This window comes from Bacillus sp. AFS040349 (genome assembly GCF_002577655.1).
GTDB lineage: Bacteria > Bacillota > Bacilli > Bacillales > Bacillaceae > Metabacillus.
Genome location: NZ_NUMC01000084.1, coordinates 1 through 56,112, shown reverse-complemented (window position 1 = coordinate 56,112; position 56,112 = coordinate 1). Strand labels below are relative to the sequence as shown.

The window sequence follows — 56,112 nt, the reverse complement described above, 5'->3', positions numbered from 1 at the left end:
GTGCCTCACTTTCTTTTTTCTCCTATGGATAATACTACGGACATGGGAATAAGATAATCCTCCTTTTACCCGTCTGGAAAGATTAAACGTAATTACCGAAAAGATTTCCCTTGATAACACCTTCAGTTTTATATAATTAAGGATAAGTATCATAATTAACTTGTCTATTTGGTAATCTAATAAGAGAGGAACAATTTTATGGCAAAAGCAAAGGTAAAGTTTATTTGTCAAACCTGTGGATATGAATCACCGAAGTGGATGGGAAAATGCCCAGGATGTGGTGAATGGAATACAATGACAGAAGAAGTATTAAAGTCTGGGTCACCTCGAAGGGCTGTTTTTGCTCATTCCAATCAAACGGTACAAAAACCCTCGCCGATCACAACAATTGAAACAACCCAAGAACCAAGAATATTTACAAACCTTAAAGAATTTAACCGTGTACTCGGAAGTGGTATTGTGAAGGGATCTTTAGTTTTAATTGGTGGTGACCCTGGTATTGGGAAATCAACACTGTTATTACAAGTATCCTCTCAATTAGCTGATAACGGTCATGATGTTTTATATATATCTGGTGAAGAATCAGTTAAGCAAACGAAATTAAGGGCAGATCGCTTAGGGGTAATATCTAATAAATTATTAGTTTTATCTGAAACAGATTTAAGCTTTATTTCAAAAGCAATCGACGAAACAAACCCAGCCTTTGTAGTGGTCGATTCGATTCAAACTGTTTATCATAGTGAAATAAGCTCTGCTCCAGGTAGTGTGTCTCAAGTAAGAGAATCAACAGCTGAATTAATGAGAATAGCCAAAACAAAGGGAATTGCGGTATTCATTGTTGGTCATGTAACGAAAGAGGGTTCAATTGCAGGTCCAAGGCTATTAGAGCATATGGTTGATACTGTCCTATATTTTGAAGGAGAAAGACATCATACGTATCGAATATTACGTGCTGTAAAAAATCGCTTTGGTTCTACAAATGAGATGGGAATTTTCGAGATGAAAGAAGCTGGTTTAGAAGAGGTGCAAAATCCATCAGAGATTTTTCTAGAGGAAAGGTCTAAGGGTGCAGCAGGTTCAACAGTGGTTGCCTCAATGGAGGGTACCAGGTCAGTGCTTGTTGAAATTCAGGCTCTTATCTCTCCGACCAGTTTTGGAAATCCAAGGAGAATGGCAACTGGAATAGATCATAATCGAGTGCCATTGTTAATGGCTGTTTTAGAGAAACGTGTTGGTCTTCTTTTGCAAAACCAGGATGCATATCTAAAGGTTGCCGGAGGCGTAAAGCTTGATGAACCTGCTATTGATTTAGCTGTTGCTGTGAGTATTGCGTCTAGCTTTAAGGACGCACCACCAAAACCAACAGACGTTATTATTGGGGAAGTTGGGTTAACAGGTGAGGTTCGTAGAGTGTCAAGAATTGAACAAAGAGTGATTGAAGCTGCAAAGCTTGGTTTTAAGAGGGCGGTCATTCCACATGCAAATATAGGCGGTTGGAACCCACCAGAAGATATAGAAATTATAGGAGTAAAAAATGTAGCAGAGGCCCTCCAAAAAACATTAGGGGGATCGTAAATGACAGACATAGAGAGTAAATCAGGCGAAAAGACATTAAATGAAATTTTGCAGTTTGTAGCGCCTGGAACACCTATTAGAGAAGGGATAGAAAATGTACTTCGAGCAAAAACAGGTGGGTTAATTGTTGTTGGTCATAATGACAAGGTAAAGGAAGTGATTGATGGAGGCTTTACAATTGAATGTCCATTTTCATCTGCTCATTTATATGAGCTTGCGAAAATGGATGGAGCTATCATCTTAAGTGATTCAGGAAACAAAATCATGTATGCAAATGCTCAACTGGTTCCTGACCCTACTGTTTACTCCTCTGAAACGGGCATGAGACATCGTACGGCTGAGCGTGTGGCGAAACAAACGGGTAATTTAGTTATTGCTATTTCACAAAGAAGAAATGTAATCACGCTGTATCATGGAGAGCTTAGATATGCATTAAGGGATATAGGTGTTATCTTAACAAAAGCAAATCAAGCCATTCAAACATTAGAAAAATATAAAATTGTATTAGATCAATCAATCATGACGCTAGGTGCACTTGAACTAGAAGAGCTAGTCACATTTAAAGAAGTCCTTCAAGTACTTCACAGGTTTGAGATGGTTCTTAGAATTAAGGATGAAATAAATGATTATGTGAATGAACTTGGAGCTGAAGGACACCTGATTCGCTTGCAGTTAGCGGAACTTTTGACAGGGTTAGAAGAAGAAGCGGCTCTTTTAATTAAGGATTATGCTGTCGATAAGTCAGTTGACCCTTACCCTGTCATTAAACAGCTTCAAGACTTGTCGAGCTTTGAGCTTTTGGAAGATTCCGTTCTGTTTAAATTATTAGGTTATTCTTCTTTTACAAATATAGACAGTCCAGTTATTTCACGTGGTTATCGCATTTTAAACAAGATTCCGAGACTACCAACGATAATTATTGAAAATTTAGTGACAACATATAAAAATTTGAAACTTATTATGAAAGCATCCGTAGAACAGTTAGACGAGGTAGAAGGAATTGGTGAGGTAAGAGCTAAGAAAATAAAAGAAGGATTGAAGAGATTGCAAGACCAACTACTAATTGATCGTCATATATAAGAAGATTTCATGAAAGTTTTACGATTACTGTTTTAATTTCTGTAAAATAGGGTATATTAAAATTGTTTTTTAATGTATGTGTTTTTGGGTCATAGCCAAGATTACAGACATGTATCAATCTATTTACATTTTAATTTATCTATTTCACATGTCAGTAAATTAGGATAAAGTAGTAATAATTAAAAAGGAGGTGAAGGTATGTTAATTAAACGCATAATCCAACTATTTTTTCTAAGTGTAGGTGGGATGTTAGGAATCTTATTTATGCCACAACTACTTGAATTAATGAATATGCAGGACATACCTTTTATTAATACACCTTATACGCTAGCAGTACTAGGTGCAATCATATTCTTTGTGGCAACATTTTGGTTGGTTGATTATGTTGTGAATTGGATCAGGGTCTTAGAAGAAGCTGTTGTAAAAGCCCCTGTTACAGATGTTTTATTTGGTAGTCTAGGATTAATATTTGGTCTTATAGTTGCTTTTCTTATTGTTATCCCTTTAAATACGATCCAGTACCAAGTCTTTAACACCATTATTCCAATATTCTTAACGCTACTGCTTGGGTACTTAGGTTTTCAAGTAGGATTTAAGAAACGAGACGAACTAATTAATGTTTTTACAGTTCAAAATAAAATAGGTAAGAAAAAAGGAATCTCCGATGACGAGGTTGAAGTTGAAGATAAAAAGCTAAAAATATTGGACACGAGTGTCATTATAGATGGGCGAATTGCGGATATCTGTCAAACAGGATTCCTAGAAGGGACCATCGTTATCCCTCAATTTGTTCTAGAAGAATTACAGCATATCGCGGATTCTTCTGATGTATTAAAAAGAAATCGTGGAAGAAGAGGTCTTGATATCTTAAACCGTATTCAAAAAGAGCTTTCTATAAATGTAGAAATTTATGAAGGTGATTTTGAGGAAATACAAGAGGTGGATAGTAAACTCGTTAAGCTTGCAAAACTCACATCTGGTGTTGTTGTAACAAATGATTTTAATCTCAATAAAGTATGTGAATTACAAAAGGTTCATGTATTGAATATTAATGATTTGGCGAATGCTGTTAAGCCTGTTGTGTTACCTGGTGAAGAAATGAATGTTCAGGTCATTAAAGACGGGAAAGAGCATAATCAAGGTGTTGCCTATTTAGATGATGGAACAATGATTGTTGTTGAGGATGGCCGAAATTACATTGGAAAGCATATTGATGTGCTTGTAACAAGCGTCCTTCAGACTTCGGCAGGAAGAATGATCTTTGCAAAACCCAAGCTATTAGAAAAAGCATTATAATATACCTCAGCCTATGAAACATTTAACTCTATGTCTCATGGGCTGTTTTACATATAGAGAGGAATCTTTTATTATGATGTTATACTGAATTATTGAAGGAGTAACTCCAATGAATTATCAAGTCATAATACCTGCTGCTGGTCAGGGTAAGCGGATGAATGCAGGGAAGAATAAGCAGTTTATTCAACTAGAACAGATTCCAATTATTATACGTACATTAAAGGTTTTTGAAGAACATTCCCATTGTAAGGGTATTATATTAGTAATTAATGACGCAGAAAAAGCTGACTTTCAACAGCTGATAAAAAAATACCGCATATCCAAAATCAAACATTTAGTATCTGGTGGACAAGAGCGCCAATACAGTGTTTATAACGGGCTAAAGGCAGTGGAAGAGGGAGATTTAGTTCTTGTTCATGATGGAGCAAGACCTTTTCTTACTCATGAAAGTATAGAGGCACTTTTGTCAAAAACGATCATAACCGGTGCGGCAACACTTGCTGTACCAGTTAAAGATACAATAAAGAGAGCGAAAGATGGAGTGGTAGTCGAAACAGTTGAACGTTCTTCACTTTGGTCAATCCAAACTCCACAAGCGTTCCATTTATCAATTATTTTAGAAGCACATGAAAAAGCAGTGAGAGAAAACTTTCTAGGAACAGATGATGCGAGTCTTCTAGAAAGAGTAGATCAAGCGGTTTCGATCGTTGCTGGTGAATATACAAATATTAAAATCACAACACCCGAGGATCTGTACATAGCAGAAGCAATTTTGTCGAAGAGAAAGATGTAAAATTCATAGTGTCTATTAGGTTATAGAAAGTGGGAATAATAATGATAAGAGTTGGACAAGGTTTTGATGTACATCAATTAGTGGAAAATCGCCCATTAATAATCGGTGGAATTGAGATTCCATATGAAAAAGGGTTATTAGGCCATTCAGATGCTGATGTATTATTACATACAGTTGCAGATGCTTGCTTAGGTGCAATCGGTGAAGGGGATATTGGGAAACACTTCCCTGATACAGATCCCACTTTCAAAGATGCGGATTCTGCAAAGTTATTAAAACATGTGTGGGAGATCGTAAAAAATAAAGGTTATGAATTAGGTAATATTGATTGTACAATTATTGCGCAAAAGCCTAAAATGGCTCCGTATATTGAAGACATGAGAAATAGGATTGCTGAATTATTAGAAGCTGAAGTATCACAAGTCAATGTAAAAGCAACAACAACCGAAAAATTAGGTTTTACAGGTAGACAAGAGGGAATTGCTTCAATGGCAACAGTCCTTATTCAGCAGCGTACATAACACAAATTAGTTTGTTGATTTATTTTGTATCTGCTTTATTTTGGTGGTAAAATTAGGTCTGGTCTTATACGTTATTCGTAATTTTACATAAAATTGATTAACTATGGGTTGCTTATATTTTTAAGCAGCTTGGAAACGAAGAGTCAAAAAGACGGAGGTAGCAAAGATGGCAAAAGAAGTTAGAGTTCGTTATGCACCAAGTCCAACTGGACATTTACATATTGGAAATGCAAGAACAGCATTATTTAATTATTTATTCGCTAAAAATCAAGGTGGAAAATTTATTATACGTATTGAAGATACGGATAAGAAACGTAATATTGCTGGCGGGGAAGAAAGTCAATTAAAGTACTTAAAATGGCTAGGAATTGATTGGGATGAAAGTATTGATGTTGGTGGAGAATATGGCCCATATCGCCAATCAGAGAGAAATGATATTTACAAGAAATATTATGATGAGCTTCTAGACAAAGGTTTAGCTTATAAATGTTATTGTACGGAAGAAGAGCTGGAAAAAGAACGCGAAGAACAAATGGCAAGAGGTGAAACACCTCAGTATTCAGGTAAGCATGCTAACTTAACAAAAGAAGAACAAAACGAATTAGAATCACAAGGGCTTCAAGCAAGCATTCGTTTTCGAGTACCTGCTAACAAAGAGTACCGTTTTACCGATATGGTAAAAGGAGATATTTCCTTTGAGTCAGAAGGAATGGGTGACTTTGTTATTGTGAAAAAGGATGGAACGCCTACTTATAATTTTGCAGTAGCTGTTGATGATCACTTAATGGGGATTTCACATGTACTTAGAGGGGAAGACCACATTTCTAATACACCGAAGCAATTGATGATTTATGAAGCGCTTGGCTGGGATATTCCTGTATTTGGTCATATGACATTAATCGTAAATGAAAACCGCAAAAAATTAAGTAAACGTGATGAATCAATTATTCAATTTATTGAGCAATATGAAGAACTTGGTTATTTACCAGAAGCGTTATTTAACTTTATTTCATTACTTGGTTGGTCACCGGTTGGAGAAGAAGAGGTATTTACAAAGAATCAATTAATTGAAATCTTTGATGCGAATCGTCTTTCTAAATCTCCAGCTGTCTTTGATACACATAAATTAGCTTGGATGAATAATCAATATATTAAGCAACTAGATCTTGAGAAATTAATTCCACTTTGCTTGCCTCATTTAATTAAAGCGGGTAAAGTCTCAGAAAACATGAACGAGGAAGAACAGGAAAGAACTCATCAATTAATTGCGCTTTATCAAGAGCAATTAAACTATGGAGCAGAAATTGTTGATTTAACAGAGCTTTTCTTTAAAGAAGAGATTTCTTATGAAGAAGAAGCAAAGGATGTTCTTGCAGGAGAGCAAGTTCCTGAAGTATTATCAGCATTTGTGAGTGAAATCAATCAAAGCGATGATTTTTCAGCTGATACAGTGAAAGCAATGATAAAGGCTGTCCAGAAAGCAACGGGACAAAAAGGGAAAAATTTATTTATGCCAATTCGTGTTGCAATAACAGGTCAAACACATGGACCGGACTTACCAAAGTCTATTGCGGTATTAGGAAAACCTACCGTTCTAGCGAGATTGCAAAATTTAATTAGTTGAGTTTTTTTCACAATTCGCTTTTAAATCAAAAAACGATCTTTTTTCTTTCACCTGACTCATTGAAGGCACTGTTAAAATGAATTTCATACTTTTTAGGTAACAAATTGTACATTATGAAGAGGATTCAGTTAACATTTGCATAAAAATGTAATATAGTATGGTTAAACTATATTTAAAGCGTTGATAAGGAGAGTAGAGTTTTATTTCCTTTTTAGAGAGAACCCTCATCGGCTGGAAGGGGTTTAAGTGAAGTAATTCTTGAAGTGCACCTTAGAGTCCTTTGCTAAACGTCATGTAGACTAGTAAGTAAAGGCGTACCCTCTACGTTACAGAGCTAAAGTTGAGGTTAGAGTGATCGTTGTACTCTTTCCTAAACAGAGTGGAACCGCGCATTCAAGCGTCTCTGTCATGTTGCAGAGGCGCTTTTTTATATTCTCAGAAAAAATCTAATAAAGTTAATGATTGGAGGGGAAATTTATGTTGAAAATGATGAAAGAAGACGTAGATGTTGTGTTTGAGCAAGATCCCGCCGCAAGAAATTATTTTGAAGTTATTTTAACATATTCAGGATTACATGCAATATGGAGTCATCGTATTGCCCATGCTTTTTACAAAAAGAAGCTCTTTTTCTTAGCGAGAGCTATCTCGCAGATAAGCAGGTTTTTTACAGGAGTTGAAATACATCCTGCTGCAAGAATTGGACGCCGTTTCTTTATTGACCATGGAATGGGCGTTGTTATCGGGGAGACTTGTGAAATTGGAGATAATGTGACGGTCTTCCAGGGAGTAACACTTGGTGGAACGGGAAAAGAAAAGGGGAAAAGGCATCCGACCATTAATGACAATGCACTAATTGCTACTGGAGCAAAAGTATTAGGTTCTATTACAGTAGGTGCTTATTCAAAGGTAGGAGCAGGATCTGTTGTGCTAAAAGATGTCCCAGATCATTCTACTGTAGTTGGAATACCTGGAAGAGTCGTTATCCAAAACGGAAAAAGAGTCGGTCAGGACTTGAACCATTCTGATTTACCAGATCCAGTTGCAGATCGTTTTAAGGAATTAGAAGCGGAGTTAAAACACTTAAGAGAAGAAGTACAACAACTAAAGAAAGGAAAGAGTGACTATGACAATAAAGTTGTACAATACGCTAACGAGACAAAAAGAAACGTTTGAGCCCCTTGAACCAGGAAAGGTAAAAATGTATGTTTGTGGTCCAACCGTTTATAATTATATTCATATAGGAAATGCTAGGCCCGCAATTGTTTATGATACGGTAAGAAGATATTTAGAGTATAGCGGGTATGAGGTGAACTATATCTCAAACTTCACAGATGTGGATGATAAATTAATTAAAGCGGCTAATGAACTGGGTGAAGATGTTCCTACCATTGCAGATCGTTTTATTGATGCATATTTTGAAGATGTGACAGCACTTGGCTGCAAACGTGCGACCACACATCCACGTGTAACAGAAAACATTGATATTATTATTGATTTTATCCAAGCTTTAATTGATAAAGGCTTTGCTTATGAAGCAGGCGGCGATGTTTATTATAAGACAAGAGAATTTAAAGAGTATGGAAAGCTTTCACATCAATCGGTTGAGGAGCTTCGCTTAGGAAACAGAATTGAAGTAGGGGATAAAAAGCAGGATGCTCTAGACTTTGTTCTTTGGAAATCAGCAAAAGAAGGGGAAATTTCCTGGGAAAGTCCGTGGGGACATGGTCGACCTGGCTGGCATATTGAATGCTCTGCTATGGCAAAAAAATATTTAGGTGACACAATTGATATTCATGCTGGTGGTCAGGATCTAACTTTCCCTCATCATGAAAATGAGATTGCTCAATCTGAAGCAGTTACAGGTAAGCAGTTTGCGAAGTATTGGCTTCACAATGGATATATAAATATTAATAATGAAAAGATGTCAAAGTCTTTAGGGAACTTTGTTTTAGTTCACGATATTATTAAGGAAATAGATCCACAAATTGTTCGTTTCTTTATGTTGTCTGTACACTATAGACATCCAATCAATTTCTCTCAAGAGTTATTAGAGAGTACAAAGAATGCATTTGAACGTTTAACAACATCATATGGAAATCTAAAGCATCGTAAAAACAGCAGTACGAATTTAACAGATAATGATGAAGAATGGCTAACCAAAATTAAAAGCTATCAACAGCAATTTAAACAAGAAATGGATGATGACTTTAATACAGCCAATGCAATTTCTGTTCTATTTGATCTATCAAAACAAGCAAATTACTATTTACAGGAACAGAATACATCAACTGAAGTTATTCAAGCTTTCTTAGATCAATTTGATCAATTAGGCAAAGTATTAGGTGTAACGTTTGAATCAACGGATCTTTTGGATGAAGAAATTGAAGAATTAATTCAACAACGTATTCAAGCAAGAAAAGATCGTAATTTTGCTTTATCTGATGAAATCCGTGATAAATTAAAAGATCTAAATATCATCTTGGAGGATACACCACAAGGTACGAGATGGAAACGCGGTTGATTACAGTACACATAATTGGGGAATAAAGATAAAAAGAAATATTGTTATGATTATAGGCAGGGCTCTATGCTTTAAAAATTTATTTTAGCTCTGCCTTCAATAGGAAAAGAGGAACACAATGTTTTTAGAATTACCAACAATAAAAGATTCCAAGCTCTTAAATAGCTTGGCTTTGGCTTATATTGGCGATGCTGTTTATGAGATTTATGTAAGGCATTATCTTTTAGCTAAAGGTAATATTCGTCCGAATCAGCTTCATAACCAAGCAAAAAGATTTGTATCTGCTAAGGCACAAGCAAGTACATTACATCATTTCTTCTCACTTGAGTTTCTTACAGAAGAAGAGCAAGCAGTGTTAAGAAGGGGAAGAAATGCAAAATCAGGGACAATTCCTAAAAATACAGATGTACAAACATATCGCTATAGTACAGCGTTCGAAGCACTACTTGGACACCTTTACTTGGAAAAAGAGCACGAACGTCTTGAGGAACTAATTCAAAGATCATTTACATTTATTGATGGAAAGGAGGGGATGTCATGAGTGAAGATTTTATTATTGGACGTAATCCGGTCATTGAGGTATTAAAATCATCGAGAGATATCAATAAGATATGGGTAGCAGAAAACTCTCTAAAAGGACAAGCACAACAGATTACGAAGCTTGCTAAAGAAAGAGGAGTAACAATTAATTTTGTCCCCAAGAAAAAGATTGATCAAATGGTGGAAGGAAACCATCAAGGTGTCATTGCCCAGGTTGCTGCTTATGAATATGTACATGTAGACGATTTATTAAAAGTCGCTGAAGAACGAGATGAACCACCATTTTTATTATTGTTAGATGAAATTGAGGATCCACATAACCTCGGATCCATCATGAGGACAGCGGATGCAATAGGGGCACATGGTATTGTTATACCTAAGCGAAGAGCGGTTGGGTTAACAGCGACAGTAGCAAAGTCGTCCACTGGGGCGATTGAACATATCCCGGTTGCGAGGGTTACAAATATGGCGAGAACAATCGATGACTTAAAAGAAAAAGGGGTATGGATTGTAGGGACAGATGCGAAAGGAGCAGATGATTACCGCAATCTTGATGGTAAGATGTCACTTGCACTAATTATAGGTAGTGAAGGTAAAGGGATTGGACGTCTTATAAAAGAAAAATGTGATTTCTTAGTTAAGATGCCAATGGTTGGACATGTAACGTCCCTAAATGCATCTGTAGCAGCTAGTCTTTTAATGTATGAGGTATATAGAAAGCGATATCCTCTAGGGGAGTAGAGTGAAATGGATATCCTATTGGTTGATGGATATAACATTATCGGTGCGTGGCCGGAATTGCAAAACCTTAAGAAAAATGATTTAGCGGGAGCACGGGATCTATTAATCGAGAAAATGGCTGAATATCAGGCATATACAGGATACCGGGTAATTATTGTATTTGATGCTCATATGGTAAAGGGAATAGAGAAAAAACAGAAAAATTATCGTGTTGAAGTCATTTTCACAAGAGAAAATGAAACAGCGGATGAACGAATTGAAAAGCTTGCTATTTCATTAAGTAATATTAAAACTCAAGTTCATGTAGCTACATCAGATTTTACTGAGCAGTGGGCAATCTTTGGACAAGGTGCATTAAGAAAATCAGCAAGAGAGTTACTAAATGAAATGACGTCTATTGAAGGCAGGATTAAACAAAAGGTGAAGAAAATTGAAGATAAGCGACCTTCTTCAAAGATTGCGATCCCTGAAGATGTATTGGAAAAACTGGAAAAGTGGCGAAGAGGCGATCTGTAGTTGGTTTTAAAAATAAAATCTTATATCTTTGGCAACGAACGATATCCAGTACTTACACCAGACTCCGGAACAAATAATGTGTAAGTACAGCCAATGCTACTGAACGTTATATTTATGGTTGGTTGACGCTTACAAAACCAATACTGTATAATATTGTTATCTTGCGTGCGGTCGGGGGGATCGACTTGAATTCACCAATCAACAGGGGCAAAGTCAACAAAGAAGTATTAGAATTAATGGAAGATGAACAAGTAGTTGAACTTGTGCATTTTGGAGAAAGTGAAGCGCTTGATTATTTAATCACAAAATACCGAAATTTTGTCCGGGCGAAAGCAAGATCATATTTTCTAATCGGTGCTGATCGGGAAGATATTATCCAGGAGGGAATGATTGGTTTATACAAAGCCATTCGTGACTTCAAGGAGGACAAGCTCACTTCTTTTAAAGCATTTGCCGAGCTATGTATTACAAGGCAAATCATTACCGCAATAAAAACTGCAACTCGCCAAAAGCATATCCCGCTTAATTCCTATGTTTCTTTAGACAAGCCAATATATGATGAAGAGTCTGATCGAACACTTATGGACGTGATTACTGGTGCAAAAGTGATGGACCCTGAGGAACTCATTATCAATCAAGAAGAATTTGATGATATTGAAGTTAAGATGGGTGAGTTATTAAGTGACCTTGAACGAAAGGTTTTAGTTTTATATTTGGACGGCAGGTCATACCATGAGATTTCCGAAGAGTTAAATAGACATGTTAAATCAATTGATAATGCTCTGCAACGAGTGAAGAGAAAGCTAGAGCGCTATTTAGAACTAAGAGAGATTAGTCTATAATAATATACATGTAAGATACGAACGTTTGTTGACGAAAAAATTCTACTGTGATACAGTTTTAAAGAATAAAACGTAGCGGTAGGTGATGACATGCGTAAAAAGATTATCCTTGCATGCACATCGTGTGGAAGTCGAAATTATACAACGATGAAAAATAGTACAAGCACAAATGATCGGTTGGATGTTAATAAATTTTGTAAAGTATGTAATTCGCATACAAACCACCGTGAAACAAAATAGTACAGCACTTATATATTTCATATAATGAAGTTTCCTTATTATCCTGGAGGTAGCACAATGCAACGTTTAATTAGTTTTTTCCGAGATGTTACTCGTGAAATGAAAAAAGTCAGCTGGCCTAAAGGTAAAGAGCTAACAAAGTACACAATAACAGTTGTTTCAACAGTTACATTTGTGGCAGTGTTCTTTGCGGTTATTGACTTAGGTATTTCTTCTTTAATTCGTTTGTTTTTTGAATAACAAATGGAAAATCGTGCTATAATAGAAAATATTAAACTTTGTCTGCAAAACCCGTTAAACGGGTTTTTTCATTGTATAAAAAAGTAATAATTTAAGCAGATGTTATCGTTTGTTGATCAACCTATTGTGGGGAGGGAAGGACAAGTAGTCCTGAAACTATGGAAAAGAATTGGTATGTAGTACACACCTATTCAGGTTATGAAAATAAAGTTAAGGCAAACCTTGAAAAACGTGTAGAATCAATGGGAATGGAAGATAAGATCTTTCGCGTGGTTGTACCTGAAGAGGAAGAAACAGATATTAAGGATGGCAAGAAGAAAGTTGTTAAAAAGAAGGTTTTCCCAGGTTATGTTCTAGTTGAGATCGTCATGACTGATGACTCTTGGTATGTTGTGCGAAATACACCTGGAGTAACTGGGTTCGTAGGCTCTGCTGGTCATGGCTCTAAACCAACACCACTATTACCTGACGAAGTGAATTTTATTTTGAAACGCATGGGTATGGATGAGCGCCGTGTTGAGATTGATTTTGAAATAAAAGAAACTGTGAAAGTAACAGAAGGTCCTTTTGCTAATTTCACAGGTTCCATCGAAGAAATTGATCAAGACAAAAATAAGCTTAAAGTTCTTGTAAATATGTTCGGCCGTGAAACACCAGTAGAACTAGATTTTTCTCAAGTAACGAAATTATAATGTAAAAAAACTTGAAATCAATTTCGAAAAGTGGTAACATTTCATAGGTCAGTATGTCTCGAGACTTGAGATGTAATTTTGATCAGAAATTTCTATTTCTGAAAGTATAAGGGTAGGTAAACTCAGGCGAATGAGTTGCCCTAATTATGACCATTCGTAACTCGAGTGGCTAGATGAGTGGGAGGGTTATAAACCCCATTACCACATCACGGACTTAAGGAGGTGTGTCTCGTGGCTAAAAAAGTAATTAAAATTGTAAAATTGCAAATTCCTGCAGCTAAAGCTAATCCAGCTCCACCAGTTGGTCCTGCATTAGGTCAAGCTGGTGTTAATATCATGGGATTCTGTAAAGAGTTCAACGCTCGTACGGCTGAACAAGCTGGATTAATCATTCCAGTTGAAATCACAGTATTCGAGGATCGTTCATTTACATTTATTACGAAAACTCCTCCTGCTGCTGTATTGCTTAAGAAAGCAGCTGGAATTGAGTCTGGTTCTGGTGAACCAAACCGTAATAAAGTAGCGACTGTTAAGCGTGACAAGGTACGTGAAATCGCTGAAACAAAAATGCCTGATTTAAACGCAGCTAGTGTTGAATCAGCAATGCGTATGGTAGAAGGTACTGCACGTAGCATGGGTATCGTTATCGAAGACTAATTTTTATTAGTCGAGTTGTGTTAGGGGGGTTGCGAGTTTGCTTAAAAACAAGTTCGCAACCTTTATTCGTGGGAGGTTATTCCGCTAAAACCACTAAGGAGGAAACAAAAATGGCTAAAAAAGGTAAGAAGTTTTTAGAAGCTGCTAAATTAGTAGATCGTTCAACTTTCTACTCTGCACAAGAAGCAGTAGAACTAGTTAAAAAGACTAGCATCGCAAAATTTGATGCAACTGTAGAAGTTGCTTTCCGTTTAGGCGTAGATCCTAAGAAAGCTGACCAACAAATTCGTGGAGCAGTAGTACTTCCAAATGGTACTGGTAAAACTCAACGTGTATTAGTATTTGCTAAAGGTGAAAAAGCGAAAGAAGCTGAAGCAGCAGGTGCTGATTATGTTGGTGATGCAGACTATATCAACAAAATCCAACAAGGTTGGTTTGAGTTTGACGTAATCGTTGCAACTCCTGACATGATGGGTGAAGTTGGTAAATTAGGACGTGTATTAGGACCAAAAGGTTTAATGCCAAACCCTAAAACTGGAACAGTTACATTTGATGTAACAAAAGCTGTTAATGAAATCAAAGCTGGTAAAGTTGAATACCGTCTTGATAAAGCAGGTATCATCCATGTTCCTATCGGAAAAGTATCTTTCGAAGATAGCAAACTTGTAGAGAACTTTACAACAGTTTATGAAACTTTATTAAAAGCTAAGCCTTCTGCAGCGAAAGGTACTTATATGAAGAGCGTAAGTGCTACTTCTACTATGGGACCTGGTGTGAAAGTAGATTCTTCAAGTTTCGCTGTAAAATAATAACTATTGACTTCGTATAGAAGTTTATATATAATTATCAATGTTGTTTAAAACAAATATCGCTATACCGTAGACAGTAGGTGCTTTCATAAGCTTAAATATCCTGCCGAGGTGTATTTACGAATAAAGCATAATTTTGCTTATTGTATGTACAAAACCTCCATGTCTTGTGGAGGTTTTTTAATGACCATCACCGAACGGTACTAGTGTTACATGAATCTAACAGGAGGTGTAACAATGAGCGCAATTATCGAACAAAAGAAACAGATCGTAGAAGAAATTTCTACTAAGTTCCGTGAAAGTAAATCTACTATCGTTGTTGATTACCGCGGATTAACTGTAAGTGAAGTAACTGAATTACGTAAGCAATTACGTGATGCAGGAATTGACTTCAAAGTTTACAAAAACACAATGACTCGTCGTGCTGTTGAGCAAGCTGAGCTTTCTGGTCTTAACGATGTATTAACAGGACCTAACGCAATTGCATTCAGTAATGATGATGTTGTAGCTCCAGCTAAAATTTTAAATGACTTCGCTAAAAAGCATGAAGCTCTTGAAATCAAAGCTGGTGTAATCGAAGGTAATGTTGCTAGTGTTGAAGAAGTTAAAGCTCTTGCTGAACTTCCATCACGCGAAGGTTTACTTTCTATGTTGCTTAGCGTACTTCAAGCTCCTATCCGTAACTTTGCTCTTGCTACTAAAGCAGTTGCAGAACAAAAAGAAGAACAAGGTGCTTAATCAGTACAATCTAGTATGTCTTTACTAATAAAATATTAACAGGAAAAACAAGGAGGAAATTATAATGACTCAAGAACAAATCATTGAAGCAGTTAAAAATATGACTGTTTTAGAATTAAACGTCTTAGTTAAAGCAATCGAAGAAGAGTTTGGTGTAACTGCTGCAGCTCCTGTAGCTGTTGCTGCTGCTGGTGGCGAAGCTGCTGCAGAGCAAACTGAATTTGACGTAGTACTTGCAAGTGCTGGCGGACAAAAAATCAAAGTTATCAAAGTTGTACGTGAAGCTACTGGCTTAGGCTTAAAAGAAGCTAAAGAATTAGTAGACAACGCTCCAAAACCACTTAAAGAAGGCGTTTCTAAAGAAGAAGCTGAAGAATTAAAAGCTAAACTTGAAGAAGTTGGAGCTTCTGTAGAAGTTAAGTAATAAATGTACTATATAAAAAAGCTCGCCGGTTAAAGGCGGGCTTTTTTGTACTTTAGGATAATTGAAGTACTAATGGATCTATGCTCATGTTGTAGTAGATGATTTTTTATCATTAAATTTGATTTAATACGTATAAAATGCAAGGTTGATGTAAAACCTATTCTTCTGTAAGAGGAGGAACTTTTATGAGTAATCATTATTATTCTGAGAAGCCAACTGTTGAAAGTGAGCGTAAAACATGGACATTTCAATTAAAGGATTTTCTTTTTACATTTCAAAGTGACCGTGGAGTGTTTTCAAAAAATGAAGTAGATTTTGGTTCACGTCTTTTAATAGAAACGTTTTTACCACCGGATGTAAGTGGTGATTATCTAGATGTTGGTTGTGGATATGGTCCTATTGGGTTGTCTCTTGCAAAGAGTTTTAACAGACAAGTAGACATGATCGATATTAATGAACGGGCAATAGAGTTAGCAAAAGATAATGCTGCTCTTAATAAAGTGGAGAATGTAAATATATTTCAAAGTAATCAATTTGAAAACATTAGTGAAGATCGGAAATATGCCGCTGTTTTAACAAATCCACCAATTCGAGCAGGGAAGCAAGTTGTTCACTCTATTTTTGAAAAAAGTTTCGAACATCTTGAGCATGAGGGTGAGTTGTGGATTGTTATACAAAAAAAACAGGGAGCACCGTCAGCGATGGATAAACTAAATGAAATGTTTAATGAAGTGGAAGTTGTGGAAAAGAAAAAAGGCTATTATATCATAAAAGCAAAAAAGAGTTGACTCCATTTTTTTGTTGTGTTAGTATTATAAAATGCCAATATATAATTTCCATAACTATCTAATTTTTAAGGTAAAAGATGTATAGAAATTAGTTTTATGGGAATACTATTAAAATCAAAAGTACGTTTTAAAAATGTGGTTTTCTTACTAGAAACCCTTTTTATTTTTTGTTTTTTCCTTGCGTCAGTACTTGCATTTTCCTATGTTTTATTGCAGATTTTTTATTGGTAGTATGTAAAGATATTGTTTTTAAAGAGAATGATCATATGTGAGTTCTCTTATTCGTCTGTCTAAAAAAGGTATACATAATAGTACGACGCAAGATCCTATTACGCTTGATTTGAGGGGTGAATGAGTTGACAGGTCAACTAGTTCAGTATGGACGACACCGCCAACGTAGAAGTTATGCACGCATTAGTGAAGTGTTAGAATTACCAAATCTTATTGAGATTCAAACCTCTTCCTATCAGTGGTTTCTTGATGAGGGCTTAAGAGAAATGTTTCAAGATATTTCTCCAATTGAGGATTTCACTGGTAACCTCTCGCTAGAGTTTATTGATTATAGCTTGGGGGATCCTAAGTACCCTGTTGAGGAATCAAAAGAACGCGATGTTACCTATTCGGCGCCATTACGTGTTAAGGTTCGTTTAATTAACAAGGAAACTGGTGAAGTAAAAGATCAGGATGTCTTTATGGGAGATTTTCCTCTCATGACAGAGACAGGTACATTTGTTGTCAACGGAGCAGAGCGTGTTATCGTTTCTCAGCTAGTCCGTTCACCAAGTGTATATTACAGTGCAAAGGTCGACAAAAATGGTAAAAAAGGCTTTACTGCGACTGTTATTCCAAACCGTGGGGCTTGGTTAGAATACGAAACTGACGCCAAAGATGTTGTATATGTGCGTATAGATCGTACTCGTAAATTACCGGTAACGGTTCTCTTACGTGCTCTTGGGTTTGGCTCTGATCAAGAAATCATCGATTTATTAGGTGAAAATGAGTACTTACGTAACACTCTTGATAAAGATAATACGGAAAGTACAGAGAAAGCTTTGCTTGAAATTTACGAGCGACTTCGTCCAGGTGAGCCACCAACTGTTGAAAATGCAAAGAGTTTATTAGACTCTAGATTTTTTGATCCAAAACGCTATGATTTAGCGAATGTTGGTCGCTATAAAATTAATAAAAAGCTTCATATTAAAAATCGTCTTTTTAATCAAAGACTAGCAGAAACTTTAGTAGATCCTGAAACAGGAGAAATCATTGCAGAAAAAGGTACAATGATTGATAGAAGAACGTTAGACCGAATTATACCAAATCTTGAAAGTGGTGTTGGATTTAAAAAAGAACATCCTTCAGGCGGTGTTACTGAGGATGAAGTAACGATTCAATCTATCAAGATATATGCACCTAATGATCCGGAAGGCGAAAAGGTTATTAATGTATTAGGTAACGCTTATGTAGAAGAAGCTGTAAAAAATATTACAGTTGCAGATATTTTATCTTCTATTAGTTACTTCTTTAACCTTCTACATGGTGTTGGTGACACAGATGATATCGATCACCTTGGAAACCGTAGATTACGTTCAGTAGGGGAATTACTGCAAAACCAGTTTAGAATTGGTTTATCAAGAATGGAACGTGTTGTTCGCGAGAGAATGTCTATTCAAGATACGAATACAATTACTCCACAACAACTTATTAATATTCGTCCTGTAATTGCTTCTATTAAAGAGTTCTTCGGTAGCTCCCAGTTATCTCAATTTATGGATCAAACAAATCCACTAGGTGAGTTAACGCATAAACGTCGTTTATCCGCATTAGGACCGGGTGGTTTAACTCGTGAACGTGCTGGCTTCGAGGTTCGTGACGTTCACTATTCTCACTATGGTCGTATGTGTCCAATTGAAACTCCAGAGGGTCCAAATATCGGATTGATTAACTCACTATCTTCTTATGCGAAAGTGAATCGTTTCGGCTTCATTGAAACACCATATCGCCGAGTTGATCCTGAAACTGGTAAAGTAACAGCTAGAATTGACTATTTAACTGCTGATGAAGAGGATAACTATGTAGTTGCCCAAGCAAATGCTAGGTTAGCAGAAGATGGGTCATTTATAGATAATGATATTGTTGCACGTTTCCGTGGTGAAAACACAGTTGTTAATAGAGATCGTATTGACTACATGGATGTATCTCCTAAACAGGTTGTATCTGCTGCAACAGCATGTATTCCGTTCTTGGAGAATGATGACTCAAACCGTGCATTAATGGGTGCGAACATGCAACGTCAAGCTGTACCATTAATGAATCCGGAATCACCTATAGTTGGAACAGGTATGGAGTATGTTTCTGGTAAAGATTCAGGGGCAGCTGTTATCTGTAAACACCCAGGTGTTGTTGAGCGTGTTGAAGCGAAAAATGTTTGGGTACGTCGATATGAAGAAGTTGACGGTCAAAAGGTTAAAGGAAATCTTGATAAATATAGTATGTTAAAGTTTATCCGTTCAAACCAAGGTACTTGCTATAATCAACGTCCAATCGTAAGTGAAGGCGATGAAGTAGTAAAAGGTGAAATCCTTGCTGACGGTCCTTCTATGGAAAAAGGTGAGCTTGCATTAGGTAGAAACGTAATGGTTGCCTTTATGACATGGGATGGTTATAACTATGAGGATGCTATTATCATGAGTGAAAGACTTGTTAAAGATGATGTGTATACATCTATTCATATTGAAGAATATGAATCTGAATCTCGTGATACAAAATTAGGACCTGAAGAAATTACACGTGATATCCCTAACGTTGGGGAAGATGCATTAAGAAACTTAGATGAGCGCGGAATTATCCGAGTTGGTGCAGAAGTAAAAGACGGAGATCTACTAGTTGGTAAAGTAACGCCTAAGGGTGTAACAGAGCTAACAGCAGAGGAAAGACTTTTACATGCAATCTTTGGTGAAAAAGCACGAGAAGTTCGTGATACATCATTACGTGTACCACATGGTGGAGAAGGAATTATTCTTGATGTTAAAGTGTTCAACCGTGAAGACGGTGATGAATTACCACCAGGTGTTAACCAATTAGTTCGTGTTTATATCGTTCAAAAACGTAAAATCTCTGAGGGAGATAAAATGGCTGGACGACATGGTAATAAAGGGGTTATCTCTCGTATCCTTCCGGAAGAAGATATGCCTTATTTACCAGACGGTACTCCTGTTGATATAATGTTAAACCCTCTAGGAGTTCCTTCACGTATGAATATCGGTCAGGTATTAGAGCTGCACTTAGGTATGGCTGCTCGAAAACTTGGTATTCATGTTGCATCTCCAGTATTTGATGGTGCGCGTGAGGAAGACGTATGGTCAACATTAGAAGAAGCAGGCATGGCTCGTGATGCTAAAACTGTTTTATATGATGGACGTACGGGTGAACCATTTGATAACCGTGTATCAGTAGGGATTATGTATATGATTAAACTTGCTCACATGGTTGATGATAAACTTCATGCCCGTTCAACTGGACCATACTCATTAGTTACTCAACAGCCATTAGGTGGTAAAGCTCAATTCGGTGGTCAAAGATTCGGTGAGATGGAGGTATGGGCACTTGAAGCATATGGTGCTGCTTATACACTTCAAGAGATTCTTACTGTTAAATCTGATGATGTCGTTGGTCGTGTGAAAACATATGAAGCCATTGTTAAAGGCGAAAATGTACCTGAACCTGGTGTTCCTGAATCATTTAAAGTATTGATTAAAGAACTTCAAAGTTTAGGTATGGATGTAAAAATGCTATCAAGTGACGAGCAAGAAATCGAGATGAGAGATCTTGATGATGAAGATGATTCTCAACAAGCTGAAGGTCTTGCTGTTAATGATCAACCAGAACAAGAGCCTGAAGTTGTTGAATTAGAAAAAGATACAGTAGCGAAAGAATAATACAAGTTTAAGTTTTCTAAGGAGTTCATATACGGGGAGGTTTAACCTCTCCGTTTATTGAACCTTATAAAAGTAGTCTGAATTTGCTTTACATAGCAGTTTAATTTTCTACTAAAAAGAACTTTAAATTTGACTCAAATACAGCCATATAAATTGGGTAGAACCTGAAGACGAAAAGGGAGGTAGGCCCCTTGATAGATGTAAATAATTTTGAATATATGAGCATCGGCTTAGCTTCACCTGACAAGATCCGCTCTTGGTCCTTTGGTGAGGTTAAGAAACCAGAAACAATCAATTACCGTACATTAAAACCAGAAAAAGATGGTCTGTTTTGCGAACGTATTTTCGGACCAACAAAAGACTGGGAATGTCATTGTGGTAAATACAAAAGAGTTCGCTATAAAGGTGTAGTTTGTGATCGTTGTGGAGTTGAAGTAACTCGTGCAAAAGTACGCCGTGAAAGAATGGGACATATTGAATTAGCTGCTCCTGTTTCACATATTTGGTATTTCAAAGGAATTCCAAGTCGTATGGGGCTTGTTCTAGATATGTCACCACGTGCTTTAGAGGAAGTTATTTATTTTGCTTCTTATGTAACAACTGAAACTGGAGATACTCCTCTTGAGAAAAAACAATTACTTTCTGAAAAAGAATACCGAGCTTACCGTGAAAAGTACGGTAATACCTTCCAAGCATCTATGGGTGCAGAAGCTATTAAAAAGCTATTATCAGATATTGATCTAGATAAAGAAGTGGATTCTTTAAAAGAAGAATTGAAAACTGCTCAAGGGCAGCGTCGTACACGTGCAATTAAACGTCTAGAAGTACTTGAAGCATTCCGTAACTCAGGAAATGATCCATCTTGGATGATCCTTGATGTTCTTCCTGTTATTCCGCCTGAATTACGTCCAATGGTACAGCTTGATGGTGGACGTTTTGCTACTTCTGATTTAAATGATTTATATAGACGTGTTATTAACCGTAACAATCGTCTTAAGCGTTTATTAGATCTTGGAGCACCAAGCATTATCGTTCAGAATGAGAAACGTATGCTTCAAGAAGCAGTTGATGCTCTTATTGATAATGGACGTCGTGGACGCCCTGTTACAGGACCAGGTAATCGTCCGTTAAAATCACTTTCACATATGTTAAAAGGTAAACAAGGTCGTTTCCGCCAAAACTTATTAGGTAAGCGTGTTGACTACTCTGGTCGTTCTGTTATCGTTGTAGGTCCAAACCTTAAGATGTATCAATGTGGTTTACCAAAAGAGATGGCACTAGAACTGTTTAAACCATTTGTTATGAAAGAGTTAGTTGAAAAAGGATTAGCTCATAACATTAAGAGTGCAAAACGTAAAATTGAGAGAGTGCAGCCGGAAGTATGGGATGTTTTAGAATCAGTCATTAAAGAACATCCAGTATTACTTAACCGTGCACCAACTCTTCATAGATTAGGAATTCAAGCCTTCGAACCTACTTTAGTAGAAGGTCGTGCAATTCGTCTTCACCCACTGGTATGTACTGCTTATAATGCGGACTTTGATGGTGACCAGATGGCCGTTCACGTACCATTATCAGCTGAGGCACAAGCTGAAGCACGTATTTTAATGCTAGCAGCTCAAAATATCCTTAATCCTAAGGATGGTAAGCCAGTTGTTACTCCTTCTCAGGATATGGTATTAGGTAACTATTACTTAACATTAGAGCGTGCTGGTGCAATTGGTGAAGGTATGATCTTTAAAGATACTAATGAAGCACTACTTGCTTATCAAAACGGATATGTACATTTACATACACGTGTTGCGGTTCAAGCATCTTCATTAAAAAATCAAACATTTACAGAAGAGCAAAACAAAATGTTGCTTGTTACTTCTGTTGGTAAGTTAATCTTCAATGAAATCTTACCTGAATCATTCCCTTACATGAATGAACCAACGAAAGAAAACATTGAAGAAAAAACACCTGATAAATACTTTGTAGCTCCAACGGTTGATGTGAAAGAGCATGTTGCAGCTTTAGAAGAAATCCCGCCATTTAAGAAGGGTATTCTAGGGAAAGTCATTGCAGAAATCTTCAAAAGATTCCATATTACTGAAACATCTAAAATGCTTGACCGCATGAAGAATCTAGGTTTCAGTTACTCTACAAAAGCTGGTATTACGGTTGGTGTATCTGACATCATCGTATTAAAAGAAAAACAAGAAATTATCGGTGAAGCACAAGCTAAGGTAGATAACGTATTAAAACAGTTCAGAAGAGGTTTAATTACTGAAGATGAGCGTTATGAACGTGTTATCTCTATCTGGAGTGCTGCAAAAGATAATATTCAAGGGAAGTTAATGGCGTCCCTAGATAAGCGCAATCCAATCTTCATGATGAGTGACTCTGGTGCCCGTGGTAACGCATCTAACTTTACTCAGCTTGCTGGTATGCGTGGATTAATGGCCAACCCGGCTGGACGTATCATTGAATTACCAATCAAATCAAGTTTCCGTGAAGGTTTAACTGTATTAGAGTACTTCATCTCTACACACGGTGCACGTAAAGGTCTTGCGGATACTGCCTTGAAAACAGCTGACTCAGGTTACTTAACTCGTCGTCTTGTTGACGTTGCCCAAGATGTTATCATCCGTGATGATGATTGTGGTACAGATCGAGGCATTCTGGCTGAGGCAATTAGAGAAGGTACGGAAATTATTGAAAAATTAGATGAACGTCTAATCGGTAGATATTGCCGTAAAGTTGTAAAACACCCTGAAACAGATGAGGTAATTGTTGAGGAAAATGAATTAATTACTGAGGATATTGCAGTAGAAATTATGGAAGCTGGAATTGATAAAGTATGGATTCGCTCTGCATTTACTTGTAACACTAGACATGGTGTATGTAAAAAATGTTACGGACGTAACCTTGCTACAGGAAGTGAAGTAGAAGTTGGTGAAGCAGTTGGTATTATTGCTGCTCAATCAATCGGTGAGCCTGGTACACAATTAACAATGCGTACATTCCATACAGGTGGGGTTGCCGGAGACGATATCACACAAGGTTTACCTCGTATCCAAGAGTTGTTTGAAGCAAGGAATCCTAAAGGTCAAGCGATCATTTCTGAAATTAATGGTGTTGTAGCTGAGATCAATGAAGTACGTGATAAACAGCAAGAAATAGTGATTCAAGGTGACGTAGAATCCCGTTCTTATACAGCTCCATATAATGCAAGACTTAAAGTTACTCAAGGTGATAAAATTGAGAGTGGTCAAGTCTTGACAGAAGGTTCAATAGATCCTAAGGAATTACTAAAAGTAAAAGATCTTCAAGCTGTTCAACAATATTTATTACGTGAAGTTCAAAAAGTTTACCGTATGCAAGGGGTAGAAATTGGAGATAAGCACGTAGAGGTTATGGTAAGACAAATGTTACGCAAAGTCCGTGTCATGGATGCTGGTGATACAGATGTACTACCAGGTACACTCCTTGATGTTCATCAGTTCACTGATGCTAACAAACAAGTGTTGTTAGATGGTAAACGCCCTGCAACTGGACGTCCAGTATTGCTTGGTATTACAAAAGCATCTCTTGAAACTGACTCCTTCTTATCTGCCGCATCATTCCAAGAAACAACTAGAGTTCTTACTGATGCAGCGATTAAAGGAAAACGTGATGAATTACTAGGACTTAAAGAAAATGTAATTATTGGTAAACTTGTTCCTGCTGGTACTGGTATGACAAGATATCGTCAAACTGAACCAATTGCTAAAGTCGAGCAAGTTGAAGAAGTAGTATCAGTAGATTAATGATTATAACTCCATCATTGGGGGGGTAATCCCCCAATGATTTTTAATGGAATTTATTAAATATAATCCTTAAAAGCAGTAAAGAAATGGATGAATAAAGTTTTTTTTGATGATTGTTGACATCCGTCTCGCGCAATGTTACTATATTCAAGGTGTTCCAATCTTAAACCTGTTGCTTTGGAGGATATAAGCTTATGTCTTATGATAAAGTATCACAGGCAAATGAAATCATTGTTGGTACTAAGCAATCAGTCAAAGCTCTTATGAATAATGAAGTTAAAGAGATCATTATAGCAGAAGATGCTGATTATAGAATTATCCAAAAGGTTATTCAAACAGCAGAAACTCAAAAAGTCCCTTTAACAACAGTTTCATCTATGAAAAAGCTTGGAAAAGCTTGTGGAATAGAAGTGGGAGCTGCAGCTGTAGCTATAATCCGGTAAAATAGATGTTTTTGCAGATTAATAATTGCAGAAACTTTGTTTTTGCCTAAATATGAACCACCTGGATGTGTGGTATTAAAAAGTGAAGGGAGGAAAACGAAAATGCCTACTATTAATCAATTAGTGCGTAAAGGTCGCGTAAGCAAAGTAGAGAAATCTAAATCACCTGCATTAAACAAAGGTTACAACAGCTTCAAAAAAGAGCAAACTAACGTATCTTCACCTCAAAAACGTGGTGTATGTACTCGTGTAGGTACGATGACGCCGAAGAAACCTAACTCAGCGCTTCGTAAATATGCTCGTGTTCGTTTAACAAACGGAATTGAAGTAACAGCATACATTCCTGGTATTGGCCACAACTTACAAGAGCACAGTGTTGTTCTTATCCGTGGTGGACGTGTAAAAGATTTACCGGGGGTACGTTATCACATTGTTCGTGGTGCGTTAGATACTGCTGGTGTTGATGGACGTATGCAAGGCCGTTCTAAATACGGTACAAAACGTCCAAAAGCTGCTAAAAAATAATGTTATAAGACATTAAGAATATAAAACTTAGATGAAGGGAGGACATAACATGCCACGTAAAGGTCCTGTAGCAAAAAGAGATGTGTTACCAGATCCAATTTACAATTCAAAGCTTGTTACACGTTTAGTAAACAGAATTATGATCGACGGGAAAAGAGGTAAAGCACAATCTGTACTTTACAATGCTTTCGATTTAATTAAAGAACGTTCAGGTAATGATGCAATGGAAGTGTTTGAACAAGCACTTAAAAACATCATGCCAGTTCTTGAAGTTAAAGCTCGTCGTGTTGGTGGTGCTAACTACCAAGTACCTGTAGAAGTACGTCCAGATCGTCGTACAACTTTAGGTTTACGTTGGTTAGTAAACTACGCACGTCTTCGTGGAGAAAAAACGATGGAAGAGCGTTTAGCTAACGAAATTCTAGATGCTGCTAACAACACTGGTGCAGCAGTTAAGAAACGTGAAGATACTCATAAGATGGCTGAAGCAAATAAAGCATTTGCTCACTATCGTTGGTAATCAATACAATTTAATCAAACTAAATTTCCTATAAGGAAGGAGAAATTACCCAATGGCAAGAGAGTTCTCCTTAAAGAATACTCGTAATATCGGAATCATGGCTCATATTGATGCTGGTAAAACAACGACAACTGAGCGTGTTCTTTATTACACTGGACGTATCCACAAAATCGGTGAAACTCATGAAGGTGCATCTCAGATGGACTGGATGGAGCAAGAACAAGAACGTGGAATCACGATTACTTCTGCGGCGACAACTGCGTCGTGGAAAGGTCATCGTGTAAACATCATCGATACACCAGGACACGTAGACTTCACTGTTGAAGTTGAACGTTCTTTACGTGTACTTGATGGTGCGGTAGCAGTTCTTGATGCTCAATCAGGTGTTGAACCACAAACTGAAACAGTATGGCGTCAAGCAACAACATATGGCGTACCACGTGTTGTGTTCGTTAATAAAATGGACAAAATTGGTGCTGACTTCTTATACTCTGTTTCAACTCTACATGATCGTCTTCAAGCGAATGCTCACCCAATTCAATTACCAATTGGTGCTGAGGATCAATTTGAAGGTATTATCGACCTTGTAGAAATGAAGGCTACATTCTATGGTAATGATTTAGGAACTGATATCGTTGATAAAGAAATTCCTGAGGAATACCAAGAACAAGCTGAAGAATACCGTGAAAAGTTAGTTGAAGCAGTTGCAGAACTTGATGAAGACTTAATGGAGAGATACCTTGGTGGAGAAGAAATCTCTAACGATGAGCTAAAAGCAGCAATTCGTAAAGGTACTTTAAATGTAGAATTCTACCCAGTAATCTGTGGATCTGCATTCAAAAACAAAGGTGTTCAAAAAATGTTAGACGCAGTTATCGACTATCTTCCAGCTCCAATTGATGTAGCTGCAATTAAAGGTATCATTCCTGATACTGAAGAAGAAGTAACTCGCGAATCTAGCGATGAAGGCCCATTCGCTGCATTAGCTTTCAAAGTAATGACAGATCCTTACGTTGGGAAACTTACATTCTTCCGTGTTTACTCTGGTACTCTAAGTTCTGGATCTTATATCCAAAACTCTACTAAAGGTAAACGTGAGCGTGTAGGTCGTATCCTTCAAATGCACGCAAACAGCCGTGAGGAAATCTCTGAGGTTTACTCTGGTGATATTGCTGCAGCTGTAGGTTTAAAAGATACAACAACTGGTGACACTTTATGTGACGAGAAAAACCTTGTTATCTTAGAGTCTATGCAATTCCCTGAGCCAGTTATTCAACTTTCTGTTGAACCAAAATCTAAAGCAGACCAAGATAAAATGACTACTGCTTTACAAAAACTTCAAGAAGAAGATCCAACATTCCGTGCTCATACTGACCCAGAAACTGGTCAAACAATCATTGCGGGTATGGGTGAACTTCACCTAGATATCCTGGTTGATCGTATGAAACGTGAATTCAAAGTAGAAGCTAATGTTGGTGCACCTCAGGTTGCTTATCGTGAAACTTTCCGTCAAGGAGCAAAAGTTGAAGGGAAATTTGCACGTCAATCTGGTGGTCGTGGTCAATTCGGACACGTTTGGATCGAGTTCGAACCAAACGAAGAAGGTAAAGGCTTCGAATTTGAAAACAAAATCGTTGGTGGGGTAGTTCCACGTGAATACGTTCCTGCAGTTCAAGCTGGTCTTGAAGATGCAATGCAGAACGGTGTTCTTGCTGGTTTCCCATTAGTTGATGTAAAAGCTGCTTTAGTAGATGGATCTTACCATGACGTTGACTCAAGTGAGATGGCGTTCAAGATCGCAGCATCTTTAGCACTTAAAAATGCTGTATCAAAATGTAGCCCAGTAATCCTAGAGCCAGTTATGAAGGTAGAAGTTGTAATTCCAGAAGAATACATGGGAGATATCATGGGAGGAGTTACTTCTCGCCGTGGACGTGTAGAAGGTATGGAAGCTCGTGGTAATGCTCAAGTAGTACGTGCTATGGTTCCACTATCTGAAATGTTTGGTTATGCAACTTCATTACGTTCTAACACTCAAGGACGTGGTGTATTCACAATGCACTTTGATCACTATGAAGAAGTTCCAAAATCAATTTCTGAAGAAATTATCAAAAAAAATAAAGGTGAGTAATTGATTTTACCCCCTTTTATGAAGTATAACTACTTATGTGAGAACAGAAAGTGATGTTTCACTTTCTGTTACATATATCCCAAAAAAAATAGAACTCTAAGGAGGATTTTTAGAATGGCTAAAGAAAAATTCGACCGTTCCAAAACGCATGCTAATATCGGTACAATCGGACACGTTGACCATGGTAAAACAACTTTAACAGCTGCAATCACTACTGTACTTGCTAAGCGCAGTGGTAAAGGTGCAGCGATGGCATATGATATGATCGATGCTGCTCCTGAAGAGCGTGAGCGTGGAATCACTATCTCAACTGCACACGTTGAGTATGAAACTGAAACTCGTCACTATGCACACGTTGACTGCCCAGGACATGCTGACTATGTTAAAAACATGATCACTGGTGCTGCTCAAATGGACGGTGGGATCCTAGTAGTATCTGCTGCTGACGGCCCAATGCCACAAACTCGTGAGCACATCTTATTATCTCGTCAAGTAGGTGTACCTTACCTTGTTGTATTCTTAAACAAATGTGACATGGTTGATGACGAAGAGTTATTAGAACTAGTTGAAATGGAAGTTCGTGACTTACTTTCTGAGTACGATTTCCCAGGTGACGATGTACCTGTAATCAAAGGTTCTGCTCTTAAAGCACTTGAAGGTGAAGCTGAGTGGGAAGAAAAAATCGTTGAACTTATGAACGCTGTTGATGAGTACATCCCAACTCCAGAACGTGACACTGACAAGCCATTCATGATGCCAGTAGAGGACGTATTCTCTATCACTGGTCGTGGAACAGTTGCTACAGGTCGTGTTGAGCGTGGACAAGTTAAAGTTGGTGACGTAATCGACATCATCGGTTTAACTGAAGAGCCAAAATCAACTACTGTAACAGGTGTTGAAATGTTCCGTAAGCTTCTTGATTATGCTGAAGCTGGTGACAACATCGGTGCACTTCTTCGTGGGGTTGCTCGTGATGATGTTCAACGTGGTCAAGTACTTGCTAAACCAGGTACAATCACTCCACACACTAACTTCAAAGCAGAAGTTTATGTATTATCAAAAGAAGAAGGTGGACGTCACACTCCATTCTTCACTAACTACCGTCCTCAGTTCTACTTCCGTACAACTGACGTAACTGGTATCTGCCAACTTCCTGAAGGTATCGAAATGGTTATGCCTGGGGATAACGTTGAAATGACAGTTGAGCTTATTGCTCCAATCGCGATTGAAGAAGGAACTAAATTCTCAATCCGTGAAGGTGGACGTACAGTAGGCGCTGGCGTTGTAGCTTCTATCCAATCTTAATTTGTAATAGATAAAAGGCGAGCATATAATGCTCGTCTTTTTTTGTATATAAATTTAAACACTAATGTGAATGGAGTTTATAAATTCGATGAAACTCCAAATGATGGCTAATTGTAGAAAAATAACTTTCTTAAAGAGAATGATGAACAAAGGAGGTGAAAATGAAGAGAGAATTGGTCTTCATAAGGAGAATGAAGAACAAAGGAGGTGAAGATGAAGAAAGAGATGGTCTTCATAAAGGGAATGAAGACCAAAGGTGATAATAATGAAGAGAGAAATGCTCTTCATAAGATGGATGAAGAGCAAACATATTGTTAATGAAGAAAGAGATGATCCTTATTACCAATATGAAGCAAGAACGAGGTTATATTTATATGAGAATTGAACTCATAAGAGCACTCACTTCTCTATAAAAATAACACCAAGACAATCAAGCTGCTCAAATCCTATAAAAATATGATAAGATACTTCTCTTGACACCCAGTTCATCAATTTCGATTGCCATAAATAAACCACAATCATAAATCTCGTATTATACCTTTTCAGTAATAAGCACGAGTACCTACAAAAAATGCATACATCTAATATTCCTTGGTACTTCGATAAATGAATTAATTCTATTTCTACTATATAAATAAGTTTTCTCTTAAGTCGTATCTGATTATTGAGACATAAATTAGACTGAATAATGATCATCTTAATAAGATCTTTCTTTTAAAAAAGATTATTTCACTTACATTTCTAATACATGAATAATAAACCAACAATGATATCCTTGATATCTTTATACATTCTATGTATAATATGAAAAGTGCTCAAGAAACTAGGTATTTTAAATAGTTCTTGCATCTAACATAAGTTTTATGTATAATAGACAATGTTGGTCTTTGACTGCGATGAAGCAGGAGGTTGCCGATACACACGGCCGCTTTGCCATGGCGTGTGTAGGGAAAATTCTTGCGGAGAAAATGTCTATTTTAAAAGTAGGCGAAAAGGAGGGAAAATAATGGCAAAACAAAAGATTCGTATCCGTTTAAAAGCTTATGATCACAGAATTCTTGATCAATCTGCAGAGAAAATTGTGGAAACTGCAAAACGTTCTGGTGCAAATGTTTCTGGTCCAATTCCGTTACCAACAGAAAGATCAGTATACACAATCCTACGTGCAGTTCATAAATACAAAGATTCTCGTGAGCAATTCGAAATGCGTACGCATAAGCGTTTAATTGATATCATCAGCCCAACACCACAAACAGTTGATGCTTTAATGCGTCTTGACTTACCGTCAGGTGTTGATATTGAAATCAAATTATAATTTTTTAAAATAAATGATTGATAATTTATAGGAGGTGTGACTCATGACCAAAGGAATCTTAGGAAGAAAAGTCGGTATGACGCAAGTATTTGCTGAAAACGGTGATTTAATTCCGGTAACTGTTATCGAAGCTACTCCAAACGTGGTTCTTCAAAAGAAATCTGTTGATACTGATGGATACAACGCGGTTCAATTAGGATTTGAAGATAAACGTGAAAAGCTTTCTAACAAACCAGAAAAAGGACACGTTGCAAAAGCTAATACTGCACCTAAGCGCTTCGTTAAAGAACTTCGTGAAGCTAGCTTAGAGCAAATCGAAGTAGGTCAAGAAGTCAAAGTTGATATTTTCACAGCAGGTGAAATCGTAGATGTAACAGGAGTTTCTAAAGGGAAAGGTTTCCAAGGCTCTATTAAACGCCACGGACAATCTCGTGGACCAATGTCCCACGGTTCTCGTTACCATCGTCGTCCAGGTTCAATGGGACCTGTAGCACCTAACCGTGTATTCAAAAACAAACTATTACCAGGTCGTATGGGTGGAGAGCGTATTACTGTTCAAAACTTAGAGATCGTTAGAGTAGATGCAGAACGCAATCTATTATTAATCAAAGGTAATGTACCAGGACCTAAAAAAGCACTTATCACTGTGAAAAGCGCAGTTAAATCTAAATAATTTCTTTAAGAAAGGAGGAATTGGGTAATGCCTAAAGTAGCATTATTAAACCAAACTGGATCAAACGTTGGAGAAATCGAACTTAATGATTCTGTATTTGGTATCGAACCTAATCAGCATGTATTATTTGAAGCGGTTATCATGCAAAGAGCTTCCTTACGTCAAGGATCTCACAAAGTAAAAAATCGTTCTGAAGTAGCAGGCGGAGGACGCAAACCTTGGCGTCAAAAGGGTACTGGACGTGCTCGTCAAGGATCTATTCGCTCTCCACAATGGCGCGGTGGTGGTATTGTATTTGGACCAACTCCACGTTCATATGCTTATAAATTACCTAAAAAAGTTCGCCGTTTAGCAATCAAATCAGCTTTATCATCAAAAGTAGTTGACAACGATATCGTTGTTTTAGAGGATTTAGCACTTAACGCACCAAAAACAAAAGAAATGGCTTCTGTTCTTAAAGGTCTTTCTGTTGAAAGAAAAGCGTTAATTGTAACAGCTGACAACAATGAAAACATTGCATTATCAGCTCGTAACATCCCTGGAGTAACAGTTGTTACTGCGAGTGGTGTAAATGTACTTGATGTACTTAACCACGATAAGCTTATTATGACGAAAGCTGCGGTGCAAAAAGTAGAGGAGGTACTTGCATAATGAAAGATCCTCGTGATATTATTAAGCGCCCCGTAATCACTGAACGTTCAACAGATCTTATGACTGAGAAAAAATATACGTTTGAAGTAGATGTTAAGGCTAATAAAACTGAAGTTAAAGATGCGATCGAATCAATCTTTGGCGTAAAAGTTGAAAAAGTAAACATCATGAACTACAAAGGTAAATTAAAGCGTGTTGGTCGTTACAGCGGTTTAACTAACCGTCGTCGTAAAGCGATCATCAAGCTTACTGCAGATAGCAAAGAAATCGAATTATTCGAAGTATAATTTCAATAGAAAAGGAGGGATATCGATATGGCGATTAAAAAATATAAACCAACCTCAAACGGTCGTCGTGGAATGACAGTATCGGATTTTGCTGAAATCACGACAGATCAACCAGAAAAATCGTTACTTGCACCTTTACACAAAAAAGGTGGACGTAATAACCAAGGTAAATTAACAGTTCGTCACCAAGGTGGTGGACACAAACGCCAATATCGTGTGATTGATTTCAAACGCGACAAAGATGGTATACCAGGACGCGTTGCTACAATCGAGTACGATCCAAATCGTTCTGCTAACATCGCACTAATCAACTATGTTGATGGTGAGAAAAGATACATCCTTGCACCTAAGAATTTAAAAGTAGGTCTAGAGATTATGTCTGGTCCTGAAGCAGATATTAAAGTAGGTAATGCACTACCATTACTTAACATTCCTGTAGGTACAGTAGTACACAACATCGAATTAAAACCTGGTAAAGGTGGTCAATTAGTTCGTTCTGCAGGTACCTCTGCTCAAGTATTAGGTAAAGAAGGTAAATACGTACTTGTACGTTTAAACTCTGGTGAAGTTCGTATGATTCTTGCTACTTGCCGTGCAACTGTAGGTCAAGTAGGAAACGAGCAACATGAACTTATCAACATTGGTAAAGCAGGTCGTTCACGTTGGTTAGGCAAACGTCCTACTGTTCGTGGATCTGTAATGAACCCTAACGATCACCCACACGGTGGTGGTGAAGGACGCGCTCCAATCGGACGTAAATCACCAATGTCTCCATGGGGTAAACCAACACTTGGAGCTAAGACTCGTAAGAAGAAGAACAAATCAGATAAATTTATCGTGCGTCGCCGTAAAAAATAACGCGATTGAACTACGGTTCAATCGAACCGTAGCACGATCGCGAAGGGAGGTACAATCATGGGCCGTAGCTTAAAAAAGGGACCATTCGTTGATGATCATTTAATCAACAAAGTTGAGAAATTAAATGAAACTGAGAAAAAGCAAGTTATTAAAACTTGGTCACGTCGTTCTACAATTTTCCCACAATTTATTGGTCACACTATCGCTGTTTATGATGGTCGTAAACATGTTCCTGTATATGTAACTGAGGATATGGTAGGTCATAAACTAGGTGAGTTCGCACCTACACGTACTTACAAAGGTCATGCTAGTGATGACAAAAAAACAAGACGTTAATGAGAGGAGGCATTTAAATGCAACAATCTAAAGCTGTCGCAAGAACAGTTCGTATTGCTCCTCGTAAAGCTCGTTTAGTTTTAGATCTTATTCGAGGTAAGCAAATAGGTGAAGCAGTAGCGATTTTAAACCACACGCCAAAGGCTGCTTCTCCAATCATAGAGAAAGTATTAAAATCGGCAGTGGCTAACGCTGAACATAACTATGAAATGGACATTAATAGCTTAGTTGTAACAGAAGCTTATGCAAACGAAGGTCCAACTCTTAAACGTTTCCGTCCACGTGCTATGGGTCGCGCAAGTGCAATCAACAAACGCACAAGCCACATCACAATCATCTTAACAGAAAAGAAGGAGGGATAATCAGTGGGTCAAAAGGTAAATCCAGTCGGTCTTCGTATCGGAGTTATTCGTGATTGGGAGTCAAAATGGTTCGCAGGAAAAGACTACTCAACTCTTTTACATGAAGATATTAAAATTCGTGAATATGTTACTAAACGTCTTAGCGATGCATCTGTTTCTAAAATTGAGATCGAGCGTGCTGCTAACCGTGTAAACATTACAATCCACACTGCTAAGCCAGGTATGGTAATCGGTAAAGGTGGTACTGAAGTTGAAGCACTTCGTAAAGCACTTAACCAATTAACTGGCAAACGTGTACACATCAACATTCTTGAAATCAAAAAAGCTGATTTAGATGCTAAATTAGTTGCTGAAAATATTGCACGTCAATTAGAAAACCGTATTTCTTTCCGTCGTGCACAAAAACAAACAATCCAACGTGCTATGCGTGCTGGTGCTCAAGGTATCAAAACACAAGTATCTGGTCGTTTAGGTGGAGCAGATATCGCACGTGCTGAACACTATAGCGAAGGAACAGTTCCACTACACACACTTCGTGCTGATATCGATTATGGAACAGCTGAAGCTGATACAACTTACGGTAAATTAGGCGTAAAAGTTTGGATCTATCGTGGAGAGGTTCTTCCTACTAAGAAGAAAACTGAGGAAGGAGGAAAATAATATGTTATTGCCAAAACGCGTAAAATATCGCAGAGAGCACCGTGGAAAAATGCGCGGTCGTGCTAAAGGCGGTACTGAAGTACATTTCGGTGAGTTCGGAATTCAAGCTCTTGAAGCTTCTTGGATCACAAATCGTCAAATCGAAGCTGCTCGTATTGCGATGACACGTTATATGAAACGTGGCGGAAAAGTTTGGATTAAAATCTTCCCTTCTAAGCCTTATACTGCAAAACCTTTAGAGGTACGTATGGGATCTGGTAAAGGTGCTCCAGAAGGTTGGGTAGCTGTTGTAAAACCAGGTAAAGTTATGTTTGAAATCTCAGGTGTAACTGAAGAGGTAGCACGTGAAGCTTTACGTTTAGCTTCTCACAAATTACCGATTAAAACGAAGTTTGTAAAACGTGAAGAAATTGGTGGTGAATCAAATGAAAGCTAATGAAATTCGTGACCTTACCACTGCTGAAATTGAACAAAAAGTAAAGTCTCTTAAAGAAGAGTTATTTAATCTTCGCTTTCAATTAGCGACAGGACAATTAGAAAACACTGCTCGCATCCGTGAAGTTCGTAAATCGATCGCTCGTATGAAAACTGTTATCCGTGAAAGAGAGCTTGCTGCTAATAATCGTTAATAAGAGAGGAGGTTTACTGAATGAGTGAACGTAACCAACGTAAAGTTTATACTGGTCGTGTTGTTTCTGACAAAATGGATAAAACTATCACTGTTCTTGTTGAAACATACAAAACACACCCATTATACGGTAAACGTGTAAAATACTCTAAGAAATACAAAGCTCATGATGAAAACAACCAAGCTAAAACTGGCGATATCGTAAGAATTATGGAAACTCGTCCATTATCTGCGACAAAACGCTTCCGTTTAGTTAGTGTTGTTGAAGAAGCTATTATCATTTAATATTGTTCGGATAGTTAATTCCGAAGGGAGGTAACATAGATGATCCAACAAGAATCTCGTTTGAAAGTTGCTGACAACTCTGGTGCTCGTGAAGTATTAACAATTAAAGTGTTAGGCGGTTCTGGTCGTAAAACTGCTAACATCGGTGATGTAATTGTTTGTACGGTAAAACAAGCAACACCAGGTGGCGTTGTCAAAAAAGGTGATGTTGTTAAAGCTGTAATCGTGCGCACTAAGAGTGGTGCTCGTCGTTCTGATGGCTCTTACATCAAATTTGACGAAAACGCATGTGTTATCATTCGTGATGACAAAGGTCCACGTGGTACACGTATTTTTGGACCAGTTGCACGTGAATTACGTGAAAACAACTTCATGAAAATCGTTTCTTTAGCTCCAGAAGTTCTATAATAAATTGAATTGCCTTACTAAGGAGGTGCAACTAGGATGCATGTTAAAAAAGGTGATAAAGTAATGGTTATCTCTGGTAAGGATAAAGGTAAACAAGGCGTAGTTCTTGCTTCTTATCCTAAAAAAGACCGTATTCTTGTAGAAGGTATTAATATCGTGAAAAAACACGCTAAACCTTCACAAGCAAACCCACAAGGTGGAATCTTAAACCAAGAGGCACCTATCCATGTATCAAATGTTATGCCACTTGATCCTAAATCTGGTGAGCCAACTCGTGTTGGTTATAAAGTGGTTGACGGTAAAAAGGTACGTGTAGCAAAAAAATCTGGTGAAACTTTAGATAAATAGTAAATCAGGAAGGGAGGTATATGTATGAACCGCCTTAAAGAAAAGTATCAAAGTGAAATTACTCCTGCATTAATGAAAAAGTTCTCTTACAAATCAGTAATGCAAACTCCAAAAATCGAGAAAATCGTAATCAACATGGGTGTTGGTGATGCAGTATCTAACTCTAAAGCTCTTGATGTAGCTGTTGAAGAATTAGGACAAATCACTGGTCAAAAACCTGTTGTAACGAAAGCTAAAAAATCAATCGCAGGCTTCCGTTTACGTGAAGGTATGCCAATCGGTGCAAAAGTTACACTTCGTGGTGAGCGTATGTACCAATTCTTAGATAAATTAATTTCTGTTTCATTACCACGTGTACGTGACTTCCGTGGGGTTTCTAAGAAATCATTTGATGGTCGTGGAAACTACACTTTAGGTGTGAAAGAGCAATTAATCTTCCCTGAGATTGATTATGATAAAGTTAACAAAGTTCGTGGTATGGATATCGTTATCGTAACAACTGCGAATACTGATGAAGAAGCGCGCGAACTATTAACACAGTTCGGTATGCCGTTCCAAAAATAATCGCTAGTAAAGGGAGGCGAAATTGTGGCTAAAAAATCAATGATTGCTAAGCAAAAGCGCACGCAAAAGTTTAAAGTACAAGAGTACACTCGTTGCGAACGTTGCGGACGTCCACACTCAGTACTACGTAAATTTAAGCTTTGCCGTATTTGTTTCCGTGAACTTGCTTACAAAGGTCAAATTCCAGGCGTGAAAAAAGCTAGCTGGTAAAACCGTATAACGGGAAGGAGGTTATTTAGTAATGGTTATGACAGATCCTATTGCAGATATGCTTACTCGCATTCGTAATGCGAATATGGTACGTCACGAAAAACTTGAGTTTCCTGCATCAACAATCAAAAAGGAAATCGCTGAAATCTTAAAACGTGAAGGTTTCGTACGTGACGTAGAGTATGTAGAAGATAATAAACAAGGTATCATTCGTATTTTCTTAAAATACGGAGCTAACAATGAACGTGTAATTACAGGCCTAAAAAGAATCAGTAAACCAGGTCTTCGTGTATATGCTAAAGCTGGCGAAGTACCACGTGTACTTAACGGATTAGGTATTGCGATCGTTTCAACTTCTCAAGGTGTTTTGACTGACAAAGAAGCTCGTGCAAAACAAACTGGTGGAGAAGTATTAGCATACGTTTGGTAATACGTTTAAATAGAATGGAGGTGTAATGAATGTCTCGTATTGGTAAGAAATTACTTGAAATCCCAGCTGGTGTTACTATTAACATCGCTGATGATAATACTGTAACAGTTAAAGGACCTAAAGGTGAATTAACTCGTACATTCAATATTGATATGAAAATCGCTATTGAAGATAACGTGTTAACTGTTACTCGTCCTTCTGATGCTAAGGAGCACCGTGCTCTTCACGGTACAACTCGTAGCTTATTAGGAAACATGGTAGAAGGTGTTTCTAAAGGTTTTGAAAGAGGTTTAGAACTTATCGGTGTCGGTTACCGTGCTTCTAAATCTGGTAACAAGTTAGTTCTTAACGTTGGTTACTCTCACCCTGTTGAAATCACACCTGAGTCTGGTATTGAAATTGAAGTACCATCACAAACTAAAGTTCTTGTAAAAGGAACTGATAAAGAGCGTGTAGGTGCTATTGCAGCTAATATTCGTGACGTTCGTCCACCAGAGCCTTACAAAGGTAAAGGTATTCGCTACGAAGGCGAACATGTACGTCGTAAAGAAGGTAAAACTGCGAAGTAATATCGCTTAGTTGATAAGAAAGGAGTGACCTAAATGATTACTAAAGCTGATAAAAATGCTGTACGTAAAAAAAGACACGCACGTGTTCGTGCTAAGTTAACAGGCACAGCTGAACGTCCTCGTTTAAACGTATATCGTTCTAACCAACACATTTATGCTCAAGTAATTGATGATACTAACTCAGTTACTTTAGTTAGTGCGTCTACATTAGATAAAGATCTTACTTTAGATTCTAAAAGCAATGCTGATGCTGCTCAAAAGGTTGGAGAATTAGTAGCAAAACGTGCTATCGAAAAAGGCGTTAAAACAGTTGTATTTGATCGCGGGGGTTATCTATACCATGGTCGTGTAAAGGCTCTAGCTGAAGCTGCTCGCGAGGCTGGACTAGAATTTTAATCGCAAAAGGAGGGACACAAAGAATGCGTCGTATTGATCCAAACAAATTAGAGCTTGAAGAACGCGTAGTTACGGTAAACCGCGTTGCAAAAGTTGTTAAAGGTGGTCGTCGTTTCCGCTTTGCAGCACTAGTTGTTGTAGGTGATAAAAACGGTCATGTAGGTTTCGGTACTGGTAAAGCTCAAGAGGTACCAGAAGCAATCCGTAAAGCAATTGAGGATGCTAAGAAAAATCTAATTGAGGTACCAATGGTAGGTACTACAATTCCTCACCAAGTTATCGGTCAATTTGGTGCAGGTAACATTCTCTTAAAACCAGCATCTGAAGGTACTGGAGTTATCGCAGGAGGACCTGTTCGTGCGGTACTTGAGTTAGCTGGTGTAGCTGATATTCTTTCAAAATCTTTAGGTTCAAACACTCCAATTAATATGATTCGTGCTACAATCTCTGGATTAAATGATCTAAAGAGTGCTGAAGAAGTTGCGAAGTTACGTGGAAAAACGGTAGAAGAACTGTTAGGATAAGGAGGGAAAACAATGGCGAATAAGTTAGAAATTACCCTCACTCGCAGTGTGATTGGTCGTCCTGAAGATCAACGTATTACTGTTAAAACTCTTGGACTTAAAAAGTTACACCAAACTGTTGTTCAAGAAGATAATCCTGCGATTCGCGGTATGATTAATAAAGTTGCTCACTTAGTTACAGTTAAAGAACAATAATAGAAACATAAATATATAAGGAGGTGTCCCGATGAAACTTCATGAGTTGAAACCAGCAGAAGGTTCACGTAAAACACGTAATCGTGTTGGTCGTGGTATCGGTTCTGGTAACGGTAAAACAGCTGGTAAAGGTCATAAAGGACAAAATGCTCGTTCTGGTGGTGGAGTTCGTCCTGGATTCGAAGGTGGTCAAACTCCTTTGTTCCAACGCTTACCTAAACGTGGATTCACAAACATCAACCGCAAGGACTTTGCAATTGTTAACCTTGATGTCCTAAACCGTTTCGAAGACGGTACAGAGGTTACTCCAGAGTTATTACTTGAAACAGGCGTTGTAAGTAATGTGAAATCTGGTGTAAAAATCCTTGGTAACGGCCAGTTAGAGAAAAAACTTACTGTAAAAGCTAACAAATTCTCAGCTTCTGCTAAAGAAGCAATTGAATCTGCTGGCGGTACAGCTGAGGTGATCTAATGTTTAAAACAATCTCCAATTTTATGCGCGTGGGTGATATTAGAAGTAAGATCATATTCACCCTTTTAATGTTAGTAGTATTTCGTATTGGTACGTTCATACCTGTGCCTAATGTTAATGCTGATGTGTTAAAGGCCCAGGATGAACTTAACGTGTTCGGAATTCTAAATACATTCGGTGGTGGAGCATTATATAACTTCTCTATTTTAGCGATGGGAATAATGCCATACATCACAGCTTCAATCATCATTCAACTTTTACAGATGGATGTTGTTCCGAAGTTTACTGAATGGTCTAAACAAGGTGAAGTTGGGCGTCGTAAGTTAGCTCAATTTACAAGATACTTTACGATAATATTAGGTTTCATCCAAGCGTTAGGTATGTCTTACGGGTTTAACACCCAATCAGGAGGATTATTAATTAATAACCCTGGTATAGGAACATACTTGTTAATTGCGATTGTATTAACAGCAGGTACAGCATTCTTAATGTGGTTAGGAGAGCAAATCACTTCTAAAGGTGTAGGAAATGGTATTTCCATTATCATCTTTGCAGGGATTGTAGCAGGGATTCCCTCAACTGTTAACCAAATTTATGCACAACAATTCGAAGATGCCGGTGATCAACTTTTCATTAAAATTGTGACAGTTGTCATCTTAATTTTAGCAATATTAGCTGTTGTAGTAGGAACGATCTTTATTCAACAAGCACTTCGTAAAATACCAATTCAATATGCTAAGGGTGCTGGTAACAAAAACATGGGTGGCGGTCATTCGACACACCTACCGTTAAAAGTTAACCCAGCTGGTGTAATTCCTGTTATCTTCGCGGTATCATTTATTATTACACCTCCTACTATTGCATCTTTCTTTGGTCCTAACGATGTGACAGATTGGATATCGAAAACTTTTGATTACACACAGCCAATAGGTATGGTTATCTATGTTGCGTTAATCTTAGCATTTACGTACTTCTATACATTTGTTCAAGTTAATCCTGAACAAATGGCGGATAATTTGAAGAAACAAGGCGGTTATATCCCTGGTATTAGACCAGGTAAGAGCACGCAGGAATATGTTACAAAGGTATTATATCGTTTAACTTTTGTTGGTTCTCTTTTCTTAGCAGCTATAGCTGTTCTTCCTGTTTTCTTCATTAAATTTGCTGATCTTCCACAATCTGCACAGATTGGTGGAACTAGTTTATTAATTGTTGTCGGTGTAGCACTTGAAACAATGAAACAACTTGAAAGTCAGCTAGTGAAACGTCATTATAAAGGCTTTATTAAATAATGAGGATATGGGAAATCCTTCCCATTCCCTCTAAATAGAGACTGAGGGGGGAATACAAATGAATCTAGTATTAATGGGTCTTCCTGGTGCTGGGAAAGGAACTCAAGCTGAACGTATTGTAGACAAATACGACATCCCTCATATCTCAACAGGAGATATGTTCAGAGCTGCTATGAAAGAAGAAACAGAACTTGGTCTACAAGCTAAGTCTTTCATTGATAAAGGAGAATTAGTTCCCGATGAAGTTACCATTGGTATTGTTCGTGAACGTTTAGGCAAGAATGATTGTCAAAAAGGTTTCCTTTTAGATGGCTTTCCAAGAACAGTAGCTCAAGCAGATGCGCTTGAAGGAATTCTAACAGACCTAAACAAACAGATTGATTATGTCATTAATATACAAGTTAATAAAGATATCCTAATGGAACGATTAACTGGTCGTCGTATCTGCAAACAATGTGGAGCAACTTACCACTTAGTATTTAATCCACCTGCTAACGAAGGTAAGTGTGATAAATGCGGTGGCGAGCTTTACCAACGCGCAGATGATAACGAAGAAACAGTAGCTAATCGTTTAGAAGTGAACCTTCAACAAACACAACCTCTATTAGACTTTTATAATGAAAAAGGTTATTTAAGAAATATAGATGGTGAACAGGATATCGATCTAGTATTTAACGACGTTGATCAACTGGTTGGAGGACTAGGTGCATGATCATTTGTAAGACTCAGCGTGAACTAGAAATTATGCGAGAAGCAGGACGAATTGTCGCTTTAACTCATCAAGAATTAATTAAACACATTAAACCTGGTGTAACGACGAAGGAACTGGATGTAATTGCCGAAAAATTTATTCGTGCACATGATGCAATTCCTTCATTTAAAGGGTATAATGGTTTCCGCGGAAGCATATGTGCTTCAGTAAATGAAGAGCTCGTTCACGGAATACCGGGTGATCGTGTATTAAATGACGGGGACATCATTAGTATCGATATTGGTGCGAAATATAATGGATATCATGGTGACTCAGCTTGGACCTATCCTGTTGGTAAGATTTCTGATGAAGCTCAAAGATTATTAGATGTTACTGAAGAATCTTTATTCAGGGGTCTTAAAGAAGCAAAGCCAGGCGATCGATTATCTAACATTTCTCATGCTATCCAAACATATGTTGAAGAGCATGGCTTCTCAGTTGTGAGAGAGTATGTTGGTCACGGTGTCGGGCAGGAGCTTCATGAAGATCCTCAGATCCCTCATTATGGTCCACCAAATAAAGGTCCTAGGTTAAAACCAGGAATGGTACTAGCGATTGAACCGATGGTTAATGCAGGTACCCGTTATGTAAGAACCTTGGAAGATGATTGGACTGTTGTAACAGTTGATGGAAAATACTGTGCTCATTTTGAACACACTATTGCTATTACTGAAGATGGTTTTGAGATTCTGACTAAGGCATAATCGATAGGTGACATTGCTTAAAATGATCCGATTATCGTTACCACGTGTGTTTAGTTGACTAAGCAAATTGTTTGATCAGCTATAAAAAATGCGCCAAGATAAGAGGGATATCGTTTTAGCTGACGGAGAAAGCGAGAGTTTTTCTTCATCACCAAGAATGATCTATTAGCGTATCTCCAGAAGTTCAGAACAGTATATTAGAAGCAGGTCGTGTGACAATTAGGTAATTAATCCTGAGTTTGTCGATGAGCAAGTTACTGATTTGAAGAAGGGAGAACAGTTCAATGGCGAAAGACGATGTAATTGAAGTAGAAGGAACTGTTGTTGAAACATTACCAAACGCAATGTTTAAGGTAGAACTTGAGAACGGTCATACGGTATTAGCGCATGTATCCGGAAAGATTCGCATGCATTTCATTCGTATTTTACCTGGAGACAAAGTTACGGTAGAATTATCTCCATATGATTTAACTCGTGGTAGAATTACGTACCGTTTTAAATAATTTAGCACTCCGTACTACTAAGGAGGTATTAAAATCATGAAGGTCAGACCATCTGTTAAACCGATCTGTGAGAAATGTAAAGTTATCCGCAGAAAAGGCAAAGTCATGGTTATATGTGAGAATCCTAAACATAAGCAAAAACAAGGTTAATATATAAGGAGGTGCAAGCATAATGGCTCGTATTGCAGGTGTTGATATTCCTCGCGACAAACGTGTTGTTATTTCATTAACGTATATTTTCGGGATCGGACGTTCTACTGCTGAAAAAGTTCTAGCTGAAGCTGGAGTTTCTGAAGATACTCGTGTACGTGATTTAACTGAAGAAGAGTTAGGGAAAATTCGTGATGTAATCGATAAGCTTAAAGTTGAGGGTGACCTTCGTCGTGAAATCTCTCTTAACATTAAACGTCTAATCGAGATCGGTTCATTCCGTGGTATCCGTCACCGTCGTGGCTTACCAGTTCGCGGACAAAACACGAAAAACAATGCTCGTACACGTAAGGGACCACGTCGTACAGTAGCAAACAAGAAAAAATAAGGTAAAAGGAGGTTAACCAATAATGGCACGTAAAACGAACACTCGTAAACGTCGTGTGAAAAAGAATATTGAAAGTGGTATTGCTCATATCCGTTCAACATTCAATAACACGATCGTTACTATTACTGATACTCATGGTAATGCAATTTCATGGTCAAGTGCTGGTGCGTTAGGTTTTAGAGGTTCTCGTAAATCCACTCCTTTCGCTGCACAAATGGCTGCAGAAACAGCTGCAAAAGCATCTATGGATCACGGTTTAAAAACTCTAGAAGTTACTGTTAAAGGACCAGGTGCAGGACGTGAAGCTGCAATCCGTTCTCTTCAAGCTGCAGGTCTAGAAGTAACTGCAATCAGAGATGTTACTCCAGTACCACATAATGGATGCCGTCCACCAAAACGTCGTCGTGTGTAAATTTTCTGTATAGATTTTGTATCCCTGTCAATAATGGGTTATGATACAGTATATAAGTTCTAGCAGAAACATTCTGTTGTTGTGCACATTCGGGAACTTTTGAATGAGGAATTTCGGTTAGACATGAATCTATAGAGTCTAGCCGGGGTTTCGACGTTTTGAAGGAGGGTTTATAGATGATAGAAATTGAAAAACCAAAAATCGAAACGGTTGAAATCAGCGATGATGCCAAATATGGTAAATTCGTCGTCGAGCCACTTGAGCGTGGATATGGTACAACTTTGGGTAACTCCTTACGTCGTATTCTTTTATCCTCACTCCCTGGTGCCGCTGTAACATCGATCCAAATAGATGGCGTACTTCATGAGTTTTCAACGATCGAAGGTGTTGTTGAAGATGTTACTTCGATTATCTTAAACATTAAAAAGCTTGCTCTTAAAATCTATTCAGATGAAGAAAAGACGCTAGAAATTGATGTTCAAGGCGAAGGTAGTGTAACTGCATCCGATATTACTCATGATAGTGATGTAGAGATTTTAAATCCAGATCTTCATATTGCAACTCTAGCTTCAGATGCTAGCTTTAGAATGAGGCTAACAGCTAAGCGCGGACGTGGTTATACACCAGCTGATTCAAACAAACGTGAAGACCAGCCGATAGGGGTTATTCCTATTGACTCAATCTTTACACCAGTAGCGCGTGTTTCCTACCAAGTAGAAAAAACACGTGTAGGTCAAGTTGCTAACTATGATAAGTTAACGTTAGATGTTTGGACAGATGGAAGTACAGGGCCGAAAGAAGCAATTGCTTTAGGTTCTAAGATCCTAACAGAACACCTTAATATCTTTGTAGGGCTTACTGATGAAGCTCAAAACGCAGAAATTATGGTTGAAAAAGAAGAGGATCAAAAAGAAAAAGTTCTTGAGATGACGATTGAAGAATTAGATCTATCTGTCCGTTCATACAACTGTTTAAAACGTGCTGGAATTAATACAGTGCAAGAGTTAGCTCATAAAACAGAAGAAGATATGATGAAGGTTCGAAATCTAGGTCGTAAATCTCTTGAAGAAGTTAAGGCAAAATTAGAAGAACTAGGTTTAGGTCTTCGAAAAGACGACTGATGACTAGTTTGTAAAAACTAGCATTTTCGTATGCTATCGGTAAAAATAGCTTGCCTCTATTAAATAACAACATACATTATACAACGAAGGAGGGGACATCTCATGTCATACAGAAAATTAGGCCGTACTAGTGCTCAACGTAAAGCAATGCTACGTGACTTAACTACTGACTTAATCATTAGTGAGCGCATTGAAACAACAGAAGCTCGTGCAAAAGAATTACGTTCTACTGTTGAAAAGATGATCACACTAGGAAAGCGCGGAGACCTTCATGCTCGTCGTTTAGCTGCAGCTTATGTACGTAATGAAGTAGCTGAAGTTGTATCTGTTACAACTGAAGAAGGTAAAGAAAAGGATAAGCCAAAATATGCTTTAGAAAAACTTTTCAGTGATATCGCTCCACGTTACGAAGACCGTCAAGGTGGTTACACTCGTATTATGAAACTTGGACCTCGTCGCGGAGACGGTGCTCCAATGGTCATCATTGAATTAGTTTAATAAGTTTCTTACAAGGGCGTGACAGTTTCATAACTGGATCAATGCCCTTTTTTTATAGGGAAGGAAAATACATTAATAGATTCATCATTAATCACTTTCCTTCCCTTGATGCTGTACGAAGAGCTGTGGTCATGATCACGTATAGAAAGATTAGGAGAGACGAGGATGGGTCAGACAATCATCGATGTTGAAAATATAACATTTCACTATCATCAAGAAGCTGCTCCTGCGTTAGAGAATGTATCTATACAGGTTAATAAGGGAGAATGGCTTGCTATTGTTGGTCACAACGGCTCAGGTAAATCAACTCTAGCACGTATATTAAATGGACTATATGTTCCTGATAAAGGAAAGGTTCGAGTATGTGGAATTGAATTATCTGAAGAGACGATTTGGGATATACGGAAACATGTTGGAATGGTTTTTCAGAATCCTGATAATCAATTTGTTGGCACCACTGTTAAAGATGATGTAGCCTTTGGATTAGAGAATCACGGAGTTGCTAGGGATGAAATGGTAAGGAGAATTGATTGGGCGACAAAAAAGGTTAGCATGGATCAATTTCTTGAACATGAACCGCATCATCTTTCAGGTGGACAAAAACAACGTGTTGCTATTGCAGGAGTCATAGCAGTTCAGCCGGATATCATTATTCTTGATGAAGCCACTTCAATGTTAGATCCATTAGGAAGAGATGAAGTTATTCAAACTGTTCGTGATCTTAATGCTCAAGGAACATTAACGGTTATCTCAATCACACATGATTTAGAGGAAGCATCTAAAGCCGATCGAATCATTGTAATGAATGGTGGTAAGAAGTTTGCCGAAGGAACTCCAGATGAAGTGTTTAAACTTGATGATGAGTTAGTTAAAATCGGTTTAGACTTACCATTTCCCCTACAGTTAAGCAAAAAGTTAAGAGATCAAGGTATTCCAATTAAGGGTAACCATTTGACTGAAGAAGGGCTGGTGGAAGAGCTATGGACATTACGTTCAAAGATGTAGAACATCGTTATCAAGCAAGAACCCCATTTGAACGACTTGCACTCTATGATGTAAACCTCTCCATTAAAAAGGGAACCTATTTGTCCATTATAGGTCACACAGGCTCAGGAAAGTCCACCATTCTCCAGCATTTAAATGGGTTGTTAAAGCCTACTGTTGGTTCTGTTCAGATTGGTACTCACATTATTGAGGCAGGTAAAAAACAGAAGAACCTTAAGGAAGTAAGAAGGCTAGTAGGAATTGTATTTCAATTTCCTGAACATCAGCTTTTTGAAGAAACTGTTGAGAAAGATATAGCTTTTGGTCCAATGAATTTCGGTGTAAGTGAAGAGGATGCTTTTAAGAAGGCAAAGAAATCACTAGAAATAGTAGGATTACCTGAATCGATTTTACAGAAGTCACCGTTTGATTTAAGTGGTGGACAAATGCGGAGAGTTGCTATTGCTGGTGTTTTAGCTATGGGTCCTGAGGTTTTAGTTCTTGATGAACCTACTGCGGGTTTAGACCCTAAAGGTCGTAAAGAAATGATGGACTTATTCTATAGACTTCGTCGTGAGCAAAATCTAACGATTATTTTGGTTACTCACAGCATGGAGGATGCCGCAAAATATTCTGACGAAATTATTGTTATGCATAAAGGCACCATTGAAATGAGAGGAACTCCAAGAGAGATTTTTAGTCAAGGAGAGAAGCTTTCAGCATTAGGTTTAGATTTACCTGAAACAGTTAAACTCCAGCAAAAGCTTGCTGCAAAAGGAATACCTTTAGGTGATATTCCACTAACATTAGAGGAAACAGTTGATCAATTGACCTCTCTTATGAAAGAGGTGGGGCAGGTTTGATGAACAATATCATTATTGGTAAATATGTACCAGGCTCTTCTCTTATTCACAGAATGGATCCTAGGGCTAAATTAATCCTAATTTTTGCTTTTGTGTTTATTGTATTTATTGCCAATAATTTTCTCACTTATGCTCTATTGGGAGTTTTTACCCTCTTCGTTGTTATGATGACAAAGCTACCTCTTAGGTTTTTAATAAGGGGACTTAGACCTGTTTTATGGATTATTCTTTTTACCTTTATTCTGCATCTTATAGTGACAAAGGAAGGCGAAGTCTTGATTGACTTAAGATTTCTTAAGATTTATGAAGAGGGGCTAAAACAGGGTATATTTATTTCACTAAGATTTTTATATCTTATTTTAATTACCACTATACTAACTTTAACTACAACTCCAATTGAAATTACTGATGGTATGGAAAGTCTTTTAGGTCCATTTGGTAAACTTGGATTACCTGTTCATGAACTTGCTTTAATGATGTCGATTTCTTTAAGATTTATTCCAACATTAATGGAGGAAACGGATAAAATATTAAAAGCGCAAATGGCAAGAGGTGTAGACTTCACAGGAGGCCCTTTAAAGGATCGATTTAAGGCTGTTGTTCCTTTGCTTGTCCCTCTCTTTATTAGTGCCTTTAAAAGGGCTGAGGAGCTTGCTACAGCCATGGAAGCTCGTGGATATAATGGAGGAGAAGGACGAACAAAGTTGCGTCAGTTGAAATGGGGGTTAATGGATACCTCTCTTTTAGCACTCTTAGTAGTTTTAGGACTAGTCTTACTATATTTACGGGCATAGGAGCAAAAGATGAGAGTAAAATGCATTGTATCTTATGACGGAACACAATTCAGTGGATATCAGGTACAACCAAATAAAAGAACAGTTCAAAGTGAAATAGAGAATTCTCTATTAAAACTTCATAAAGGGCAGGCTGTTAGAATTTATGCGTCTGGTAGAACAGATGCACAGGTACATGCATTAGGCCAAGTTTTTCACTTTGATACAAATTTAACCATACCTGAGGGAAAGTGGCCATATGCATTAAACAGTTTGCTGCCAGATGATATATCAATTAAAGAGGCTGTATATGTAGATGATGATTTTCATTCTCGGTTTCATGCGCTAAAGAAAGAATATCGTTACCAAATTAATACTGCTAAGATCCAAGATGTATTTAAACGACATTATATGTATCATTTCCCATATCACTTAGATGTGGAGTTAATGAGGAAAGCATCTCAATATCTTTGTGGTACGCATGATTTCACGAGTTTTTGTGTAGCAAAAACAGAAGTGGAAGATAAAGTTAGAACCATATTTTCTATAGATATTGTTAAAGAGGAATCTGACATTATATTTTCTTTTATTGGAAATGGCTTTTTATATAATATGGTGAGAATTTTAGTAGGAACATTATTAGAGGTAGGCCAAGGGATAAGAACCCCTGAAAGTATATCTTCAGTAATAAAAGGAAGAGACAGGAGTTTAAGTGGGAAAACTGTCCCAGGTCATGGTTTATATTTATGGAAAGTTTACTATGACAACTAAACCAGGTGTAACATCCCCTTGACATTAGGTTATATACAGTATATTATATCTAATGGTATGTATTTCAACCCCACGAATAAGCCCCGGAAACTTATCGTGTTATGAAATAGAATAGGAACCATCTTTTATTTTAACTAACTAGGAGGAAGAAAATAATGCGTACAACGTTTATGGCAAACGCTGCAAATATCGAACGTAAATGGTACGTAGTAGATGCTGAAGGCAAAACTTTAGGTCGCCTTTCAAGTGAAGTTGCATCTATCCTACGTGGTAAGCACAAACCAACTTACACACCACACGTTGACACTGGAGATCATGTAATTCTAATCAACGCTGATAAAATTGAATTAACAGGTAAAAAATTAACTGATAAAATTTACTACCGTCACAGCCAATTCCCAGGTGGTTTAAAATCTAGAACTGCTTTGGAAATGCGTACGAACTATCCTGAGAAAATGCTTGAATTAGCAATCAAAGGAATGCTTCCAAAAGGTTCATTAGGTCGTCAAATGGCTAAGAAATTACATGTATATGCTGGTAGTGAACATCCACACCAAGCACAACAACCTGAAGTTTACGAACTTCGCGGATAATTATTAAGAGGAGGTAATTAATTTGGCACAGGTTCAATATTACGGTACTGGTCGTCGTAAAAGCTCAGTTGCTCGTGTACGTCTAGTTCCAGGCGAAGGCCGTATCGTTGTAAACAATCGTGATATTAAAGAATATATCCCATCAGCTGCACTTATCGAAGATATTAAACAACCATTACACTTAACTGAAACTGCAGGTAACTATGATGTTCTTGTTAATGTTTCAGGTGGTGGATATGCTGGTCAAGCAGGCGCTATCCGTCATGGTATCTCTCGTGCTTTATTAGAAGCAGATCCAGAATACCGTGCATCACTTAAACGCGCTGGTTTATTAACTCGTGACGCTCGTATGAAAGAACGTAAAAAATACGGTCTTAAAGGCGCTCGTCGTGCACCTCAGTTCTCAAAACGTTAATATTACGTTTCAAAGACTCTCAACCAATTGGTTGGGGGTTTTTTTATTTGTCTAATCGACAACTATCTGGGGGCAACTTTGCTAAATAAATTCTAAGCATAGTTTTTCTGCATATACAGCTTCTTTCAATTAAGCATACATTGTAATATCTTACTTGAAAGGAGCTGTTTCTTTTGTTTAGAGGCCCTGCTAAAAAAGTTGTTTATCCTACCAGAGTCAATGTAAGAGATGTATTCTACCCCCAAACGATTCAACATATTAAACCAGTTGAGACAATCGTTCGTCACAATTATATTAATCGTCACCAATCTTTATATCCTCATACTGTAAGAAATGTTGCGACAGTTAGAAATGTAACATTACCACCAAGGTCTTGGTTTGCTGGTAATAGTCCAGGAAGAGGTTTTACTGGTCCCCGACGTGGATTCTTCTAAATTCTGAAAAGAAGAACTATTCTTTATGAATGGTTCTTCTTTTTTTATATAACACTTCAATTAGTAAACAGTTTTATTCATTTCTTGGGAAATAATTTTTATTTCTCATTTCTTAATCTTAGCTGAAATTGGCAGCATTTTTACGAATGAGAAACAGGTAGTGATAAACAATACATATAAGGGAGGCATCTACTATGAATGAAATTATTTCTTTAAAGCAGAAGAGACATCAGAAAGAATTAAAATATGAAAGAAAGATGTTAAGAGAACTTTCTTTAACAGAGATTAAAGGAAAAATTGACGATTGTTTTGGAAGCTTTAATAGTAATTTTAAAAAATCAGTGGTTGAAGATGGTTGTATCGATTTTGCAATAGAGGCATTTTTACTCGGTGCCAAGTACAGTAAGTTTGGCTATTACGGTGAATCTATGCAATCAGCCCATAAAAGATGTCAATTAGAAGAAAAAAGATTAATCGATGATTTATTTGACTACTTTCTTACATGGGGCAAAGTAAAAGAAGGAGATCTATCCTTTGAAGAAATTCACTTAGCCTGTGAATATTATATTCATATTTGGTGGAAAGAAGGATATTTAAAAGGTGAAAAAAGATACAAATTAAGACTTCATTAGTTTCTAATAAGATTAATCATATTCCCATCGGTTGTCCCATATATTGAAATTGAGGACGAGCAGGAGGGAATAGGGATGGATAAAAAAATAAAATGGTTAAGCTTTATTGGGGGCTTTGTTTTATTACTTATACTATTTCAGTGGCAATTTTCGGATAACAAATCGTTTGAATCATGGAATTTACCGCTCACTGGTAAGGTGATTTATATTGACCCTGGTCATGGAGGACCAGATGGGGGGGCAGTTGGAAGTGATACCTTAGAAAAGGATATATCTTTAAGTATTTCGTTAATTATAAGAGATTACCTCCAAGAACAAGGTGCACTTGTTTTGCTTACGAGAGAAGAAGATGTAGATTTAGCAGATGAAGATACCTCAGGATATAGTCGGAGAAAAGCCGAGGATCTAAAAAAACGGGTAAAGATAATAAATGAATCTGAAGCAGATTTATTTTTGAGTATTCATTTAAATGCAATTCCTTCAGCAAAGTGGAGTGGAGCTCAAACTTTTTATAGCGGAAGATATATTGAGAATGAAAATATTGCAAAGTATATACAAGATGAATTAAGAAGAAATCTTGAAAATACAGAGCGAGTTGCCAAGCCAATTGATGGAGTATATCTTCTTAAAAATCTTGAAAAGCCAGGTGCTCTAGTTGAAGTAGGGTTTTTATCAAATCCGCAAGAAGAAAAATTACTTCAGACCAAGAGTTATCAAGATAAAGTTGCTGCCTCTATCTATAATGGAGTTTTAAGATATTTTTCAAATGAGAAAAATCCTCCAGAATAATGAGCATAGCTAAGCCCTGATTTCTTACCTTATCAGAAAATTATGTTATACTGATGTAAACGACTTCATAATAAGGGTGGAATATTATGCTAAGAGAAGAAGCAATAAAAACAGCAATAGGAAAACTAGAAGATCCCTTCTTACATATATCATTAGAAGAATTAAATGCTATTGAGGAAATAAACATAAAGCAGGAAAAACAACATGTTAGCCTGAGAATAGGCATTTCAAAACTAAATACAGCAGAGCAACTTCAATTACAACAAAAGGTTGTTGCGATAGTAAAAGAGCTAGGAGCAGAATCAGTTGGACTTCGCTTTCACGAACTTTCTCAAGAAACAATTGCTGCCTATCAAGATACTAATGGAAATCAGTCAGATTCTTTATTATCCCCTGGAAATAAAACAACATTTCTTGCGATCGCAAGCGGTAAAGGTGGAGTAGGAAAATCAACAGTGTCGGTTAATCTTGCTGTATCTCTTGCACGTCTAGGGAAAAAGGTAGGATTAATAGATGCAGATATATACGGATTTAGTGTACCTGATATGATGGGAATAACAAAGAGACCTGCTGTTAAAGGTGAGAAAATCATCCCTGTTGAGAGATTTGGAGTAAAGGTTATTTCAATGGGATTTTTTGTGGAAGATAACGCACCTGTTATTTGGAGAGGCCCAATGCTTGGGAAAATGTTAAATAACTTCTTTAATGAAGTTGAATGGGGAGATTTAGATTATCTCTTATTAGACTTGCCTCCAGGAACAGGTGATGTTGCATTAGATGTTCACTCAATGCTTCCTTCATGTAAAGAAATCATAGTGTCAACGCCTCATCCTACTGCAGCATTTGTAGCCGCTAGAGCGGGGGCTATGGCATTACAAACTGATCATGAAGTAATTGGTGTTGTAGAAAATATGGCTTATTTTGAAAGTGCCAAAACAGGCGAAATAGAATATGTATTTGGCCGTGGCGGCGGTGAGAAATTAGCTGAAGAGTTAAGAGTACCCCTACTAGGGAAAATTCCTTTACAACAACCAGACTGGAATGACGAAGATTTTGCTCCATCTGTATATGCTGCAGACCATCCGATAGGAAAGATATACGATTCCATTGGACAACAATTGACTAAGTTAATTCCAGTTAAAGCATAAAAAAAGCGCTATATAAGCGCTTTTTTATTTTAACTTCCTCCACCGCCACTTTCTTCTCCACTTCCACCACTTTGTCCGCCGCCACCTTGCTCAGCTTCTTTGCCACCACCACTTTGTTGGCCTGCTTCTTCTGCTGCTTTTAACAGAGTTTCCTGAATTTGTGCCTTATATAGTGGACTAGAAAGGGTTTCTGTAATGACTTCTTGAAGATGTTTTCTGAATTCTTGACTTTTAGCAGCGGTAAGGAAATTCTTTTCCATTTCTGGATCTTTAAATACATCGATAAGCAATTTCTGATAGTCAGGATCTTTCATTAGTTCTTTAATAACCTTCTCGTGTTCATCCTTAATACTTGTAGCAAAGCTTTCTACAAATTTTGGATCTTCAAATACTTTTTGCCAAAATTTAGTTCCTTCTTCAGAAGTTAGCGTTGTTTTAATCGTTTCTTTCACAACGCTTTGGTCCATGATTAAGACCTGTTTCATTTCTTCATCTTTCATGACTTCCTGTAACGCCTTTTTCCCATCGTCTGTTTTTAATATATCAACAACCATCTTTTTAGTTTCCTCATAGTCCATCTGTGTGCCTGATTCTTCTCTTGGAGCACACCCAGACATAAAGATAAAAACAGCTAAAGTCATGAGGAGCGAGTATCTCTTCATGGTAATCCAAGCTCCTTTCTATTTGCGTGATACTATTTATATTTTGATTTAGATGAGAGAATTTATACGAGGAAAATCGTTACGTATGGCTTTTTTAATAAAGGATTGGTAAAATCATAAGGAGTAATATGATGGAGGATATATAAGTGAAAAGTAGAAATTGGGTTCGATTATTTTTAAGTACTTTGCTAGTTGGTGGAGTAGCTACAAGTATTATTGGCTTTCTCTTGAAATGGGAAGAATATAAAGAATTATTTATTACTTTTGATGTACTTGAGATTCTATCTGTTTTATTCTGGTTATTCGGAGTAGGTTTAATTTTTAGCGTTATATCTCAAATGGGTTTTTTCGCTTATTTAACCATACATAGGTTCGGGTTAGGAATATTTAGATCAACTTCTTTATGGAATATTGCTCAGCTCTTTTTAATTATTTTTGTTTTATTTGACCTAGTTTACTTCAGATATCAGTTATTCAGTAAAGAGAATGAAGCGTTAACATCTTATATCTTAATAGCAGGTTATGTCTTTATTGTTGGACTTATAGTTGCTTTCATGAAAAGAAAAGATACGAATAAAGAGGCATTTGTACCTGCTTTATTCTTTATGATTGTCGTAACTGTTATTGAATGGTTTCCAGCATTGCGCGTTAACGAAGAGGACTGGCTACTACTCATGCTTATTCCTATTCAAATCTGTAATGCCTACCAGTTATTAATGCTTCCTAAATTTCTTCAGCAAAAAAGGAGCTAACTCCCAGTTTAGGATCTAACTCTAAGGTAAAGGGATACAAATCACATGATTTGTATCCCTTTTATTTATAATGGCATTTTGAGGGATGATAATTAAACATAAAGGGGATGAAGACCAGAATTAGTGTGAGGAACAAGAGAAATGGTCTTCATAAGGGAGATGAAGACTAAAAGTAGTATGAGGAACGAGAGGAATGGTCTTCATAAAGGGTATGAAGACTAAAAGTAGTATGAGCAACGAGAGGAATGGTCTTCATAAGGGAGATGAAGACCAGAATTAGTGTGAGGAACAAGAGAAATGGTCTTCATAAAGGGGATGAAGACTAGAAATAGTATGAGGAACGAGAGGAATGGTCTTCATAAGTGAGATGAAGACCAAAAGTAGTATGAGGAACGTAAAAAATGGTCTTCAAAAGGAGATGAAGACCAAAGTCAGCATGAAGTCCAAGGGAATGGTCCTCATAAAAGTCATATAGATCTATAATTAATTAAGACTAACTTCAGCGCCTTCATACTGAAGCGGATAGTCCCATTATACATAACTTTAAATAAAGTAATCGCTCAACGCTTCTTCACATGAAACTAAGAAGAAACGCAATATACTTTAAAAAGAAACTATTTAACTTCAGAAGACTTTGTTTGAGCATTAGCAATTAATTCATCGACTGTAACATTTTTTAATCCTTTACTTCTTATTTCCTTAATAATTGTGGGAAGAGCCTCATTTGTTTGTTTAGCTGAATCAGATGCATGCAATAGAACAATATCTCCACCTTTAATAGAAGAAGTGGCGTTCTGTACAATTGCTTCAACACCAGGGTTGGTCCAATCATCTGAATCAACACTATAATGCACTACTGTATACCCTTGCTGTGAAGCAATTTTAAGAACATCTTTATTAAAGCCTCCACTTGGTGGGCGGAGCAATTTAATATCCTTTACACCAAGTTTAGTGAATACCTCTTGAGCCATGGATAGGTCTTTTCTCACTTCATTTGGCTCCAAATCTCGATAATCTTTGTAGTTATATCCCATGCTTCCAATCTGGTGCCCATCTTCTTTAATCCGTTTTACAACATCAGGATGTCTTTCAGCCCATGAAGCAGATAAAAAGAATGTGCTATTTTTTATGTTCTGCTTTTTTAATGTATCAAGAATACTCTCGGCTTTAACATCTCCCCAGCTTATATCAAAGGTTAAAGCAATTTCATTGTTTTTCGTTTCTCCTCGATAAATCGCTTTTGGGCCATCTGATGTTGAGAAAACAGGATAGTTTAATACATTCTCAACATATAGAATTCCGGCAGTGAAAAATGCAGCCAACATAATTAAGGCCAATTGTTTAATTTTCTTAATATGAAATACGTGAAATTGATTCATAACGGTCCTCCTCAGACAACATACTCTTGAGACAAGTCTATGCTTGGACTCTTATTTACATGATTAAAAATAAAATTATATAGAAAGAATGAGTAGGTAGGAGGAGAAATGAATGATCTACTACTTATTTCATGAGAAGGAAAGGCAAGAAATTGAGCAAATGTTAATAAGGGAGTTATCGGAATTAGATGAGCTTATATACATTAGAGCGTCACTCAGTGAGGGAAACTGTGTAAAAGAAAGAGCATTAAAAGAAAAAAGAGATATACTAGTAAATGTGATGTCTAAAATAACAAAAAAACTTTAATGATTTTGTTGACCTTCTTTCAAAATGGTGATATATTATAAAACGTCGCTGCTGAGCGACAGTGTTTATCTCTTTTATAAAAAAACTTTTTTAAAAAGATGGTTGACACTAACTTAGTTAAAATGTTATATTAATAAAGTCGCTTCTGAGAGAACGACATTAAATGATCTTTGAAAACTAAACAAAACCAAGCGTGCAAAAGTTAATTTCGATTAACAAAAAAACGTACTATAAAGTACAAACTTTTATGAGCTACATCAACTCTTTATTGGAGAGTTTGATCCTGGCTCAGGACGAACGCTGGCGGCGTGCCTAATACATGCAAGTCGAGCG

General features: G+C 37.3%; 71 protein-coding genes, 1 rRNA gene and 2 other annotated features. Of the genes, 70 read left to right on the top strand and 2 right to left on the bottom strand.

All coding sequences use genetic code 11. From position 1 onward, the window contains the following. Nucleotides 1-198 precede the first annotated feature (198 nt). From radA to COD11_RS18065, 67 genes are all read left to right on the top strand, one after another. Nucleotides 199-1,575: a DNA repair protein RadA gene (radA, locus tag COD11_RS18400; RefSeq protein ID WP_098798350.1), complete on the top strand. Its 1,377-nt coding sequence runs from the start codon at nt 199-201 to the stop codon at nt 1,573-1,575. Continuing rightward, entirely contained in the window at nt 1,576-2,655 is a 1,080-nt protein-coding gene (gene disA / locus COD11_RS18395) for a DNA integrity scanning diadenylate cyclase DisA (protein WP_098798349.1), read from the top strand. It abuts the gene before it with no gap. A 198-nt stretch (nt 2,656-2,853) separates the two neighbouring features. Continuing rightward, nucleotides 2,854-3,951, top strand: coding sequence for a PIN/TRAM domain-containing protein (locus tag COD11_RS18390; RefSeq protein ID WP_098798348.1), 1,098 nt, complete (start codon nt 2,854-2,856; stop codon nt 3,949-3,951). Between the two features lie 109 nt (nt 3,952-4,060). Further along, complete coding sequence (gene ispD, locus COD11_RS18385) at nt 4,061-4,744, top strand: 2-C-methyl-D-erythritol 4-phosphate cytidylyltransferase (protein ID WP_098798347.1); 684 nt, start codon at nt 4,061-4,063, stop codon at nt 4,742-4,744. Between the two features lie 41 nt (nt 4,745-4,785). Further along, entirely contained in the window at nt 4,786-5,265 is a 480-nt protein-coding gene (gene ispF / locus COD11_RS18380) for a 2-C-methyl-D-erythritol 2,4-cyclodiphosphate synthase (RefSeq protein WP_098798346.1), read from the top strand. A gap of 166 nt (nt 5,266-5,431) precedes the next feature. After that, nucleotides 5,432-6,889, top strand: a complete 1,458-nt coding sequence (gene gltX / locus COD11_RS18375; RefSeq protein WP_098798345.1) for a glutamate--tRNA ligase — start codon at nt 5,432-5,434, stop codon at nt 6,887-6,889. A gap of 171 nt (nt 6,890-7,060) precedes the next feature. Next, nucleotides 7,061-7,297, top strand: a binding site (T-box leader). Between the two features lie 69 nt (nt 7,298-7,366). Next, nucleotides 7,367-8,062 (top strand): serine O-acetyltransferase, encoded by a 696-nt coding sequence (gene cysE, locus COD11_RS18370; protein WP_098798344.1) that lies wholly within the window; start codon nt 7,367-7,369, stop codon nt 8,060-8,062. Next, complete coding sequence (gene cysS, locus COD11_RS18365; RefSeq protein ID WP_098798343.1) at nt 8,013-9,410, top strand: cysteine--tRNA ligase; 1,398 nt, start codon at nt 8,013-8,015, stop codon at nt 9,408-9,410. Before cysE ends, cysS begins: the two co-directional genes overlap by 50 nt. A gap of 118 nt (nt 9,411-9,528) precedes the next feature. Then, nucleotides 9,529-9,951, top strand: coding sequence for a Mini-ribonuclease 3 (locus COD11_RS18360; protein WP_098798342.1), 423 nt, complete (start codon nt 9,529-9,531; stop codon nt 9,949-9,951). Beyond that, complete coding sequence (gene rlmB, locus COD11_RS18355; protein WP_098798341.1) at nt 9,948-10,691, top strand: 23S rRNA (guanosine(2251)-2'-O)-methyltransferase RlmB; 744 nt, start codon at nt 9,948-9,950, stop codon at nt 10,689-10,691. Before COD11_RS18360 ends, rlmB begins: the two co-directional genes overlap by 4 nt. A 6-nt stretch (nt 10,692-10,697) precedes the next feature. Next, the gene (locus COD11_RS18350) at nt 10,698-11,207 is read left to right on the top strand and encodes an NYN domain-containing protein (protein ID WP_098798340.1); all 510 of its coding nucleotides are present in this window, start codon (nt 10,698-10,700) and stop codon (nt 11,205-11,207) included. A gap of 185 nt (nt 11,208-11,392) precedes the next feature. Then, nucleotides 11,393-12,049 (top strand): RNA polymerase sporulation sigma factor SigH, encoded by a 657-nt coding sequence (gene sigH / locus COD11_RS18345; protein ID WP_098798339.1) that lies wholly within the window; start codon nt 11,393-11,395, stop codon nt 12,047-12,049. Between the two features lie 90 nt (nt 12,050-12,139). Next, nucleotides 12,140-12,289, top strand: coding sequence for a 50S ribosomal protein L33 (gene rpmG, locus COD11_RS18340; protein WP_098798338.1), 150 nt, complete (start codon nt 12,140-12,142; stop codon nt 12,287-12,289). A 57-nt stretch (nt 12,290-12,346) separates the two neighbouring features. Next, the gene (gene secE, locus COD11_RS18335) at nt 12,347-12,529 is read left to right on the top strand and encodes a preprotein translocase subunit SecE (protein WP_026561205.1); all 183 of its coding nucleotides are present in this window, start codon (nt 12,347-12,349) and stop codon (nt 12,527-12,529) included. A gap of 158 nt (nt 12,530-12,687) precedes the next feature. Beyond that, entirely contained in the window at nt 12,688-13,221 is a 534-nt protein-coding gene (gene nusG, locus COD11_RS18330) for a transcription termination/antitermination protein NusG (RefSeq protein ID WP_098798337.1), read from the top strand. 231 nt (nt 13,222-13,452) lie between these two features. After that, on the top strand, nt 13,453-13,878 hold the full coding sequence (gene rplK / locus COD11_RS18325; RefSeq protein WP_141549707.1) for a 50S ribosomal protein L11: 426 nt from the start codon (nt 13,453-13,455) through the stop codon (nt 13,876-13,878). Between the two features lie 110 nt (nt 13,879-13,988). Continuing rightward, nucleotides 13,989-14,687 (top strand): 50S ribosomal protein L1, encoded by a 699-nt coding sequence (gene rplA, locus COD11_RS18320; protein WP_098798335.1) that lies wholly within the window; start codon nt 13,989-13,991, stop codon nt 14,685-14,687. A 49-nt stretch (nt 14,688-14,736) separates the two neighbouring features. Next, nucleotides 14,737-14,878, top strand: a sequence feature (ribosomal protein L10 leader region). A 46-nt stretch (nt 14,879-14,924) separates the two neighbouring features. Then, a complete protein-coding gene (rplJ, locus tag COD11_RS18315) occupies nt 14,925-15,425 on the top strand; it encodes a 50S ribosomal protein L10 (protein WP_098798334.1) in 501 nt (166 codons plus the stop codon). 64 nt (nt 15,426-15,489) lie between these two features. After that, on the top strand, nt 15,490-15,849 hold the full coding sequence (gene rplL / locus COD11_RS18310) for a 50S ribosomal protein L7/L12 (protein ID WP_098798333.1): 360 nt from the start codon (nt 15,490-15,492) through the stop codon (nt 15,847-15,849). Nucleotides 15,850-16,034: 185 nt separating this feature from the next. Next, nucleotides 16,035-16,637: a class I SAM-dependent methyltransferase gene (locus tag COD11_RS18305; RefSeq protein WP_098798332.1), complete on the top strand. Its 603-nt coding sequence runs from the start codon at nt 16,035-16,037 to the stop codon at nt 16,635-16,637. Between the two features lie 356 nt (nt 16,638-16,993). After that, the gene (rpoB, locus tag COD11_RS18300; RefSeq protein ID WP_098798331.1) at nt 16,994-20,572 is read left to right on the top strand and encodes a DNA-directed RNA polymerase subunit beta; all 3,579 of its coding nucleotides are present in this window, start codon (nt 16,994-16,996) and stop codon (nt 20,570-20,572) included. Between the two features lie 191 nt (nt 20,573-20,763). Continuing rightward, nucleotides 20,764-24,363: a DNA-directed RNA polymerase subunit beta' gene (rpoC, locus tag COD11_RS18295; protein ID WP_098798330.1), complete on the top strand. Its 3,600-nt coding sequence runs from the start codon at nt 20,764-20,766 to the stop codon at nt 24,361-24,363. A gap of 194 nt (nt 24,364-24,557) precedes the next feature. After that, nucleotides 24,558-24,806: a 50S ribosomal protein L7ae-like protein gene (locus tag COD11_RS18290; RefSeq protein ID WP_098798329.1), complete on the top strand. Its 249-nt coding sequence runs from the start codon at nt 24,558-24,560 to the stop codon at nt 24,804-24,806. 102 nt (nt 24,807-24,908) lie between these two features. After that, nucleotides 24,909-25,331: a 30S ribosomal protein S12 gene (gene rpsL, locus COD11_RS18285; RefSeq protein ID WP_066330432.1), complete on the top strand. Its 423-nt coding sequence runs from the start codon at nt 24,909-24,911 to the stop codon at nt 25,329-25,331. A 49-nt stretch (nt 25,332-25,380) separates the two neighbouring features. Further along, entirely contained in the window at nt 25,381-25,851 is a 471-nt protein-coding gene (rpsG, locus tag COD11_RS18280; RefSeq protein ID WP_098798328.1) for a 30S ribosomal protein S7, read from the top strand. Nucleotides 25,852-25,903: 52 nt separating this feature from the next. After that, on the top strand, nt 25,904-27,982 hold the full coding sequence (fusA, locus tag COD11_RS18275) for an elongation factor G (protein ID WP_098798327.1): 2,079 nt from the start codon (nt 25,904-25,906) through the stop codon (nt 27,980-27,982). 114 nt (nt 27,983-28,096) lie between these two features. Continuing rightward, nucleotides 28,097-29,287 (top strand): elongation factor Tu, encoded by a 1,191-nt coding sequence (gene tuf / locus COD11_RS18270; RefSeq protein WP_098798326.1) that lies wholly within the window; start codon nt 28,097-28,099, stop codon nt 29,285-29,287. Nucleotides 29,288-30,293: 1,006 nt separating this feature from the next. After that, nucleotides 30,294-30,602 carry a 30S ribosomal protein S10 gene (gene rpsJ / locus COD11_RS18265; RefSeq protein WP_026561219.1) on the top strand — a complete coding sequence of 103 codons (309 nt, stop codon included), beginning with the start codon at nt 30,294-30,296 and terminating at the stop codon, nt 30,600-30,602. Between the two features lie 43 nt (nt 30,603-30,645). Beyond that, the gene (rplC, locus tag COD11_RS18260) at nt 30,646-31,275 is read left to right on the top strand and encodes a 50S ribosomal protein L3 (RefSeq protein ID WP_098798325.1); all 630 of its coding nucleotides are present in this window, start codon (nt 30,646-30,648) and stop codon (nt 31,273-31,275) included. A gap of 27 nt (nt 31,276-31,302) precedes the next feature. Beyond that, nucleotides 31,303-31,926, top strand: a complete 624-nt coding sequence (gene rplD / locus COD11_RS18255) for a 50S ribosomal protein L4 (RefSeq protein WP_098798324.1) — start codon at nt 31,303-31,305, stop codon at nt 31,924-31,926. Beyond that, the gene (gene rplW, locus COD11_RS18250) at nt 31,926-32,213 is read left to right on the top strand and encodes a 50S ribosomal protein L23 (RefSeq protein WP_098798323.1); all 288 of its coding nucleotides are present in this window, start codon (nt 31,926-31,928) and stop codon (nt 32,211-32,213) included. The genes rplD and rplW overlap by 1 nt, the downstream gene beginning before the upstream one ends. 27 nt (nt 32,214-32,240) lie before the next feature. Further along, the gene (rplB, locus tag COD11_RS18245; protein WP_098798322.1) at nt 32,241-33,071 is read left to right on the top strand and encodes a 50S ribosomal protein L2; all 831 of its coding nucleotides are present in this window, start codon (nt 32,241-32,243) and stop codon (nt 33,069-33,071) included. A 57-nt stretch (nt 33,072-33,128) separates the two neighbouring features. Further along, entirely contained in the window at nt 33,129-33,407 is a 279-nt protein-coding gene (gene rpsS, locus COD11_RS18240) for a 30S ribosomal protein S19 (protein ID WP_098798321.1), read from the top strand. A gap of 17 nt (nt 33,408-33,424) precedes the next feature. After that, nucleotides 33,425-33,769 (top strand): 50S ribosomal protein L22, encoded by a 345-nt coding sequence (rplV, locus tag COD11_RS18235; RefSeq protein WP_098798320.1) that lies wholly within the window; start codon nt 33,425-33,427, stop codon nt 33,767-33,769. Between the two features lie 3 nt (nt 33,770-33,772). Beyond that, nucleotides 33,773-34,429: a 30S ribosomal protein S3 gene (gene rpsC, locus COD11_RS18230; RefSeq protein ID WP_098798319.1), complete on the top strand. Its 657-nt coding sequence runs from the start codon at nt 33,773-33,775 to the stop codon at nt 34,427-34,429. A gap of 1 nt (nt 34,430) precedes the next feature. After that, on the top strand, nt 34,431-34,865 hold the full coding sequence (gene rplP, locus COD11_RS18225; RefSeq protein WP_098798318.1) for a 50S ribosomal protein L16: 435 nt from the start codon (nt 34,431-34,433) through the stop codon (nt 34,863-34,865). Then, a complete protein-coding gene (gene rpmC, locus COD11_RS18220; protein ID WP_098798317.1) occupies nt 34,855-35,058 on the top strand; it encodes a 50S ribosomal protein L29 in 204 nt (67 codons plus the stop codon). The genes rplP and rpmC overlap by 11 nt, the downstream gene beginning before the upstream one ends. 20 nt (nt 35,059-35,078) lie before the next feature. Further along, nucleotides 35,079-35,342 carry a 30S ribosomal protein S17 gene (gene rpsQ / locus COD11_RS18215; RefSeq protein ID WP_098798316.1) on the top strand — a complete coding sequence of 88 codons (264 nt, stop codon included), beginning with the start codon at nt 35,079-35,081 and terminating at the stop codon, nt 35,340-35,342. Nucleotides 35,343-35,381: 39 nt separating this feature from the next. Then, nucleotides 35,382-35,750, top strand: a complete 369-nt coding sequence (rplN, locus tag COD11_RS18210) for a 50S ribosomal protein L14 (RefSeq protein ID WP_026561230.1) — start codon at nt 35,382-35,384, stop codon at nt 35,748-35,750. Nucleotides 35,751-35,786: 36 nt separating this feature from the next. Next, nucleotides 35,787-36,098, top strand: a complete 312-nt coding sequence (gene rplX / locus COD11_RS18205) for a 50S ribosomal protein L24 (RefSeq protein ID WP_098798315.1) — start codon at nt 35,787-35,789, stop codon at nt 36,096-36,098. Between the two features lie 24 nt (nt 36,099-36,122). Then, entirely contained in the window at nt 36,123-36,662 is a 540-nt protein-coding gene (rplE, locus tag COD11_RS18200) for a 50S ribosomal protein L5 (RefSeq protein ID WP_098798314.1), read from the top strand. Nucleotides 36,663-36,686: 24 nt separating this feature from the next. Beyond that, complete coding sequence (rpsN, locus tag COD11_RS18195; protein WP_010285078.1) at nt 36,687-36,872, top strand: 30S ribosomal protein S14; 186 nt, start codon at nt 36,687-36,689, stop codon at nt 36,870-36,872. 31 nt (nt 36,873-36,903) lie between these two features. Further along, a complete protein-coding gene (gene rpsH / locus COD11_RS18190; protein WP_098798313.1) occupies nt 36,904-37,302 on the top strand; it encodes a 30S ribosomal protein S8 in 399 nt (132 codons plus the stop codon). Nucleotides 37,303-37,331: 29 nt separating this feature from the next. Then, a complete protein-coding gene (gene rplF, locus COD11_RS18185; RefSeq protein WP_098798312.1) occupies nt 37,332-37,871 on the top strand; it encodes a 50S ribosomal protein L6 in 540 nt (179 codons plus the stop codon). 33 nt (nt 37,872-37,904) lie between these two features. Next, nucleotides 37,905-38,267 carry a 50S ribosomal protein L18 gene (gene rplR / locus COD11_RS18180; RefSeq protein WP_098798311.1) on the top strand — a complete coding sequence of 121 codons (363 nt, stop codon included), beginning with the start codon at nt 37,905-37,907 and terminating at the stop codon, nt 38,265-38,267. Between the two features lie 23 nt (nt 38,268-38,290). After that, nucleotides 38,291-38,791, top strand: a complete 501-nt coding sequence (rpsE, locus tag COD11_RS18175) for a 30S ribosomal protein S5 (RefSeq protein WP_098798310.1) — start codon at nt 38,291-38,293, stop codon at nt 38,789-38,791. Between the two features lie 12 nt (nt 38,792-38,803). Further along, a complete protein-coding gene (rpmD, locus tag COD11_RS18170; protein ID WP_026561237.1) occupies nt 38,804-38,986 on the top strand; it encodes a 50S ribosomal protein L30 in 183 nt (60 codons plus the stop codon). Nucleotides 38,987-39,017: 31 nt separating this feature from the next. Further along, entirely contained in the window at nt 39,018-39,458 is a 441-nt protein-coding gene (gene rplO / locus COD11_RS18165; RefSeq protein ID WP_026561238.1) for a 50S ribosomal protein L15, read from the top strand. Beyond that, on the top strand, nt 39,458-40,750 hold the full coding sequence (gene secY / locus COD11_RS18160) for a preprotein translocase subunit SecY (protein ID WP_098798309.1): 1,293 nt from the start codon (nt 39,458-39,460) through the stop codon (nt 40,748-40,750). The genes rplO and secY overlap by 1 nt, the downstream gene beginning before the upstream one ends. Before the next feature lie 58 nt (nt 40,751-40,808). Beyond that, entirely contained in the window at nt 40,809-41,462 is a 654-nt protein-coding gene (locus tag COD11_RS18155) for an adenylate kinase (RefSeq protein WP_098798308.1), read from the top strand. Further along, the gene (gene map / locus COD11_RS18150) at nt 41,459-42,205 is read left to right on the top strand and encodes a type I methionyl aminopeptidase (protein WP_098798307.1); all 747 of its coding nucleotides are present in this window, start codon (nt 41,459-41,461) and stop codon (nt 42,203-42,205) included. The genes COD11_RS18155 and map overlap by 4 nt, the downstream gene beginning before the upstream one ends. 284 nt (nt 42,206-42,489) lie before the next feature. Beyond that, the gene (gene infA / locus COD11_RS18140) at nt 42,490-42,708 is read left to right on the top strand and encodes a translation initiation factor IF-1 (RefSeq protein ID WP_003348578.1); all 219 of its coding nucleotides are present in this window, start codon (nt 42,490-42,492) and stop codon (nt 42,706-42,708) included. Nucleotides 42,709-42,744: 36 nt separating this feature from the next. Beyond that, nucleotides 42,745-42,858, top strand: coding sequence for a 50S ribosomal protein L36 (rpmJ, locus tag COD11_RS18135; RefSeq protein ID WP_003156543.1), 114 nt, complete (start codon nt 42,745-42,747; stop codon nt 42,856-42,858). A 22-nt stretch (nt 42,859-42,880) separates the two neighbouring features. Beyond that, nucleotides 42,881-43,246 carry a 30S ribosomal protein S13 gene (rpsM, locus tag COD11_RS18130; protein WP_098798306.1) on the top strand — a complete coding sequence of 122 codons (366 nt, stop codon included), beginning with the start codon at nt 42,881-42,883 and terminating at the stop codon, nt 43,244-43,246. Between the two features lie 22 nt (nt 43,247-43,268). Next, on the top strand, nt 43,269-43,658 hold the full coding sequence (rpsK, locus tag COD11_RS18125; RefSeq protein ID WP_098798305.1) for a 30S ribosomal protein S11: 390 nt from the start codon (nt 43,269-43,271) through the stop codon (nt 43,656-43,658). Between the two features lie 176 nt (nt 43,659-43,834). Then, complete coding sequence (locus COD11_RS18120; protein WP_098798304.1) at nt 43,835-44,779, top strand: DNA-directed RNA polymerase subunit alpha; 945 nt, start codon at nt 43,835-43,837, stop codon at nt 44,777-44,779. 102 nt (nt 44,780-44,881) lie between these two features. After that, entirely contained in the window at nt 44,882-45,277 is a 396-nt protein-coding gene (rplQ, locus tag COD11_RS18115) for a 50S ribosomal protein L17 (protein WP_098798303.1), read from the top strand. Between the two features lie 165 nt (nt 45,278-45,442). After that, a complete protein-coding gene (locus tag COD11_RS18110) occupies nt 45,443-46,282 on the top strand; it encodes an energy-coupling factor ABC transporter ATP-binding protein (protein WP_098798302.1) in 840 nt (279 codons plus the stop codon). Beyond that, nucleotides 46,258-47,124 (top strand): energy-coupling factor ABC transporter ATP-binding protein, encoded by an 867-nt coding sequence (locus COD11_RS18105; RefSeq protein ID WP_098798301.1) that lies wholly within the window; start codon nt 46,258-46,260, stop codon nt 47,122-47,124. The genes COD11_RS18110 and COD11_RS18105 overlap by 25 nt, the downstream gene beginning before the upstream one ends. After that, nucleotides 47,121-47,918, top strand: coding sequence for an energy-coupling factor transporter transmembrane component T family protein (locus COD11_RS18100; RefSeq protein ID WP_098798300.1), 798 nt, complete (start codon nt 47,121-47,123; stop codon nt 47,916-47,918). Before COD11_RS18105 ends, COD11_RS18100 begins: the two co-directional genes overlap by 4 nt. Nucleotides 47,919-47,927: 9 nt before the next feature. Next, entirely contained in the window at nt 47,928-48,668 is a 741-nt protein-coding gene (gene truA, locus COD11_RS18095) for a tRNA pseudouridine(38-40) synthase TruA (RefSeq protein WP_098798299.1), read from the top strand. Between the two features lie 155 nt (nt 48,669-48,823). After that, nucleotides 48,824-49,261 (top strand): 50S ribosomal protein L13, encoded by a 438-nt coding sequence (rplM, locus tag COD11_RS18090; protein ID WP_098798298.1) that lies wholly within the window; start codon nt 48,824-48,826, stop codon nt 49,259-49,261. A gap of 22 nt (nt 49,262-49,283) precedes the next feature. After that, complete coding sequence (rpsI, locus tag COD11_RS18085; protein WP_098798297.1) at nt 49,284-49,676, top strand: 30S ribosomal protein S9; 393 nt, start codon at nt 49,284-49,286, stop codon at nt 49,674-49,676. A 173-nt stretch (nt 49,677-49,849) separates the two neighbouring features. Continuing rightward, complete coding sequence (locus tag COD11_RS18080; protein WP_176551138.1) at nt 49,850-50,110, top strand: CotD family spore coat protein; 261 nt, start codon at nt 49,850-49,852, stop codon at nt 50,108-50,110. A gap of 194 nt (nt 50,111-50,304) precedes the next feature. After that, on the top strand, nt 50,305-50,742 hold the full coding sequence (locus COD11_RS18075; protein ID WP_098798295.1) for a DUF2521 family protein: 438 nt from the start codon (nt 50,305-50,307) through the stop codon (nt 50,740-50,742). Nucleotides 50,743-50,817: 75 nt separating this feature from the next. Beyond that, nucleotides 50,818-51,531, top strand: a complete 714-nt coding sequence (cwlD, locus tag COD11_RS18070; RefSeq protein WP_098798294.1) for an N-acetylmuramoyl-L-alanine amidase CwlD — start codon at nt 50,818-50,820, stop codon at nt 51,529-51,531. Between the two features lie 86 nt (nt 51,532-51,617). Then, a complete protein-coding gene (locus tag COD11_RS18065) occupies nt 51,618-52,679 on the top strand; it encodes an Mrp/NBP35 family ATP-binding protein (RefSeq protein ID WP_098798293.1) in 1,062 nt (353 codons plus the stop codon). A gap of 29 nt (nt 52,680-52,708) precedes the next feature. Here the strand turns inward: COD11_RS18065 and gerD are convergent, their stop codons facing one another. Further along, nucleotides 52,709-53,341: a spore germination lipoprotein GerD gene (gene gerD / locus COD11_RS18060; protein WP_098798292.1), complete on the bottom strand. Its 633-nt coding sequence runs from the start codon at nt 53,339-53,341 to the stop codon at nt 52,709-52,711. Between the two features lie 146 nt (nt 53,342-53,487). On the opposite strand from gerD, the gene COD11_RS18055 reads away from it, so the two are divergent. After that, nucleotides 53,488-54,093 (top strand): KinB-signaling pathway activation protein, encoded by a 606-nt coding sequence (locus COD11_RS18055; protein WP_098798291.1) that lies wholly within the window; start codon nt 53,488-53,490, stop codon nt 54,091-54,093. A 614-nt stretch (nt 54,094-54,707) separates the two neighbouring features. On the opposite strand, the gene pdaB is transcribed toward COD11_RS18055, so the two are convergent. Next, entirely contained in the window at nt 54,708-55,472 is a 765-nt protein-coding gene (pdaB, locus tag COD11_RS18050; RefSeq protein WP_098798290.1) for a polysaccharide deacetylase family sporulation protein PdaB, read from the bottom strand. A 112-nt stretch (nt 55,473-55,584) separates the two neighbouring features. Here pdaB and COD11_RS18045 point away from each other — a divergent pair, with 112 nt between their 5' ends. Together COD11_RS18045 and COD11_RS18040 are read left to right on the top strand one after the other, a co-directional pair. Then, the gene (locus COD11_RS18045) at nt 55,585-55,779 is read left to right on the top strand and encodes a hypothetical protein (RefSeq protein ID WP_098798289.1); all 195 of its coding nucleotides are present in this window, start codon (nt 55,585-55,587) and stop codon (nt 55,777-55,779) included. A gap of 265 nt (nt 55,780-56,044) precedes the next feature. Further along, a 16S ribosomal RNA gene (locus tag COD11_RS18040) occupies nt 56,045-56,112 on the top strand; the annotation flags it as partial.

What these genes read in the sequence shown, in the direction of transcription:
- radA (WP_098798350.1), top strand. Translation starts at nt 199, where the DNA reads ATGGCAAAAGCAAAGGTAAAGTTTATTTGTCAAACCTGTGGATATGAA.
- disA (WP_098798349.1), top strand. Translation starts at nt 1,576, where the DNA reads ATGACAGACATAGAGAGTAAATCAGGCGAAAAGACATTAAATGAAATT.
- COD11_RS18390 (WP_098798348.1), top strand. Translation starts at nt 2,854, where the DNA reads ATGTTAATTAAACGCATAATCCAACTATTTTTTCTAAGTGTAGGTGGG.
- ispD (WP_098798347.1), top strand. Translation starts at nt 4,061, where the DNA reads ATGAATTATCAAGTCATAATACCTGCTGCTGGTCAGGGTAAGCGGATG.
- ispF (WP_098798346.1), top strand. Translation starts at nt 4,786, where the DNA reads ATGATAAGAGTTGGACAAGGTTTTGATGTACATCAATTAGTGGAAAAT.
- gltX (WP_098798345.1), top strand. Translation starts at nt 5,432, where the DNA reads ATGGCAAAAGAAGTTAGAGTTCGTTATGCACCAAGTCCAACTGGACAT.
- cysE (WP_098798344.1), top strand. Translation starts at nt 7,367, where the DNA reads ATGTTGAAAATGATGAAAGAAGACGTAGATGTTGTGTTTGAGCAAGAT.
- cysS (WP_098798343.1), top strand. Translation starts at nt 8,013, where the DNA reads ATGACAATAAAGTTGTACAATACGCTAACGAGACAAAAAGAAACGTTT.
- COD11_RS18360 (WP_098798342.1), top strand. Translation starts at nt 9,529, where the DNA reads ATGTTTTTAGAATTACCAACAATAAAAGATTCCAAGCTCTTAAATAGC.
- rlmB (WP_098798341.1), top strand. Translation starts at nt 9,948, where the DNA reads ATGAGTGAAGATTTTATTATTGGACGTAATCCGGTCATTGAGGTATTA.
- COD11_RS18350 (WP_098798340.1), top strand. Translation starts at nt 10,698, where the DNA reads ATGGATATCCTATTGGTTGATGGATATAACATTATCGGTGCGTGGCCG.
- rpmG (WP_098798338.1), top strand. Translation starts at nt 12,140, where the DNA reads ATGCGTAAAAAGATTATCCTTGCATGCACATCGTGTGGAAGTCGAAAT.
- secE (WP_026561205.1), top strand. Translation starts at nt 12,347, where the DNA reads ATGCAACGTTTAATTAGTTTTTTCCGAGATGTTACTCGTGAAATGAAA.
- nusG (WP_098798337.1), top strand. Translation starts at nt 12,688, where the DNA reads ATGGAAAAGAATTGGTATGTAGTACACACCTATTCAGGTTATGAAAAT.
- rplA (WP_098798335.1), top strand. Translation starts at nt 13,989, where the DNA reads ATGGCTAAAAAAGGTAAGAAGTTTTTAGAAGCTGCTAAATTAGTAGAT.
- rplJ (WP_098798334.1), top strand. Translation starts at nt 14,925, where the DNA reads ATGAGCGCAATTATCGAACAAAAGAAACAGATCGTAGAAGAAATTTCT.
- rplL (WP_098798333.1), top strand. Translation starts at nt 15,490, where the DNA reads ATGACTCAAGAACAAATCATTGAAGCAGTTAAAAATATGACTGTTTTA.
- COD11_RS18305 (WP_098798332.1), top strand. Translation starts at nt 16,035, where the DNA reads ATGAGTAATCATTATTATTCTGAGAAGCCAACTGTTGAAAGTGAGCGT.
- COD11_RS18290 (WP_098798329.1), top strand. Translation starts at nt 24,558, where the DNA reads ATGTCTTATGATAAAGTATCACAGGCAAATGAAATCATTGTTGGTACT.
- rpsL (WP_066330432.1), top strand. Translation starts at nt 24,909, where the DNA reads ATGCCTACTATTAATCAATTAGTGCGTAAAGGTCGCGTAAGCAAAGTA.
- rpsG (WP_098798328.1), top strand. Translation starts at nt 25,381, where the DNA reads ATGCCACGTAAAGGTCCTGTAGCAAAAAGAGATGTGTTACCAGATCCA.
- fusA (WP_098798327.1), top strand. Translation starts at nt 25,904, where the DNA reads ATGGCAAGAGAGTTCTCCTTAAAGAATACTCGTAATATCGGAATCATG.
- tuf (WP_098798326.1), top strand. Translation starts at nt 28,097, where the DNA reads ATGGCTAAAGAAAAATTCGACCGTTCCAAAACGCATGCTAATATCGGT.
- rpsJ (WP_026561219.1), top strand. Translation starts at nt 30,294, where the DNA reads ATGGCAAAACAAAAGATTCGTATCCGTTTAAAAGCTTATGATCACAGA.
- rplC (WP_098798325.1), top strand. Translation starts at nt 30,646, where the DNA reads ATGACCAAAGGAATCTTAGGAAGAAAAGTCGGTATGACGCAAGTATTT.
- rplD (WP_098798324.1), top strand. Translation starts at nt 31,303, where the DNA reads ATGCCTAAAGTAGCATTATTAAACCAAACTGGATCAAACGTTGGAGAA.
- rplW (WP_098798323.1), top strand. Translation starts at nt 31,926, where the DNA reads ATGAAAGATCCTCGTGATATTATTAAGCGCCCCGTAATCACTGAACGT.
- rplB (WP_098798322.1), top strand. Translation starts at nt 32,241, where the DNA reads ATGGCGATTAAAAAATATAAACCAACCTCAAACGGTCGTCGTGGAATG.
- rpsS (WP_098798321.1), top strand. Translation starts at nt 33,129, where the DNA reads ATGGGCCGTAGCTTAAAAAAGGGACCATTCGTTGATGATCATTTAATC.
- rplV (WP_098798320.1), top strand. Translation starts at nt 33,425, where the DNA reads ATGCAACAATCTAAAGCTGTCGCAAGAACAGTTCGTATTGCTCCTCGT.
- rplP (WP_098798318.1), top strand. Translation starts at nt 34,431, where the DNA reads ATGTTATTGCCAAAACGCGTAAAATATCGCAGAGAGCACCGTGGAAAA.
- rpmC (WP_098798317.1), top strand. Translation starts at nt 34,855, where the DNA reads ATGAAAGCTAATGAAATTCGTGACCTTACCACTGCTGAAATTGAACAA.
- rpsQ (WP_098798316.1), top strand. Translation starts at nt 35,079, where the DNA reads ATGAGTGAACGTAACCAACGTAAAGTTTATACTGGTCGTGTTGTTTCT.
- rplN (WP_026561230.1), top strand. Translation starts at nt 35,382, where the DNA reads ATGATCCAACAAGAATCTCGTTTGAAAGTTGCTGACAACTCTGGTGCT.
- rplX (WP_098798315.1), top strand. Translation starts at nt 35,787, where the DNA reads ATGCATGTTAAAAAAGGTGATAAAGTAATGGTTATCTCTGGTAAGGAT.
- rplE (WP_098798314.1), top strand. Translation starts at nt 36,123, where the DNA reads ATGAACCGCCTTAAAGAAAAGTATCAAAGTGAAATTACTCCTGCATTA.
- rpsH (WP_098798313.1), top strand. Translation starts at nt 36,904, where the DNA reads ATGGTTATGACAGATCCTATTGCAGATATGCTTACTCGCATTCGTAAT.
- rplF (WP_098798312.1), top strand. Translation starts at nt 37,332, where the DNA reads ATGTCTCGTATTGGTAAGAAATTACTTGAAATCCCAGCTGGTGTTACT.
- rplR (WP_098798311.1), top strand. Translation starts at nt 37,905, where the DNA reads ATGATTACTAAAGCTGATAAAAATGCTGTACGTAAAAAAAGACACGCA.
- rpsE (WP_098798310.1), top strand. Translation starts at nt 38,291, where the DNA reads ATGCGTCGTATTGATCCAAACAAATTAGAGCTTGAAGAACGCGTAGTT.
- rpmD (WP_026561237.1), top strand. Translation starts at nt 38,804, where the DNA reads ATGGCGAATAAGTTAGAAATTACCCTCACTCGCAGTGTGATTGGTCGT.
- rplO (WP_026561238.1), top strand. Translation starts at nt 39,018, where the DNA reads ATGAAACTTCATGAGTTGAAACCAGCAGAAGGTTCACGTAAAACACGT.
- secY (WP_098798309.1), top strand. Translation starts at nt 39,458, where the DNA reads ATGTTTAAAACAATCTCCAATTTTATGCGCGTGGGTGATATTAGAAGT.
- COD11_RS18155 (WP_098798308.1), top strand. Translation starts at nt 40,809, where the DNA reads ATGAATCTAGTATTAATGGGTCTTCCTGGTGCTGGGAAAGGAACTCAA.
- map (WP_098798307.1), top strand. Translation starts at nt 41,459, where the DNA reads ATGATCATTTGTAAGACTCAGCGTGAACTAGAAATTATGCGAGAAGCA.
- infA (WP_003348578.1), top strand. Translation starts at nt 42,490, where the DNA reads ATGGCGAAAGACGATGTAATTGAAGTAGAAGGAACTGTTGTTGAAACA.
- rpmJ (WP_003156543.1), top strand. Translation starts at nt 42,745, where the DNA reads ATGAAGGTCAGACCATCTGTTAAACCGATCTGTGAGAAATGTAAAGTT.
- rpsM (WP_098798306.1), top strand. Translation starts at nt 42,881, where the DNA reads ATGGCTCGTATTGCAGGTGTTGATATTCCTCGCGACAAACGTGTTGTT.
- rpsK (WP_098798305.1), top strand. Translation starts at nt 43,269, where the DNA reads ATGGCACGTAAAACGAACACTCGTAAACGTCGTGTGAAAAAGAATATT.
- COD11_RS18120 (WP_098798304.1), top strand. Translation starts at nt 43,835, where the DNA reads ATGATAGAAATTGAAAAACCAAAAATCGAAACGGTTGAAATCAGCGAT.
- rplQ (WP_098798303.1), top strand. Translation starts at nt 44,882, where the DNA reads ATGTCATACAGAAAATTAGGCCGTACTAGTGCTCAACGTAAAGCAATG.
- COD11_RS18110 (WP_098798302.1), top strand. Translation starts at nt 45,443, where the DNA reads ATGGGTCAGACAATCATCGATGTTGAAAATATAACATTTCACTATCAT.
- COD11_RS18105 (WP_098798301.1), top strand. Translation starts at nt 46,258, where the DNA reads ATGGACATTACGTTCAAAGATGTAGAACATCGTTATCAAGCAAGAACC.
- truA (WP_098798299.1), top strand. Translation starts at nt 47,928, where the DNA reads ATGAGAGTAAAATGCATTGTATCTTATGACGGAACACAATTCAGTGGA.
- rplM (WP_098798298.1), top strand. Translation starts at nt 48,824, where the DNA reads ATGCGTACAACGTTTATGGCAAACGCTGCAAATATCGAACGTAAATGG.
- COD11_RS18075 (WP_098798295.1), top strand. Translation starts at nt 50,305, where the DNA reads ATGAATGAAATTATTTCTTTAAAGCAGAAGAGACATCAGAAAGAATTA.
- cwlD (WP_098798294.1), top strand. Translation starts at nt 50,818, where the DNA reads ATGGATAAAAAAATAAAATGGTTAAGCTTTATTGGGGGCTTTGTTTTA.
- COD11_RS18065 (WP_098798293.1), top strand. Translation starts at nt 51,618, where the DNA reads ATGCTAAGAGAAGAAGCAATAAAAACAGCAATAGGAAAACTAGAAGAT.
- gerD (WP_098798292.1), bottom strand. Translation starts at nt 53,341, where the DNA reads ATGAAGAGATACTCGCTCCTCATGACTTTAGCTGTTTTTATCTTTATG.
- pdaB (WP_098798290.1), bottom strand. Translation starts at nt 55,472, where the DNA reads ATGAATCAATTTCACGTATTTCATATTAAGAAAATTAAACAATTGGCC.
- COD11_RS18045 (WP_098798289.1), top strand. Translation starts at nt 55,585, where the DNA reads ATGATCTACTACTTATTTCATGAGAAGGAAAGGCAAGAAATTGAGCAA.